Origin of the sequence: Nitrincola salilacus, from assembly GCF_046271865.1 — a bacterium.
Taxonomy (GTDB): domain Bacteria; phylum Pseudomonadota; class Gammaproteobacteria; order Pseudomonadales; family Balneatricaceae; genus Nitrincola; species Nitrincola salilacus.
This window is the reverse complement of the sequence record NZ_CP176580.1, coordinates 3,455,139-3,512,809: the sequence shown is the minus strand read 5'-3', so window position 1 is coordinate 3,512,809 and position 57,671 is coordinate 3,455,139. Positions and strand designations below refer to the sequence as shown.

Sequence of the window (57,671 nt, the reverse complement as noted above, 5' to 3'; positions counted from 1 at the left end):
GTGATCTGCTCTATCTCTGTCTGGCGCCCCTGGCGTAGATCCTGCAGCATGGAGGAAAAGTTGTCTCCTGTCAGCTGTGCTATCTCCGATACCGCGTGAAATAGAGAAGACGCGAACAGTTTGTGGCCTCTGGCATGAGCTATCTGCTCTATCTCTTCGCAGATAGACAGCATCTGCTCTGTCAGCTTCGGATCAGTGAGCAGCTCACCGTTTCTGCAACCGTGAAGTGCAGTTAAAGGGTTGATGGCGCAGTTTATGGCCAGTTTTCGCCACAGGGCGTTTTCAATATTGGGCTCAGCAATCACGGGAGGGGTGAGCATATCCCAGCCGTTTGGCAGCGCGGGCTGTGGCTTACCCATCGGACCAATTGATATGTGGCCTTTTCCCGCCCTGATGATGCTGAAGGGGGCGTCTCGCCAGGCACCATGAGTGGTGATACCTGCCCAGACCTGAAGCGAAAAATAAAGCCTTGTCACCTCCTGCTGCTGTCCACAGCCGTTCTGTAACAGTACAATCTGCGCATCTGGCGCTAAGCGATGTTGTATTGAGCTCAGGGCGGGCAGGGTATCATAGGCCTTGGTTGTCACCAGCAGGTGGTTGATGGTCGCATGATCACCAGGCAGTGATGCGTCAACATTGATGCTGCTCGATGTATCAGCATCATGAAATCTGACCTGTCGACCAGCCTGGTTGAAGCTGTCCAACTGCGTCTGGTTGCGCAGCACGAATGTGACTTCAGCACCGCTGTTGTGTAACAGTTCAGCGCAAAGGCAGCCGATGGCGCCGGCGCCTAGAATATACCAGTGCATCAGAGCTCCTGTGATAGATTGCATCTGCGCATGATAACGGGACTGATGCCATGACAAAACAGAAACTTCAGGAGAGAGATTATGCCTTCATTTGATGTGGTATCCGAACTGGATTCCCATGAGGTGACCAACGCGGTAGATCAGGCCAATAGAGAGTTGCAGACCCGTTTTGACTTCAAGGGTGTCAAGGCTGAGTTTGAGCTGGATAAGGAAACGGTCAATATGACGGCCGAGGTGGATTTTCAGCTGCATCAGATGCTGGATGTGCTGCGCGGCAGGCTGACGGCGCGCAAGATTGATATCCGTTGCATGGAGGTCAAGGATGCGGATCTCAGTGGTGTAAAAGCACGGCAGCAAGTGCTGTTGCGTCAGGGCCTGGATCAGGTGCAGAGTAAGAAAATCATCAAGCTGATCAAAGATGCGAAGCTCAAGGTACAGACTCAGATGATGGGTGAAAAGATTCGTGTGACCGGGAAAAAACGTGACGATCTGCAGGAGGCTATCGCGTTGTTGCGGGAGTCTGATGTTGAGTTGCCGTTACAGTTCAATAACTTTCGAGACTGATCAGGAAGCAGGTGTCGACCGCAAGTGATTGTGGCCGACACCCGGTGCTGTTGCAGCAGTCTGTACTAGATACGCAGCGCACCGTCGACTTCAATACAACGACCGTTGACATAGTCGTTTTCGAGAATGAAGCTGACTGTTCTGGCGATCTCTTCAGGCTTGCCAAGGCGCTTGGCAGGGATGCCTGAGGCAATCTTTTCCAGCGCTTCGGGCTTCATGCTCATGACCATTTCCGTACCAATATAGCCTGGAGCGATGGACGCGGCGCGAATGCCGTAGCGTGCCAGCTCTTTGGCCCAGGTGACGGCCATGGCTTCAACAGCTGCTTTGGTGGCGGTATAGTTGGTCTGGCCCATGTTGCCGGAGCGTGAAACGGAGGAGATGTTGATGATGCAGCCTTCGTTGCCCAGCTCAATCATCTGGCACGCTGCTTCGCGTGTGCACAGGAACGTACCTGTCTGGTTGACATCTACTACCTGATTCCACTGCTCCAGGCTCATCTTGCCAACTACCTTGCCATCTTTGGCTTTGATAAACAGTCCATCGCGGGTAATACCAGCATTGTTGATCAGACCGTGCAGTGCACCAAAGTCGCTGACTACATCCTGGAAAAGCTGCTCGACATCGGCTTCAACCGCGACATTGGCAACATAGCCACGCGCTATAACACCTTGCTCCATGCATAGGCCGATAGTGGTATCAAGATCTTCTCTGTTCATATCTGCCAGCGCCAGCTGAGCGCCCTTGGCGGCCAGTTCCAGTGCCATCGCACGTCCCAGACCACGCCCGCCGCCAGTGATGACGATTACTTTGTTTTTAATATCCATTCAAGCTACCTATCTCATTGACATACGTCTATTGCGTAGTGCCGCTAACGCTTATTGTTGGGTATTCACACAGTTATTGTGCGTTGCAATATGATGCGGCGCAACAAAAAAACTTGAGTGCCGTAAAGTAACTGTCATTTGAATATGTATAAATACGTGGTTATTGCTTGGGTTAAAACATTTGTTTAGTAATAATGGTATGAATCTAATAGGTAATTTTTTTGTCATCTACTTTATTTCTGGTGTTATTTGACGTTATTAGACAATGGTCTTATATGCTTGATCTGTCCTTGTCACAGGCTGGGTGGTGGGTGTTATTTGTTACAGACTGCATTTATCCGTGCCGTGTAACTTGAAACCTGTCGGTTGCGCCCCGAAATAAACTATGATCCCATGGTTGTCTGTCTCCCGGAGTGTGTCTGATGCGTATCCTGTTCCTGCTTTTTGTCATTGTTCCCATCATTGAAATCACGCTGCTGATTCAGGTCGGTCAGTTGATCGGTGTCTGGTACACGGTTGCATTGGTCCTGTTGTCTGCCTTTATCGGTGTCAATATGCTGCGCTATCAGAGTCTGGCGACGCTTATGCGTGCACGCCAGCGAATGGATCAGGGCGAGATACCGGGGCAGGAGATGGGTGAGGGGATCGTGCTGGCAGTGGGTGGTGCTCTGTTGGTGACGCCGGGATTCGTTACGGACGTGATCGGCTTCTGCTGTCTGATTCCTGCAACGCGTAAAGCACTGGTAGGTATGGTTAGCCGGCACTTCACTGTTGTGGCTGGCTCACAGCGTACTACATCAACATTTTCTGCAGATCACTCTCCTTTCGAGACGCCTCCCCGGCAGCCGCACACACCCAGACAGGGCGATATCATAGAGGGTGAAGTCACACGTCGGGATTGATTTCTTTTCTTACACCCGCTTGAAACTCTTGATGTGCCACCCCATATATTCAGGCAACAGGATCTGGAGGCTGAAATAGAATTTTTTTAGCTGCAGATCTTGAAATGGCAGAACCTGCCCCCACTATTCAGACATCCTTGAATAGGATGAACGTCAGGTTCTGACTATTAACTCATAATTATTCAAACATCGCTTTAGATCCTTGATACCAGGAGAGCTACAAGATGACAATTCGTCCACTTCATGATCGTGTCGTAGTACGTCGCAACGAAGAGGAAAAAACAACTGCAGGTGGTATTGTTCTGCCAGGTTCTGCAGCTGAAAAACCTAATCGCGGTGAAGTTATTGCGGTTGGTCCGGGTCGTGTACTCAATAATGGTGAAATCCAGGCCCCATCCGTAAAAGTGGGTGACAAGGTTCTGTTCGGCCAGTACGCCGGCTCAAACGTCGTCAAACTGGATGGTGAAGAGTTGATGATCATGCAGGAAAGTGAAATCTTCGCAGTCCTCGAAGGCTGATCAACCGAAGAACGCATACCTCGATCATTACAAAATTCAACGATTGAATAACAGGATTTAGAAAAATGGCTGCAAAAGAAGTTATTTTCGGTACAGATGCTCGTCATCGTATGCTGGCTGGTGTCAATGTTCTGGCTGACGCAGTGAAGGCGACACTGGGCCCTAAAGGTCGTAACGTGGTTCTGGATAAAGCTTTCGGTTCTCCTACCATCACCAAAGACGGTGTATCGGTTGCTAAAGAGATCGAGCTGAAAGACAAGTTCGAAAACATGGGCGCACAGATGGTCAAGGAAGTTGCTTCCAAGGCTAATGATGTTGCCGGTGACGGTACAACTACTGCGACTGTTCTGGCTCAGGCGATCATCAGAGAAGGTCTGAAATCTGTTGCTGCCGGCATGAACCCAATGGATCTGAAGCGCGGTATCGACAAAGCAGCTGCGGCTGTTGTTGAGCAACTGCGTGAAATGTCTGTTCCCTGCACCGATTACAAAGCGATCGCTCAGGTAGGCACCATCTCCGCTAACTCTGATGCCGAAATCGGCCGCATCATCGCAGAAGCGATGGAAAAAGTCGGTAAAGAAGGCGTTATTACTGTTGATGAAGGTTCCGGGTTCGATAACGAACTGGATGTTGTTGAAGGTATGCAGTTCGACCGCGGCTACCTGTCTCCTTACTTCATCAACAATCAGGACAACATGTCTGCTGAGCTGGAAGATCCGTTCATCCTGCTGGTTGACAAGAAAATCAACAATATCCGTGAAATGCTGCCGGTTCTGGAGCAGGTTGCCAAATCTTCACGTCCTCTGCTGATCATTGCTGAAGATGTTGAAGGCGAAGCGCTGGCGACTCTGGTAGTCAACACCATGCGCGGTATCGTTAAGGTCTGCGCCGTTAAAGCACCTGGATTCGGCGACCGTCGCAAGGCGATGCTGCAGGATATCGCGGTATTGACTGGTGGCCAGGTGATCTCTGAAGAGATTGGTCTGACCCTGGAATCTGCGACTCTGGATCATCTGGGTAACGCTAAGCGCGTCACCATCACCAAAGAAAACACCACGATTGTTGATGGTGCTGGTGCTGCCGCTGATATCGAAGCACGTGTTCAGCAGGTTCGCGTTCAGATCGAAGACACCTCTTCTGATTACGACCGTGAAAAACTGCAGGAACGTGTTGCCAAGCTGGCTGGCGGTGTTGCTGTCATCAAGGTTGGTGCCGGTACTGAAGTTGAGATGAAAGAGAAGAAAGCACGTGTTGAAGATGCGCTGCATGCAACTCGTGCTGCTGTAGAAGAAGGTGTTGTACCTGGCGGTGGTGTTGCGCTGATCCGTGCGCTGGATAAAGTCGGCAAACTGCAGGGTGACAACCATGACCAGACTATCGGTATCGAACTGACTTTCCGTGCTCTGGAAGCACCTCTGCGTCAGATCGTTTCCAATGCCGGTGGTGAAGGATCCGTTGTTGTCTCCAAGATCCGTGAAGGTGAAGGTTCATTCGGCTTCAATGCGGCGACTGACGAGTACGGCGACATGCTGGAAATGGGTATCCTGGATCCAGCTAAAGTGACACGTGCTGCACTGCAGGCGGCTGCGTCCATCGCAGGTATGATGATCACTACCGAAGCGATGATTGCAGATCTGCCGGAAGACAAGCCTGGCATGCCTGATATGGGTGGCATGGGTGGAATGGGTGGCATGGGCGGCATGATGTAATACGCCTTGCCCGGCTCTACCTGTCTATTCAGGTGCTAAGCCCCGTCGTGCGAGTGGAAGAACAACTTCTGCTTCTGCCCGACGGGGCTTTTTCGTTTTGTCTAAACCTGATAGGGTAACCTGAAATTATCTCATACAGAGGCCAATACCGCCGATGAGTGACCGAAAAGAACCGGATCTTAATCTTGCAGCCCTCAAAGTTCCTCCTCCAGAACCTGAGCCACCGGTACTGAAGCCGATGGGTCGAAGTGGCAGTAAACACCGTGGGGGGTGGTTGCGAACCTTCCTTGTAAGCGTGACTTTGCTGTTTTTGCTGGCGGCTACTGCTGGGCTGGCGTATGTCGGAAATGATATGCGCATCGCGCTGGCTGAACAGCAGCGCCATCTGAGCCAGTCACAGGAGCGCATTGCCGAGTTGGAAGAGTTACTGGCGATGGCGGACGACAATACTCAGCAGACTGGTCAGACCCTGACGCAGCGCATCACTGAGCTTGAAAGCAAAGGCCTGGAAAACTATGAGTATTTCCACACCGAAATTATTCGTCTGTGGGAACAGTCCGGCTCAATCGATGAAGAGGCGTTTGCCACGCAGAGTGAACAGCTGTCACAGCAGTCAACAGAGCTTGCGGCATTGAAGGAGCAGGTGGCCGCACTCGAGGAGCTTACAGGTATGACGCAGCGCTTGAGCGAGCTGGAAGAGCGCTTTAGTGCGGTTGAGGCGCTGGAGCAACAGGTCAGCAGTATTCAGGAAAGCAGCGGTAACCTCATGCCCGAGATCGAATCACGTCTTGAAGGTATCAGTACATCTGTGGATGAGGGGGTTCAGGCGCTGCAACAGGAGCTGATTTCTGCGCAGAGTCAGATCGCAAGTCTGGAACAACGTCTGGGTGAAAATGCTTTTCTGCTCAGTACCGAGCAGGAGCAGCGTGAGCGCTTACAGCGTGAGCTGGGTGCCCGTATTGATCAGGTTGCATCCGCACCGAGAGGGGATGCCGGGCTTTCTACAAGGGTAAGAAGTGCCGAACAGGCAATCAATGCGATAGATGGTTTTCGGCGCCAGACGGGTCAGGATATTCAGCAGCTCAGACAGATCCTGAACGAGCTTCAGTTGCGTGTACAGCAACTGCAGAACTGATCAGTCGCTTTATAACGAATGTGAAAGTACAGATGCAAATGTGCAATACCCCTATTTCTGAGGTGGAATTGCACTTTTGCTGTTAAATCGGCACAATTGCGCGCTTCACAAAAGAGCCAGAATAGCATGCGAACTCCAGAACTCTTGTCACCCGCCGGAACTTTGAAAAACATGAAGTATGCCTTCGCCTATGGTGCGGATGCTGTCTATGCCGGACAGCCTCGCTATAGTCTGAGGGTACGCAATAATGACTTCAATCTGGCCCATCTGGCTGAAGGTATTGAGCTGGCGCATGGACTGGGCAAAAAGTTCTTTGTCGCCAGTAATATTCTGCCGCACAACAGCAAGCTCAAAACCTATATGGACGATATTGCACCGGTGATCGAGATGAAGCCGGATGCGCTGATCATGTCGGATCCTGGGTTGATCATGATGGTGCGTGACAAGTATCCGGATGTACCGGTCCATCTCTCTGTTCAGGCGAATACCATGAACTGGGCGTCGGTAAAGTTCTGGCATCGTGCCGGGATCGAGCGTGTCATCCTGTCGCGCGAGCTGTCGCTGGATGAGGTAGCCGAGATCCGTGACCGCTGCCCGGAGATGGAGCTGGAGGTTTTTGTCCACGGTTCCTTGTGCATTGCCTATTCCGGGCGCTGCCTGCTGTCGGGTTATATCAATCATCGCGACCCTAACCAGGGTACCTGCACCAATGCCTGCCGCTGGAAATATCAGGCGCATGAAGCGCAGCAGGATGTGTCCGGTGATATCGTTCCGGTGCAGCAGTTTGAGCCAGTGTCTGCGTCTGCGTCTGCGTCTGAGCCAGAGCCAGAGCCTGTCAATCAGCCATCCGATCAGATCTACCTGCTGCAGGAATCCTCACGTCCGGATGACTACATGCCCGCCTATGAGGATGAGCATGGCACCTATATCATGAACTCTAAGGATCTGCGTGCGATCCAGCATGTGCATCGCTTGGCTACGATGGGCATTGATTCTCTGAAGATCGAGGGGCGAACCAAGTCTCACTATTATGTTGCGCGCACGGCCCAGGCGTATCGTCAGGCGATTGATGATGCTGTCGCTGGCCGCCCCTTTGATATGGGGTTGATGGATATTCTGGAGAATCTTGCTAACCGCGGTTACACCGAAGGCTTTTACCGTCGTCATGTGCATGATGAGTATCAGAACTATGAGACGGGTAACTCGGTTGGGGTGCATCAGCAGTTTGTCGGTGAGGTGGTTGAGCATGATGCGACCTCGGGTATGTTGCAGATCGACGTTAAGAATCGCTTCGAGAAGGGCGATACGCTGGAGCTGATGACGCCGGCTGGTAATCGTCGTTTCCGTCTCAGTGAGCTGCTGGATCGAAAAGGGGCTGCAATAGAAGCCGCCCCCGGGTCTGGTCACAGGGTCAGCATACCGCTCGATTTCAATACCGATATGACCTACGCGCTGCTGATGCGGGACTTGCCGAATGCACCTTCGCGTGATGCCTGAACACTCTGAACGCCATATGACGAGGTAGTCTGGTGAAGGCTGATCTCTCTCGTTACCGCTTTCAGCGCGCTTTACGGCCCTTTTCATTTCCTGTCGCGATGATCGCTTGCCTGACTGGCGTGGCGTTGGCTTGGGCTGATGGTGCTGTGATTGATGGTGCTTTTCCAGAACGAGTCTGGCAGCCACTGCAGATACTGTTGATTCTGCTGGGGGGCGTGCTGGCTCAGGCAGGCGTCAATCTGATCAATGATTATGCTGATATCCACCTGATCCGTCGGCAGCCAGGGCCTGAAGCGGAGCGTATCGTCAAGGCGATCCGGTTCAACTTTGTTTGTGGCATGTTGTGTTTTCTGTTCGCCGCTCTGATCGCCCTCTATCTGATTACCCTCACAGGGCTTGAGCTGCTCTTAATCTGTCTGCTGGGACTTGCCGGTGCGCTGGGGTATACCTTGAGTCCGGTGAATTACAAGAACCGTGGCCTGGGTGTGGTGATGGTGTTCTGGTTGATGGGTGTACTGATGATCAGCGGTAGTCATCTTGCCGCCGGTGGTGAGCTATCCTGGCAGGTATTCTGGCAGACGATTCCTGTCAGTCTGCTGGTGTCCGCCTTGCTTTTGAGTAATGAGCTGCGGGATTTTGAAAGTGATCGTGAACAGGGCTTGCAGACCCTGACCGTTCGAGCGGGGTTTGAGAGGGGCTGCAGGCTCTATCAGTTGTTGTTGCTGCTGGTATGGCTTTGTGTCGGGTTGTTCTGGTTTGTCGGTTTACTGCCTTATGCCTGGGTGTTGCTGCCAGCGTTGATCCTGCTGATCAGGCCCTTAGGGCTGCTACGCACCAGTCGGCTTGAAAGGGGGCGTTTACCCCCGACTACCGCACGCGCATTGATGGGATTTGGAGTGCTCTATTGCCTGGCGCTGATTTTACCTAGTTTCTCAATCTGATACGAAGATCAGATGCGTCACGAACTGGACGAACACGGGCATCGTTATCCTTGTAATTGGCTGAGGCCAGGCCATAGCCGAAGTGTACGGTCCAGATAAACTGATCCACCATTCTGGGTGTGGATGACCAGAAACGCCAGCCATGAGAGTTGGGGAAGGCACGTGTCGAAAGTGTCGGGCCTTCAGTCCCTTGCTTGCAGCTTTCACCCCGTGGTATATCCCAGCGTTGTTCCTCTTCACAGTAGATCAGAGTGCTGAGCTCGTCGATATCTGGCAGACGCCAGTTGTTCCGGCCATTTTTGCCTTGACGATTGAGCTGATTGATCTGAGTTCTGGCTTCGTCCCAGCGTGTGCGTGTGGCGTTACCGGCGCAGGTTTGTCCATCCCACTCCTGGCCCAGCGCGCAACGCATCCACTGCAGCCCGGTTTTCATATCATAAATCGTCTGATCGCTGAGGATCACATAGCGTCCTTCAATCAAATCACTTTTGCGCACAGTGATTGTACCGTCGCGAGTACTGCAGGCACTCAGCAGCAGGAGCAGGACAAGGGCAAGCGGTAGGGACAGGGGTGGCAGCAGGGTGGTTTTCATCAGCATCCTTTCTTTCAGGTGATCATTTATCATGGCATTCTAACCTACAGCATCATTTATCCAAAAGCCTTACGGGAAGCCTGATTTAATTGGTGTATAATATTGGCCTCAATTCAAAGAGCCTGACTGGAGAATCCCGATGAGCGTAATTCGCCAAGAAGATTTTGTCAGCAGTATTGCTGATGCGCTGCAGTTCATCTCCTACTATCACCCGATCGACTTCGTGAAAAGTGTTCACGAGGCCTACCTGCGTGAGGAGAACCCTGCAGCCAAAGATGCCATGGCACAGATTCTCATCAACTCGCGTATGTGTGCAGAGGGCAAGCGTCCTATCTGTCAGGATACCGGTATTGTGACGGTTTTCCTGAAAGTGGGTATGGATGTTCGTTGGGAAGCAACAATGGGCGTTACCGACATGGTCAATGAGGGCGTGCGCCGTGCTTATATGCTGCCGGATAACGTGCTGCGTGCATCCATTCTCGCTGATCCTGCAGGAAAACGTCAGAATACCAAAGATAATACCCCGGCCGTGATCCATTATGAGATCGTCGAAGGGGATAAGGTCGAGGTACAGATCGCGGCCAAGGGCGGCGGCTCAGAAAACAAATCCAAGATGGTGATGCTCAACCCGTCAGACAGCATTGTCGACTGGGTTGTTAAAACTGTACCGACTATGGGTGCCGGCTGGTGTCCACCTGGCATGCTGGGTATCGGTATTGGTGGTACGGCTGAGAAATCTGCGGTACTGGCCAAAGAGTCGCTGATGGATTCGATCGATATTCACGAGCTGCGCGAGCGTGGCCCGCAGAACCGCATCGAAGAGTTGCGTCTGGAGATCATGGATAAGGTCAATGCACTGGGTATCGGTGCTCAGGGACTGGGCGGTCTGACCACGATACTGGATGTGAAGATCAAGGATTACCCGACACATGCTGCATCCTTGCCTGTGAGCATGATTCCGAACTGTGCCGCGACCCGCCATACCCATTTCAAACTGGATGGCAGCGGCCCGGCGATTCTGACACCACCGAGCCTGGACGATTGGCCAGAAGTGACCTTTGAAGTGGGTGCCAGCACGCGCCGTGTCAATCTTGATGAAGTCACTCCGGAAGAGGTTGCCACCTGGAAAGTCGGTGAAACCGTACTGCTTAACGGCAAGATGCTGACCGGACGCGATGCTGCGCACAAGCGCATGGTCGAGATGCTGAATAACGGCGAAGAGCTGCCGGTGGACCTGAAAGGTCGCTTTATCTATTACGTGGGTCCTGTTGATCCGGTGCGTGATGAAGTGGTGGGGCCAGCGGGCCCGACAACGGCAACACGTATGGACAAGTTCACGCGTCAGATTCTTGAAGCAACCGGTCTGCTGGGTATGATCGGTAAATCCGAGCGTGGCCCTGTGGCGATCGAAGCGATCCGCGACAGCAAGGCTGTGTACCTGATGGCAGTCGGCGGTGCGGCTTATCTGGTGTCAAAAGCGATTGTCGGCTCCAAGGTGCTTGCCTTCCCGGAAATGGGCATGGAGGCGATCTACGAGTTTGAGGTCAAGGATATGCCGGTGACGGTCGCTGTGGATGTAAATGGCGAGTCCGTGCATAACACTGGCCCCGCCAAATGGAAGGAGATCATTGCACGCAGTGCATGATCCTGTTCATGACCTAAAAGCAGAGCGGCTGATCGGTCGCTCTGCCTTCTCAGCGACGACCCACCCCATGGTAGATGAATCCCTGCTGGCGCAGATATTCTGGCTCCCACAGATTACGGCCATCAATGATTAATGGTGTTGCCATGCGCTCTTTGATCTGTTGATAGTCCGGTGAGGCGTAGCTGCTCCACTCAGTAATCAGCAGCAAGGCATCACTGTTATCGAGTGCAGTATAAGGATCCTGGCAGTAGGTCAGTTGTGGATGATCGCCATAGATCAATTTGATCTCGGACAGGGCTTCCGGGTCGTGTAGTCTGATCAGGGCTCCCTGCGCGAGCAGGGCATCGATGATGCGCAGCGCCGGGGCGTTATCGATACTGGTGATGCCGGGCTTGAAGGCCACCCCCCAGAGAGTGATGATGCGCTGGCGCAGATCAAAGCGATAGTGCTGCCAGAGCTTTCTGAAGGGTAGCTCTTTCTGTTTTTCATTCTCGCTCAATACTGTTTCCAGCAAGGTGGAGCGGCGCTTGTCGCTCATCAGCGCAGCCAGACTCTCGATATACTGGGTAAAGTGCTGGCCGCCAAAGCCGCAGCCAGGATTGAGGTAGTGTTGCCCGATACGGTCATCTGACCCCATGCCCTGACGAACCAGTTCGATATCCACATCAACCTGATCGGCCAGATTGGCCAGTTCATTAATGAAGCCCAAGCGCAGTGCCAGCATGCCGTTGATCGCGAATTTGGTGAACTCAGCTTCACGCGCGGTCATGTAGAGTATCTGTTTGATCTGTTCGGTAAAGGGCTTCAGCAAGGTGCGCAGGGTCAGAAGCGCCTGTTGATCTTCGCACCCGATAATCAGTGAATTAGGTGAACTGAACTGCGCCAGAGCCGAACCTTGTTGCAGGGTATCGGGTATGTAGGCCAGTGCCTGAGGTCTGGATATATCCAGCTGCTCACTCAGTCGATCACTGGCACCGAGGCCAAAGTTACTCTGATTGATGATCAGGAGCTGTTGAGCGTGCTGCGACAGTTGTGTAATGTGCTTTTCGGCCAGACCCAGACAGCCCGGCGACATCGCCAGCCAGTGTATATTGACGCTCTGTGCCTCGTCAGCAGTTACAGCCAGTAGATGGCCGTTGGCCTGTTGCTGTTGCAGTGTTGGCATCAGCCCCGGTTCGTGGCGGATACTGCTTTCATCCGGTATCAGGCCCGCACCTGCCTTTTCACGCACCATCATCACCTGGTTGCCCTGGCGAGCCAGGCAGGCAGCGGTGACCCAGGCAGCGAGTTCATCACCCCATATGGCTATCTTCACAGGCCATTCTCCCGATTGTGCTGGCGTATCGCGTCCAGCAATCCTTCCGTACCAACATCGAACTGCCCCGGATTGTGCTGCTCAAGTGCATCAAGCAGCTCAGTTGCCATCACCTTGCCCAACTCCACACCCCATTGATCAAAAGGATTGATGTTCCAGATCACGGCCTGGCAATACACCTTGTGCTCGTAAAGAGCGATCAGCGAACCGAAACTTTCCGGTGTCAGTTCATCGAGCAGCAGAGTGCTGCTGGGTTGGTTGCCCGCATAGCGTCTATGGGCTTCGTTTGCCGGTTGAGGCATGACGGCATCACCCAGCGCCAGGGTACGAGATTGTGCAAGGCAGTTAGCCAGTGAGAGACGGTGCTGCTGCTTGAGCGTTGAACGCTGATCATCATAGCGACGCGCCGGGGCAATAAAGTCGCACATCACCGACTCAGTGCCCTGGTGAAGCAACTGATAAAATGCATGCTGAGCATTGGGCCCGACTTCTCCCCAGAGGATCGGGCAGGTTCTGTGTTGCACTGGATCGCCTGTCAGTGTGACGGATTTACCGTTGCTCTCCATCTCCAACTGCTCCAGGTAGGAGGGCAGATGCGAGAGTCGACCATCGTAGGGCAGGATGGCATGGGCGTGGATGCCGAGCAGGTTGATGTTCCAGACTTCAACCAGCGCCAGCAGTGCGGGCAGGTTGCGAATGAAAGGGGTGTGTCTGAAGTGCAGGTCCATCTCATGGGCGCCGTTGAGCATGCGTCGGAACCCTTCCATACCTATCTTCAGTGCCACCGGCAGCCCAATAGCTGACCAGAGTGAGTAACGCCCGCCAACCCATTCGGCAAAATGCAGCTGGTTTTCATGTGGAATACCCCATTCCAGTGCCTTTTCTGCGCAGGCAGTGACGGCAATGAAATGCAGTCGGGTGAACTCTTCGGCAGTGATCTGGCTGGCTTCCTGCAACCACTGTCTGGCTGTGATCGCATTTGCCAGGGTGTCGATAGTGGTAAATGACTTTGAGGCCAGAATGAACAGGGTGGTTGAGGGGTTGCACTGTGTCAGTACTTCGTTCAGCTGGCTGCCATCCATTGACGAAACGAAGAAAAACTTGAGCCGTTGCGCGGTGCTCGGCTGATACTCATCCAGGGCTTTGCAAGCCATCATCGGGCCGAGATCCGACCCGCCAACCCCGACATTGACGATGGTATCGATCGGTTCGCCGGAGAATCCCCGCCATTGACCACTGTGGATCTGTCTGACCAGATGCTCCATTGTGCACAGGGTTTGTTGGATCGAAGGAATAATATCTTCACCATTCACTTCCAACTGCTCCGTCGCGGGCGTTCGCAGAGCTGTATGCAGGGCAGGGCGCTGCTCAGAGGTATTAACCGGCTCACCTTTGAACAGTGCCTCAATGCGCGCCTGGAGATGGCAACTTTCTGCCAGCTGTTGCAGCAGTGGCAGGGTATCGGGTGTGATGCGCTGTTTGCTCAGATCCAGCAGTAGGGATCCGTGGTTCAGACTCAATTGCTGGAAGCGATCGGGTTCGGCCAGCAGCTCTCGCAGATGGAGGGGGTGAATCATTCCGGCATGTTCAGTCAGTTGCTGCCATGCCTGTTCCTTGTTCATGGTCACATTCGAGTCCGTAGTTTACAGCGAGTGCAGGTACGCTTTGAGCGCATCGGCGGTTTCAGGATGCTGCAGGCCAAAAGCAATGTTGGCTTTCAGCAAGCCCAGTTTGTTGCCACAGTCGAAAGAGTGGCCTGTCATCGAGTAGGCTTCGAGTTGGGTTTCCGAGAGCAGTGTATGCATCGCATCGGTCAGTTGTATCTCCCCACCGGAGCCTGCTGCGGTCTCCTGTAGCAGCTTCATGATACGACCCGGCAAAATATAACGCCCGACAATGGCCAGGTTGGAGGGAGCCGCCGCTGGAGCCGGTTTTTCGACCATGCTGTGGATACGGGTGCTCTCGCCGCGATTGATATGGTGTCCCTGACAGTCGATGATGCCGTAGAGGTTCACCTGCTCATGAGGCACCTCTTCCACCATGATCTGTCCGAACCCGGAGCTGCGATAGCGCTCTGCCATACGTGTCATATCATTACCATCCTGCTGATCCTGTATCAGCATGTCTGGCAGCATCACGGCAAAATCGTCCTCACCGATCATCGCTTCAGCACAGAGCACCGCATGCCCCAGACCCAGTGCTTTGGGTTGGCGCACCGAGCTGATGATGACATCAGCAGGTAGAATGGTCTGGATCGAAGCCAGTAAATCAGCCTTACCTTTGTTTCCCAATTCGGCTTCAAGTTCATAGTGATAGTCGAAATGATCTTCGATGGCGCTCTTGCCGGCACGAGTGATGAAGATGATATGGCGAAAGCCCGCCTTCACCGCTTCCTCGACCACGTACTGAATCACGGGCTTGTCCACTACGGTGAGCATCTCTTTTGGAATCGCCTTACTGGCAGGCAACACCCGGGTTCCCAATCCGGCTACGGGAATCACGACTTTGGAGAGCATGCTCGTATCCTTATTTTCGTATATGGTGATTTTAAACAACTGGTTATGCTATTACCACAGACGACGAGGCTGCAGGCCAGGGTGGTGTACGCATAACAACTTGTCACATTAATGGTTTAGAATCCATACAAGTTCGATCTGTATGGGTGACCCAGAGTGAATAGCATATGAATATTACAGTTTTTGGTACGGGATATGTTGGGCTGGTTACAGGGGCCTGTCTCGCGGATGTTGGTCACCAGGTGTTATGCGTGGATATTGACGCAGCCAAGATAGACGGCCTCAGGCAGGGTGTTATCCCGATCTACGAACCGGGTCTGGATGAGCTTGTTCGTCGCAATCACACTGAAGGTCGACTTGATTTCACGACCGATGCCGAGGCAGGGGTCGGTTTTGGTCAGTTACAGTTTATAGCAGTCGGCACTCCACCAGATGAGGATGGCTCTGCCGATCTGCAGTATGTGCTGGCGGTGGCTGAGACAATAGCGCGACATATGGATGGTTATCGTGTGGTGGTGGATAAATCCACTGTACCGGTAGGCACGGCGGACCGTGTGGCACAGCGCATCAGTGAGGTACTGGCTGAGCGCAACATCGATCTGCCTTTTGATGTCTGTTCCAATCCTGAGTTTCTCAAGGAGGGTGCAGCAATCGAGGACTTTACCAAAGCACCGAGAATCATTGTTGGCACCGAGTCAGAGCGGGTCAAAGGGTTGATGAAGGAGTGCTATGCCCCCTACAACTGGAATCACGACAAGCTCATGTTCATGTCAGTACGTGCGGCTGAACTGACCAAGTATGCGGCCAATGCGATGCTGGCGACCAAGATCAGTTTCATGAACGAGGTGGCCAATCTGGCTGAACGGCTGGGTGCGGATATCGAACAGGTGCGTCTTGGAATCGGCTCCGATCCTCGTATCGGCTATCAGTTTATCTATCCCGGTTGTGGCTATGGCGGCTCCTGCTTCCCCAAAGATGTGCAGGCACTGGCTCGAACGGCCGAACAGGCAGGTTATACACCAGAACTGCTGAATGCGGTTGAGGCGGTCAACCGGCGGCAGAAGTCGGTGCTGTTCAATAAGCTGAACCAGGCATTTGATCAGGATTTGAAGGGCCGCGTGATAGCTCTCTGGGGGCTGGCTTTCAAACCCAATACCGATGATATGCGTGAGGCGCCCAGCCGGGTGCTGATGGAGGCACTGTGGCAGGCTGGTGCCATCGTGCAGGCCTATGATCCCGAGTCGATGGATGAAACACGCAGAATCTATGGCGAGCAGCCAGGGCTTCGTCTGGTGCCCAGCCGTGAGGCTGCAGTAGCGGGGGCTGATGCATTGGTGATCTGTACCGAATGGAAGGCGTTTCGCAGTGTGGATTTTGGCTGGCTGAAGCAGACGCTGCGTCAGCCGGTCGTGGTGGATGGCCGTAACCTCTTTGAGCCGGAGCAGGTCAAAGAGGCCGGGTTGCTTTACTTTGCCATCGGGCGAGGTGACTCGATCAGTGGCGCGTTGGCGTGAAGGGTTGCTCCTCTACCGAGTCGCCTGAGCTGTAGTCATTGATATCGGGGGCTACCGGAATCTGGTAGCCTTCGCTGGCCCATTCACCGAGATCGATCAGCTTGCAGCGCTCACTGCAGAAAGGGCGCCATTTGTTGCTGTCATCATAAATGCTGGGCTTGCCACATTGCGGGCATTTGATTGTCTTGCTGGTCATTGTCTTCATTCTGTCGGTGGTTCGGGGTGGCTCAGTTGCTTATGCAGGGCATAGACTGCGCGCTGCAGCGCGGCCAGATCACCACTATTGTCCAGTATCCAGTCGGCACGATCAAGGCGCGACTGGCGTGAGCTCTGTGCCGCCAGTATGCGCCTGACCCCCTCTTCGGTCATATCATCTCTGGATTGGGTGCGCGCTATCTGCAGTGATTCCGGCACATCCACCACTATCACACCATCGGTCAATCTGTGTTGATCTGTCTCCAGCAACAAAGGGCTGGCCAGCAGCAGATAGGGTGCCTGAGGATTGCGGCGAAAGGCTTCAATGCGCTCCTCTATACGCTGGCGGATCAATGGGTGCAGCAGTTGCTCCAGCCACTGCCTCTGCTCTGGTTCGGCAAATACCCAGTCACGCAGCTGGCGCCGATTCAGATGCCCATCCGCCTGTATCGCAAGCGGGCCGAAATGAGCCGCAATGCTCTGCAGAGCAGGCTCTCCCGGCTGCACCACATCGCGCGCCACCTGATCCGCATCAATCACGGGAATGCCCAGCGCGACAAAGAGATCCGTCGCAGCGCTTTTGCCACTGCCGATGCCGCCTGTCAGGCCCAGGACTTTCATAACAGTACTTTCATAACAGCACCTTCATGGTCGTTACCTTAAGATAGAAAGAGCTTAAAGGAGTTTGGAAATAATCGGCTGAGGGTAGCACAGGATGGCAATCTGCTACAGCCTGTGTATCGCCAGGGTTGGACTCTAAGGGTGAAATATGCTATTTTTTTGCAAATAACTAAGTTAGAGAGAGTGTTTTCGCCATGATTGTGCGTTTTGGGTGCTCAAACTATAGGTCAATTAATAAGTATCAGGAGTTGCTTCTAACAGCATCTTCTTTACATGATGAGCAGTCGTTTTTAATCGATAAGCCGAGTAGTTTTAATGAGAAGCTTTTGCCTTGTGCAGGAATCTATGGTGCTAATGCTTCTGGAAAAACAAACATCCTTCTGGCGATCAACTATTTAGTTAGAGCAGTTGTCACATCTCACAGGAGTAACCTTGAAGACCAAGTAGTTGTAAACAGTTTTAAGCTAGGTTCAGATGATGATAGGCCATCTTCATTTGATATTGACTTTATTTGTGCCGACATTCATTATCATTATGGATTCACTATTGGTAATGATAGGTTTGAAGAAGAATGGCTTTTTGAGTATTCTTACATTCAAAGAAAATCAAGAAAAATTCTTTTTCACAGAAAATTCAACCAAGAAGAAGAGTTTTACTTTGGGTCTACTTTAAAGGGTCATAATAAGCAGTTATCCGATTTAACTAAAGAAAATAGTCTTTTTTTAAGTGTTGCTGCAAATAGTAACCATGAGCAACTTGGTAAAATCTATAAGTTTTTTAAAGATAGCTTCCATTTCAGGTTCAGTCAAAACTTAGTCAGTGAAATAATTGCTAATGAAGTTAAGAAGACAGGAACTATTGATAAATTATCTCAGTTTATGTCAAAATTAGAAACTGGTATATCACGATTAGATATAGTTTCTGAAGAAATTCCTGACTTCGAGAAAAATATTCGCAAAAAACTTTTTTCGGCTTTTCCTGCGGAGCTTGTTGGGAATGATGAAGCTTTTAAGAAACAGCAGGAGCAACAAACAAGAGAAGTTTTACGCACGGTTCACATATCAGAATCGGGTGAGGAGGTAGTCTTCCCATTAGAAGATGAAAGCCTTGGAACTAGAGCAGCTATAGCTTTACTTGCGCCACTATTTGATACCTTGAATAACGGCGGTACTTTTATAATTGACGAGATTGAATCAAGCTTACATCCACTTCTGACATTAGAGGCAGTTAAGCTTTTCAATGATCCGTCTGTGAATAAAATGAATGCACAGCTAATATTTTCGACCCATGAAACTAGTGTTCTTTGCGGAGGAATACTAAGGCGTGATCAAATTTGGCTAACAGAAAAGGATTTTAGCCAAGGAACAGTTCTAACGCCTCTTAGTGATTTCCGTACCCGGAAAACAGACAATATAAGAACAGGTTATCTCGACGGCAGGTTTGGCGCTATTCCTTTCTTTGGTGACATCATCACTATTATTGAAGATAAGGAGTCTGCGCAATGAGCAAACGAAAAGTTCCAACGGACCGGAATGCAAAGCGTTCTAAGGCGACGAAAGATCCTAAACCAGAGATAGTAGCTGTCTGCGAGGGGGCAAATACCGAACCCAATTACTTAGCAAGTTTTGCTAGTCACCATGGAAACAATCTGGTCAGAGTAACTTGCATACCCGGTGCAGGAACTCCCATGACTATTGTGGATAAAGCGGTTGCCATTAAGGACAATCTAATACGAAAAGCTAGACGTCAGAAGAATAGCTTTGACTCTTCTTTTCAGGTTTGGGCTGTTTTCGACATAGACGAACATCCAAATATCGAGAGAGCTGTGAATAAGGCTAAAGGCAACGGGATCTCTGTTGCCCGCTCTAACCCGAATATTGCAGCATAAACAAGAAGGGCGACCCGGTTTTTTGCTATAATTCAGGTACTTAAGCTAAATATAACAACCGGATCGCCCATGACACATTGTACTGTTACCCGGGACCTATTTCCACGCTGCAAAGGCCGTAAAATCGAAACCAATTTTGACGGTGGTGACATCACGTCCGATGCTGGAGCAATTCTACTCCGACAGATCGACCGGGAACTGAACCTGACCCGCTCGATTGCCCGTAAAATCACTGATCCGCGTAACCCATTCCTTTGCCGGCATCAGGCTCAGACCATGATTCGACAGCGCGTTTACGGACTGGCGCTGGGGTATGAAGACCTCAACGATCATACAACGCTGCGGCATGATCTGGCCCTTCAGACCGCTGTCGATAGCGATGCCACATTGGCCAGTCAGTCAACTCTGTGCCGGTTCGAGCTCAACGCCAATCGGAGTTGGGCCGTGGCCATGCATGAGGAACTGGTTGAGCAATTCATTCGCTCGTACCGGAAGCCACCCAAACGGCTGATTCTCGACTTTGACGCCACTGACGATGCGGTGCATGGAGAGCAGGTAGGCCGCCACTTCAATGGTTATTACAACAGTTACTGCTTCTTACCCCTGTTCGTGTTCTGCGGGCAGAAACTGTTGGTGAGCTATCTGCGCCCCGCGTCTGTTGACGCAGCCAAGCATGCCTGGGCCATTCTGGCCCTACTGGTCAGGCGGCTTCGCGCCGAGTGGCCGCAGGCGCAGATCATCTTTCGAGGCGACAGCGGTTTCTGTCGCCCTCGGCTGCTGAGCTGGTGTGAACGCCACGGGGTCGATTATGTCGTTGGCATCGGCAAGAACTCCAGACTGGATCAACTGGCATTGGATACCCGTTACCGCGCCGCTATCGCGTGCGAGGCCACACAGGAAAAACAGCGCTGCTTTGCGACGCTCTGGTACTCGGCACACAGTTGGAAGAAGCGCGTGCGAAAAGTGATCGTCAAGGCCGAGTTCACTACACTGGGCGACAACAACCGTTATATTGTCACCAGTCTGTCAGGCTCGGCCAAGTGGCTCTATGACCGGCGTTACTGCCTGCGGGGTGATATGGAGAATCGGATCAAGGAGCAGCAATGGCTGTTCTCTGACAGAACCAGTTGCCATGACTGGTGGCCTAATCAGTACCGTTTACTGCTATCCGGCCTGGCCTACGTGCTACTGGAAAGGTTGCGCAGTGGTTATCTGCGTGGCACTCGCTATGCCAGAGCTCAGGTGACTACGCTGCGTACCCGACTACTGAAAATCGGTGCCGTCATCACCCGCAACACCCGCCGGATCCGTATCATGATGAATAGCACTTATCCGGATCAGGAACTGTTCCAGAAAATCACCGCCAAAATGGCATCAGGATAACGTCAGTTGTGCTGCTCCCGGCACGGAATAAACAATGGGGTAAGGGGAAGTTGTGCTCTGATCATGCTGATTGATCAATAAACAAACAGTGCGCCGGGGGGGCGCTCAGCAAATCGGACAGAATTGGGCTGCCTGGCCCTCCACTTAAGAGCCGGATGAAATATCCGGGCTAACCCATGTTTTGAAATATGGCCACTGTTACATATCAGAAGCTATACGGCCTACATTCACCGGCATGATCTGCAAAGGCTTTTGGGGGAGGAGATGCCTAACTACAAGCCTGGCACCGCAAAGGATATTGACTATCGATATATCAAAGATAACTATCTAGAAGCTCGCATTAGAGCTGAACAGTTATTAAACATGCATATCGAAGTAGATACCCCGTTTGGAAACCCTTCCACTGAAATTCATAACCTTTTAAAGGAAATAGAAGAACACGGGAGTAAAAGAAGCAAAGAATGCTAGTTACTATACTAAGCTCTTAATGATCACAGTAGAGTGATTTGATTGGTAAACACCTTTAAACCAGCACGCTTGTCCTCAGTCGATCTATGCCACCTTTTTTGAAACGTGTTCCAGTTCAGTATTCTAATGCAACATCTGCTCCATCTCCTACAGAGTATCAATCTGAGCAATCGGCTCCAGCACATACTGGGTATTATACTCAGCGCTGGGCGACAGAAGTGCGTTGAGTATCATTAGGAGGCATGGGTTAATGAACTGGTTAATCAGAGGAGGGGTATTACGCCCAGTACCGCGCTGTGTTTGGCTCGATTCTTTGGTGTCTTGGCTGATTTTTGGCTCAACCTGCAAGCCAGGTGGGATCTTCATAAGACTCAATAGGCAGAGCAGGACGACTTGTCCGAGATTCAAGATGTCACCCATTGGCGGAAGAAGGCTTAACAATACCCGGTTCGTGTCGAGAGATCCCAGCATCCTGTCTATCGATCCATTTTATGCAGCGCCGCTTACTGGTAAACTATGCGCTTTTTCAGGCTGGCTAGATGCGAAAGAAGGCTGATTTACTGAACGACCCACTGCGTCCTGTACTGGTGCGGATGACGGTGCCGATGATGTTCGGGATCATCAGCCTGATGCTGTTCAACCTCGCTGATATTTGGTTTGTCGCTCAGCTCGGCACTCAGCCGATGGCTGCTCTGGCTTTTACTTTCCCTGTTTCCTTTGCCGTGGTCAGCCTTGCGATCGGGCTGGGTATCGGCACGTCGGCCACGCTGGCGCGACGTATCGGTAGTGGTGACACGCAATTTGCTGCACGCATGGCGAGCGATAATCTGCTGATGACCGCCGCTCTGATGCTGCTGGTGGGCTATCTGGGCCACTGGATCATAGATCCCGTGTTCCGCTTGATGGGAGCCGATGAAGCGCTGCTGCCGTTGATTTCGGATTATATGCAGATCTGGTTTGCCGGCTCAGTGTTCATGGTTTTGAATATGGTCTGCAACAGCATCTTCAGGGCGGCAGGTGATACCCGAATGTCTGCGGTAGTGATGTTGGTGGCCTCCGGCCTCAATCTGATACTCGATCCGATTCTGATCTTCGGATTCGGACCGATTCCGGCGATGGGGATCAAGGGGGCTGCTCTGGCCAGTGTGATCGCCTGGGGTATCACGACCCTTACAGCGTTGTATCTGTTGTACTTCAGGCAGCGCATGATTCTGCTGACCTTCTCATCCGTTCGGCAGGTCTGGAGTAACTGGTGTGAGGTGATGACGATCAGTCTGCCGGCTGCTCTGTCCAATATGATGACACCACTGGCCAACGGTGTGCTGACGGCGATGGTGGCGGTGCATGGTACTGAAGCAGTGGCGGCATTCGGTGTAGGAAATCGTATCGAGGCGCTGGCACTGCTGGCCTGTCTGGCGCTGTCGATGACGTTGCCGCCGTTCATCAGTCAGAACTTTGGTGCCGGACATCTGGATCGTGTCAAAAAGGCCTATGCCACTGTCATTCGTTTTGCACTGGCCTGGCAGATTGCGGTCTATCTTCTGTTGGCGCTTCTGTCCGGACCTGTCTCGCAGTTGTTTACGGATGATCCGGAAGTCGCCTACTGGATACGGATCTGGATACTCATTGTGCCGATCGGGTTTGGGTTTCAGGCCACTACCTTTCTCAGTGCTTCTGCATTCAATGCGTTGCATCAACCGATGCGCGCACTGCGGATCAGTCTGATAAGGCTGTTCCTGCTCTATTTGCCACTGGCTTGGCTGGGGAACTATCTGTTCGGTCTGGAGGGGATGTTCTTTGCGCTGGTGCTGGCCAATACGCTGACGGCGATACTGGCCTGGAGCTGGATGCGCAGGCTGCTGTTGCAGCTGCGCGGTGAGGGTCAACTGATCAGAGACGGCGCACTTTGAATTGACGCCCTTTGATCTTGCCTTCGCGCAGTTGCTCAAGGGCTTGCATCGAGATGCTTCGTTCAACCGCGACAAAGGATTTGAAATTGGTGATGTTGATCTTGCCGATCGATGAGCCGTCCAGACCACCGGCAACCGTCAATGCCCCCAGAATATCCCCCGGACGCAGCTTTTCTTTGCGCCCGCCCGCAATGCAAAGTGTCGCCATGGTAGCCTGTTCCAACTCTTTCTGCGGATTGACCGCTGGCAGGGTTGGCATGCGTTTGACCGGTTGTCTTTGCTGTTCGTCGATGCGCTGCAGCCGGAAACTGTCTTTCTCGGAGTAAAGGCTCAGGGCGATTCCCTGACGCCCTGCGCGCCCTGTGCGACCAATGCGATGGGTGTAGATTGCGGGATCCTGAGGCAGGTCAGCATTGATCACCATATCCACCGTATCAATATCCAGACCGCGTGCCGCGACATCTGTGGCAATCAGGTAGCGGAAACTGCCGTTGCTGAACTGGATCAGCACCTGATCACGATCCAGCTGATCCATATCGCCATGCAGCACCAGAGCTCTGAGCCCCACGGATTTCATTTCGGTTGCCAGATCGTTGCAGGCCTGACGTGTATTGCAGAAGATGACGGCAGCATCCGGCTGGTATTTCTGCAGCAGCGCGTGAACGGCTTCGGCCTTGTTGCCGGGCTCACAGGGCCAGGCAAACTGTTGGATGCTGCTGTCATCATGCTGAGTTTCTACACTGACCCGCACGGGTTCGCGCTGATAGCGTGCGCTGATCGCTTCGATCATCTCGGGGTAGGTGGCGGAAAAGAGTAGTGTCTGACGCGAGTCAGGCGTGCTGGATATGATGGCGCTGATATCTTCTTCAAAACCCATGTCGAGCATGCGGTCTGCTTCATCCAGTACCAGCGTGTTCAACCTGTCCAGCACCAGTGTGCCTTTGCGCAGGTGGTCGCAGAGTCGGCCGGGCGTGCCAACAACAATATGAGCACCATGCTCAAGCGAGCCAATCTGTGGCCCCATAGGCTGCCCGCCACTGATCGAGACGATCTTGATATTGTCCAGATAGCGTGCCAGACGGCGCAACTCGTTGGCGACCTGGGTTGCCAGTTCGCGGGTGGGGCAGAGCACCAACCCTTGAACGGAGAATGAACGTGGGTTAAGTTTTTCCAGCATTCCGATGCCGAAGGCTGCTGTTTTGCCACTGCCTGTCTGTGCCTGGGCGATCAGATCGCGGCCTTCCAGTGCCGGCGGCAGGCTTTGTGCCTGAATAGGGGTCATTGTTTCATAACCCAGCTGGGTCAGGTTGGCGATGGCAGTTTCAGGCAGGTTCAAAATCGCAAAGGAGGTGGTATTCACAGCAGATCCGGGTCATAAGAAATTGTGGCACAGTATAACATGCCTCAGGTCAACTGGCTGGCGATTTCCGTCAAGTAATACTAGTGAAACAGATTCTGAACTACTATGATCAGGTAGAGGTCATCTGGAGAAATGATCTGTACTGAGTTAACTCAGGATGTAACAGCAAGTGAACATATAAAATTAGAAAGTCGTTAATCACTGAAAAAGGGATGTGGATATGACAAAAAAAGTTGCTTTCGTAACCGGTGGTACGGGTGGTATTGGTACCGCTATCTGCAGAAGTCTGGCAGATGCAGGTTTTCGCGTGGTGGCTGGCTATAACAGCGGTGGTAACCATGACAAAGCGAAGGCCTGGCAGGAGGAGCAGCGCAGGGATGGCTATGAAATCGATGTGGCTTATGGTGATGTCACCAATACAGAGTCTTGTGCTCAGTGTATCAAGACGGTAGAAGAGTTAACCGGTGGCAGTATTGAAGTGCTGGTTAACAATGCCGGTATCACTCGTGACGGCATGTTCAAGAAAATGAGCTGGGAACAGTGGAATGAAGTGCTGACAGCGAACCTGGATAGCATGTTCCATATGACTCGATTGGTGATCAATCCCATGCTTGAAAAAGGCTGGGGTCGCATTATCAATATCTCTTCCGTGAATGCGCAGAAAGGTCAGTTTGGCCAGTGTAACTACTCTGCCGCAAAGGCCGGTATACATGGCTTTACCAAAGCCCTGGCCCAGGAAGTTGCTGCCAAGGGTGTGACGGTCAATACGGTTTCACCGGGTTATATCATGACCCCAATGGTTGCCAAGATTGCCGAAGAGATTCAGAACAAAATCACTTCAACGATTCCTCTCGGGCGTTTTGGTACGCCGGAAGAGATAGGTCGTTGCATCGCTTTCCTGGCTGACGATCACTCCGGCTACATCACAGGCTCTGATCTGTCGATCAACGGTGGTCTGCACATGTCCTGATAAAGGACAGCAGCACCAGAGCATCGGGGTCAGACACTGGCCCCGAATATTTCTGACACAGAATATCCCTTATCAATTACAGTCCCCGATTATTCAGCTTGTAGCAGATCGTTGAAACGCTCGTTCAGATCATCCATCTGCCAGGCAAAAGGCACGGTTAACCATTCCAGTTCGAGGTTGCGAATATCCTTGAGTCTGGTGGAGTCGGACTGTTGAGCGATAGCCTGTTGCAGTCGCTGCATCTGATACTCCATACGGATTGCCTGATCCTCTTCGGGGGAAGGGTGGCCGAGCAATATTTCCAGTCTGACACACAGCAGTCTCGCGCTTTCGTAAGCGCTGTCGAGTTGCTCCTCAATATCTGAGTTCTGATTCAGCACTGATTGAATCGTGCTGATGCGCTTTTGGATCAAGAGAGAGTAAGGCGCTTTCAGTTGAGGTGTTTCCTCGGTGGCCAGCAATAATTGCTGCAGATGGTCCTGCTCCGGTTCATCCGACTCCGCCAGTGACTGTTCAGCTTTTTCGCACAGGAGGCTGAGGCGTTGAAGTGTGGCGAGTTGATCTTTGTTGAGTAACTCGGTGGCCAGGGCGATCTCTTTCTCAATCGCGAGCTTCAATCGCTCATGACGTTGCTGAATCTCTTCCAACTGGCGTGCTGGTAGCTCCAGAGCGTCGATCTCAGCCTGTATATTCTTCAGACAGATCAGACTATGAGCAACGCTGCGGGGATCGTGCAGGCAGCTGTGCAGCTGCTCCAGCAACATGTCGGCTTGACGCTGGCCGCGCTTGCCCTGCTGATTGCTGCTCTGCTCCTGTTTCAGGCGAGCAAAGATATAGTCACTGTGTTCACGCAGCTGTTGCCACAGGATTCTTTCCTGGCTGCGGAAGGTGACACCAGTTTCTTTCCAGCGCTGCTGAATCTGGCGGATCTGCTCGGTGGCGTGGCGAATATCGGCTTCATCTCTCAGGCTTTCAGCTTCATCCAGCAGGGCCTGCTTCATCACCTTGCAGGCTTCCTTATGGGACTTGAGCTGGGCGTCAGCTTGATTAATCAGTTGGTTGAACTGCTTCTGGGCAACTTTGCCTGGGCCACGGTCTACCGGCACGAATCGACGCCACTCACCCTTGGCACGATTGATAATCTGCTCCAGAGCCCGCCAGTCTGCTTGCTCCCAGTCTATCTGTGACAAGTAGGTTTCAAGGTGCTCGCAGATCTGCTCACGCTGTGCCAGATTCCAGGCTCTGAGGTCGCTCTGCGCCTTGAAGTAAGCATCGCAGGGTTCATAGGCGGCAACTGAGGCTTCGCGAAAACGTTGCCAGAGTGAGCGCGAATGAATGGGGTCAGTGGCATCCAGCTCTTTCCAGGCTTTCTGCAGGTCACGTATCTGCTCAGCCAGCTGTGCGGGATCGAGATCGCTGTTGGCCAGTGCTTCCATCTGTACACACAGCTGCTCTTTTTTTGAGTTGGCTGCAAAACCTTGCCAGTCCTTCAGTTCCAACACCTGAGACTTGATGTGTTTGAGGCGTGAGTCTACAGCTTCCGGTAGTCGTTGACTGGACTGTGCAACGAGCTTATCCACATCTTGCTCCAGCTTCTGCGCCTGACGCGCTTCACCCCGGCCCAGGGCGGTTTCAAGCTGTGATAACAGTTCATTGATTTGACTGACATGTCCTCCCTGCTGCTGCTTTAGTGAGCGCTGCTCTGCCCGCAGGGACTGTATCTGCTGCTTGATCTGTTGCAGGGCATCAGGCTCGGGAAGTGCCTGCGGCCAGTTTATTCTGGTCACATGAGCGTTCAACGCATGCAGTTGCTGCTCAATGTCGTTTGACTCACTGGCCAGTGGTTGAGAGTCTGTGGATTGAGTATTCATGTCACTGTCAGAAGCGATCACTGCCCAGGCATCCAAAGCTGCCTGAGCTGTCTGATGTATCTCTTGAACAGCTGTTTTCAGTGCTTCATCTTCTGGTATCTCCGAGATACTTTGAGTCAGATGAGTCAGTTCCCGAAGCAGTTCAGTCAGTTGTTCAGCGCAGTGGCAATCTTGAACCAGTCGTTCTCTGAGTACTTTCAGTTGCGAGCTTAACTGCTGGCGAAGCTGCTGCAGAGCCAGTTTAGCCTGAGCTTCCAGCTTCAGTTTTTCCTGCTGTGCATTTAATTCATCGGAGATTGATTGGCCTGCCTGCAGCGTCTGTGTGAAACGTACAGTCAGTTCTGTATCCGGGTGCAGGGGGAGTTTATCCCACTCCTGACTGATCGCCTGAAGGCGAATGGCGAAGTGCAGCCTATCGTCGCTCTCTACCAGACTGTTCAGGTTGTGCAGCAGTTGAGTCTGCTGCTTGATGGCGGCTTCTGTGCGCTGTTTGCTGTCCTGAAGCAGCTGAAGCTTGTCCCGCGCAATACGGTGGACTGCTTTATCGCGCCCTCGGGAGTTGCGGTACAGCTCTTCGAGCACCTGTTCAGCCTCTATCTGCTCGGCGGCAAGCTGGCGAATACTTGTCAATGGTGCATTCAGTGCGATCTCTGCCAATATCTGCTGGTCAGAGATCTTACGCAGTGCCACTTCATTGAGTTCTGAGATCTGACTTTTCAGGATAATCAGCTTCAAAGTCTGTTCTGAGCTGATGCGTTTAATCCATTCAAGGCCGAGTGCGGTCGGATTTCCAGCCCCGAGGAGCAGCTCACAAAAACGCTCGCCCGATCTCTCTTTCAGGGCGGTATCCGGTTCCTGATCGAGAATTTGCATCAGAATTTCAGGGTCTGTGATTTTGGCAATAGCAACACGACGAACGTCCGGGCTGGTGTCCAGCAGTGCCAGATCTTTCAGTGTCAGATGTTGTCTCGGTTGGCTAGGGTCCAGCTTGACCGCTGCACGTGCACGCACTTCAGGATCGGGGTGAGACCATTTGGGTTTAAACAGATTTGCTAACATCAAGCACCACAACCAGCACTTTGCAATGCCGGTAGCCCTAAAAAGAGATGAGCGAAGGGACGATATTGTAACGATGACTGAGCGTTTAATAAAGGAGCGGATGCGCCATATCCAGTGTGTAAAGGATGGTTGTCATCAGGCTGATTATCAGTCGCTCAGTGTTACGGCGAAGGGATTATATCAGACTGTGAGGTCCACATGCTGGATTGTTCCTGCATGGCCATCTTCATTCAGAAATACACCGGTCGCCTGAACCTTGCCCAATAACTCATTGCTGCCGTGGGCATTCAGGTCAAAAGGGGTGGTTGCCTTACCGAGATAGATAGCACCGACACCTGCATCGGCCAGAGCAACAAGTTGCTGTTTCTCGCTGCTTCCCGGTCGCATCCATAGCAACAGTTGGCTGAAGATCGGATCATTTTCATCAATCCAGCCATTGTTATCGCTGTCATAATCCGCCAACTCTGCAAAGCCGTTCCCGGTACGGGCACCAAAGAGCTCGCTGCCATCATTTATTCTGCCATCGTTATTTTTGTCCAGCGCCAGAAATGCGCTATTGCTGGCCAGTGTCGGTATCAGGTCGTTTGTGCCATCCAGAGTCAGATCGAACTCAAAGCGTCTGTCACTGAGCTCTATGGCATCACCATCAAAATTCAGTATCAGCGGATCTGACAGTGCCGCTCCCATACGCAGGGATAGAGTGTTGTGCTCATAAAACTCTCTGCTCATGTGCAGGTCAATGTTGATCTCCAGCGTTTTACCATCGGCTGTCGTCACCTGGCCTTTTGCAGAGAATTCTGTACTTTCCTGCTGATAAAAAATTTCCTGATAATCATACTCGATGCCGAGTTCTCCTGCGGTGGCAGCTGTTGCTGCCTGCTTGGCATCTGAAGTAGTGGGCGGGCTGACCTGTGAGGAGGCAGCCAGTTCTTCATCCAGCAGCGCGAAGTGCATCTCCTTGCCGGTCAGGGATTCGAACAGACTTTTGATCAACTGAGCACGAAATCTGTCCTCGGATGAGAGCTCCAGACGAAAGGGTTCAGCTTTTTCGATCTCCTCAACAGATGCTTGTTGTGGCAATTGTGCCTGGATCTGGTTGTCGTCGGGAGGTATTTCCAGATTGTTCAGTGTTTGAGGTGACAGTGCTTGAGATGGCAGCGTTTGAGACGCATCGCCCGCGCGTTGGCGCAGTTCATTGTAGGTGAGTAAAGAGGCGCTTTCGTGGGTCTCCTGGCGGGCGTATTCTGCAGTGGTGGTTACCCGGCGGTTACCTGATTCAGGATCGGTATGCACCATGCCTGCTCTGAGTCGCTCCGAAATTTCCAGCCGACTGTAAGCTGCATGGGAAGCATTCAGCTGGAAGGTGCTGGAGTCGATACGCATGATAGACCTCAATCGATAAGTCGTTTATCGCATCATCTATGCATCGGCAGGTCTGATTAAAAATTGAGCATTTTTTTCTGAGGTAATCAGTTCAGTCGCTGAGGAGCTCCACTTCACCATCAACATAGTACCAGCGCCCGTTGTCCTTGCGAAAACGTGATTGTTCGTGCAAAACGCCACCTCCCTCTGGTGCTTCAAAACGGGCCTCAAACTCTATCATCCCTTGTGAGTCTTCTTCAGAACCGCCCTCTGTCGCAAGGATGCTCAATCCGGTCCAGTTGGTGATCTGTGTCTGCTCCGCTATCAGGGCATGATCTTCGGGATGGCGCTTTTCGGCGGCAGTGGTATCGATCAGATAGTCCACAGCGCCAATGCAGAAAGCAGTATAGCGAGATCTCATCAAGGCTTCAGCAGTGGCTGCCGGCACCGATCCCTGAAGCAAGGGTGAACAGCACTGGGTGAAGCTTTTCCCTGACTGGCAGGGGCAGGTTTGATCCGGTGTCACACTATCTGGCTGCATGCGGGTGATCCCTTGAGCGTTAACTGTTAATCTTGACTCGTGATATGGCCTACATGATATGACATATATGCCGCATCAACTATAAGCCTTTGCGGTAATGGCTTGGGGCTTCAGCGAATCAGGACAATGAGAGAGAGTTATGGCGCAGCCGGTTAAAGAAACCTTCTTCTGGCACGATTACGAAACATTCGGTACGGATCCCAAGCGGGACCGCCCGGTCCAGTTCGCTGGTGTACGAACTGACAGCGATTTGAATATCATCGAAGAGCCGGTGGTGCTCTATGCACGCCCCTCCGATGATCTGCTACCGCATCCGATGGCCTGTCTGATTACTGGTATCACACCTCAGAAGGCTTTGCAGGAAGGTGTGTGTGAAGCGCAGTTTATCTCCAGAATACATGAAGAGCTGTCTCGTCCGGGGACCTGTGGCGTGGGTTATAACAGTATCCGTTTTGATGATGAAGTGACGCGCTATACGCTGTATCGCAACTTTCATGATCCCTATGCGCGAGAGTGGCAAAATGGTTGTTCGCGCTGGGACATCATCGATATGTTGCGTCTGACACGGGCGCTGAGGCCTGATGGTATTGTCTGGCCGGAGTATGAGGATGGCAGGCCCAGTCTGCGGTTGGAAGATCTCAGTCGCGCCAATGGTTTGCAGCATGATCAGGCTCATGATGCGCTGTCGGATGTTTATGCCACCATTGCTCTGGCCCGTCTGGTCAGAGAGCGGCAGCCGAAGCTGTATGAGTATGTGTTGAATAATCGTTCCAAACAGGCGATTCAGTCGTTGATTGATGTTGCGGCGATGAAACCGGTGTTGCATATTTCCTCACGCTATCCGGTGGAGTGTGGAAATGCGGCGATCGTGGCGCCGCTGGCACAACACCCAACGAACCGTAACAGCACGCTGGTCTGGGATCTACGTGTTGATCCTGAACCGCTGCTCCGGCATTCGGTCGAGGCGCTGCGCCACCTGATCTATACCTCACGTGATGAGCTGCCTCCTGATGCGCCGGTGCTGGCGCTGAAGCAGGTACATGCCAATCGTTGCCCGATCATTGCGCCCGCCGGGATGTTGAACACCGAGGAGGCAGCAAGGCTGCAGATAGATGGTGACGTCTGTCGCCGTCATCTTTCCCTGCTGCGCAATGAACCGGGCCTGGCGAAGAAAGTGGCCGATATCTATACTGAAAACGAGTTTCTGGCCGATGGTGATCCTGATCATATGCTTTACAGTGGTGGCTTTTTCAGTGATACGGACCGCAAATTGATGGAACAGGTTCGGCGTGCGGAGCTGGAGCAGCTTGTGGGACTGGATCTGCCGTTTCAGGATCCGCGACTGGAAGAGATGTTGTTGCGCTATAAGGCGCGCAACTTCCCACAGACGCTCTCTGATGATGAGCAGGAGCGTTGGGAGGAGTATCGCAGCCAGAAACTGCTGCATGGCGATAAGGGCGGCTACATGACACTGCCGCAGTTTTATGAAACCCTGAACCAGCTGGGAGCTGAACACGCATCAGATGAGCGGACGATGCAGATCCTTGAGGAGCTGGCGTTGTATGCCGAATCGATCTACCCCCTTGAACTCTAAATTATCAGTGAAGGCTTTTTTATCGGTCTGCACGGTGATGGTTGTGTGTTCTGTACAGGCACAGCCGGTTGAAGAGATACCCTATCGCGTTGTGACCGATGAGCACTTTTCCGGCATGGTCAGGGGCAGCTCTGCTTACGATGATATGGAGTGGGGCAGCTTTGATCGTGAACAGATGCCAGAGATTCACCCCTCCGGCATTCAGGCACCCCCCGAGCCTGTCGTGATCCATTATTCCGAGCCGGAAGAGCCTTTTGTGGTGGAGATCACCCTTGAAGAGGTGGCGTTGCAGGACCCGCAGCAACGGGCTTCAGCCGCCCGGGGCGAGGATCTGGTGTTTCGACAGATTTATGATGATCTGTATATGCAGCGTTGCTTCCTGATGCAGGATGAGGATTGCGATCCGATGACGGGCCTGCGTGGTATTACGCTGGGGCCTGAAGAGGCTGAGGCGATGGCAGCCGAGCTGGCGGCAGCAGCGGAAGCTGAGCCAGAGGAGGAAGCTCCGCCGGAGGAAGACACCAGTTGGTTACCACAATTGAATGAGCTCTTTTTCTCAGGTATGCGTGTTGAGCTGGAGGAGTAAACGCCTCCAGCTTCTCTACTCAATGGCAATCTTTCAAAGCGCTATTGTTTCAAAGTACTGTTGTTTCAAAGCGCTATTGTTTCAAAGTGCTATTCAGTGACAAAAAACTCGGCTTCTCTGAGCTGCTCGATCCTGTTCTGACTCGTCTGTAGCAAATCTTCCTCGCTGATCTCGCCTTGCTTCTCTGCTCCGAAATGACGCAGGACCAGTTGGCGCTTCTGCAGAGCATGCAGCGTGTCGAGCAGGGTCTCTTTATCCAGTCCGGAAACGGCATCAGCAATCTGATAGTGTGTTGTGAAGGAACCATCCCGATCCAGTTCACGCCAGTATCTTGATGAGCGATCTGCCAGTGTGTTGTCAGGTTGCAGCAGGCGTGATCTCAGGCTCTGTCTGAACTGTTCCAGGCTCTCGTCCGAGGCATCGTTGATCAGCTCTCGCATCCGTTCCAGAAAATCAGTGAAGTGAGGCATCAGCTCCAGTGGGTCTGCGACTGAGGACTGCACGACCAGTGATATGCCCGGTACATCGCGCAGTGGCAGATAGTTTGAAAAGACAATATAGCCAAACTGCTTTTCCGTTCTCAGCTCTGAATAGAAGGGCGTCGAGATGATCTCATTCAACAGGGCAACAGCGGCGCGCTCTTCAATACTGCTGTTACGCCCCTGCAGATAGAGATTCAGTACCGCGTCATGGTGTGCCAGATCCAGAGTTTCGATGAGTGGCTCATCCGAGGGTAGTTGAATCACGGGGATAACAAACCCTTCATCAGCCTCTGCAATCAGTTGCGCCGCGACCTTGTCAGCCATTCCACGTGCGGTATCGCTTGTCAGGTTGCCGTGTGCCAGCATTCTCAGCTCAGCCTTTTCATATATGAGCGGGGTGAACGCCATCAGATCCTGTAGCTTGATCTCTTCCAGTGCGGTCAGCTTATCTTCAGTGCTCCAGCGGGTCATCAGCATCGTGTACAGCTTCTGGAAACTGAGTTGAGTCGGCGCTTCCTGCGCCTGATTGATCAGGCTCTCCTGCATCTGTTTTTTGACGCGATCAAAGCGCGCCAGATCGGCCGTTGGCGCTTTCAATACCTGCAGCAGCTCATCCAACAGTAAAGGCTGCTTCGGGCTGTAGCCCGACAGGCGAAGTGAAAATCCCCGCAGATGAGGGTAGAGCGACGCAGAGAGTCCAGCCAGCATGGCATCATAAAGAGGCTCATTCAGCTCGTCATTGACCATGCGGATATAGAGATCGATCATCACGGCGTTTTCGACACTTTGTGCCACTGGGCGCGACATCAATGCAAAGAAGAAGTCACTCTTGGGTAGTTCAAACTGCTGATCCTGTTGGAACCAGAGGCTTGCACCTGGCTCCTGCAACAGGAGCTCTGGAGTATCGACAGCCTGCTCCCGTTCTACCAGGGCGAGGTCGGTCGGGATAAAGCGGTTGCTGCTTCTGACCACCAGCGCTGGGTTGGCTTCAGGTTCCTGCCAGCGTGACAGTTGTTCGGAGGCAAGCGGGGTCAGCTTGTAACCGACGTTGTAGCGCACCTCTGTCTGATCGGTTTCAAGATCCTGAGCCTGACGTGTCAGCAGCATCTGTTCAGGGGTGATGTCGTTCAGGTAGCGTTGGATCATGTCGGCGTCGAATTCACCGAAATGGTATCCAGCATTGAGCAGGTGTTGTGTCGGGTAGCGCTGTTGCATCTGGGCCAGTGTGGCGACCTCATGGATCGGCTGACGATTTTCACGAAACTGGAACTGCAGGTCAGCCAGCGCTTTCTCCTCTTCGTAGATCCAGGGCTGCACGCCCTGCAGGCGCAACTCATCGATAAAGGCAAAGAACAACTCGACTACTCGCTCGTACTCGACAAAGCCTTTTTCTGTCAGGTCGATGGTCACATCGAAGGTGGCACTCTTCTCAAGATCCAGGCCGCTGTATGCGCCCAGGCCGTTGGCGAGTCCTTCGGCCTTCAGCAGCGACAACAGACTGCCTTCGCCCTCATAGCCAACGAGGCTGGCAATATAATAAATCGGACGTTTTTCCCAGTGCGCTTTGGTAGGTTCTACCGGAAAGCTCAGGCTGATGCTTCGCGTCTGGCGCAGGGTCTGAATGTCCAGCAGGGCAGGCAGGGTGTCTTCGCTATAAAGTGGAGCCTCGTCAACAAAGGGCTCAGCATCAAAGTTGCCTATCTTACCAAAGCGTTCTGTTACCAGTTCCCGCAGCTCATCCAATGACTGTGGGCCGAGGACCACCAGACTCATCAGGTTGGCGGAGTAGTAGCGATTGTAGAACTCAATCAGTTCGTCGCGGATAGACTGGCCTGGCTGGTCCGACAGTGAAACCAGATCACCCACCGCAAAACGGCTGTAATGATGGTCAGGATTCATGACCGCTTTGCTGACTTCATGAGCGCGGCGATGATCATCGCGGCGTCTGGCCTGAAATTCCGACTCAACGGCATGACGTTCGCGCTCAACATACTCCGGGCTGAACAATGGATAGATGAAAAAGGCCGCAAATCTGTCCAGTGCTCCTTCCAGAGCCTGAGGTTGTATATCAAAGAAATAGTTGGTGTTTTCGTAGGCGGTGAAGGCGTTATGGTTACCGCCATTGGCGCTGATGTACTGCTGATAGCCATCGGCCTCGGGATAGGCTTCGGTGCCTAGAAACAGCATATGCTCCAGAAAATGTGCCAGCCCCGGGCGATGCTCCGGATTGGCTCCCGAACCTACTGCGACATCCAGTGAGGCAGCAGCTTTTTCGGCGCTGGGGTCCGAGATCAGCAGCACCTTGAGCTGATTATCCAACACCAGTGTTTCATATTCCCGCGTGTCATAGGGGCTGGTGATGATTTGAGCCTGGCTGGTGCTGACACTGAACAGCAGGAGTGCAAGCAGGGTGACAATCAATCGGTTCAATCCTGGTCGTGTATGCATGTATAACCTGTTATGGCGTGATATTGCTGAAGAAGTGATTGTATCTGTGACTGTAACTATCGACATAGGTTCTATAAAGGGTTCTATGAACTGTTTCGATGATGGATGCAGTCTGCGGCTTCAGCCGCTAGAATGATGGCCTTTATATCATGATTAGGAAATATATCAGTGGCTTATATACTGCTTATCCTGACAGTACTGTTCTGGGCCGGCAACTTTATTCTGGCGCGTGCGATCCATATGGACATGCAGCCCTTTACGCTGGCCTTCATGCGCTGGGGTTTGGCTCTGCTGCTGATACTGCCCTGGCTGCTGCCTAAACTGATCAAAAACCTGCCGGTCATACGTCAGTACCTGCCAAGACTTCTGCTGCTCTCCTTTTTGGGCGTAGTCTGCTTCAATACACTGGTTTATCAGGGTGTGCAATATACCACGGCCAGTAACGCGACGCTGATGCAGTCTGCCATCCCGATCGTGATACTGGTGGTCACCTCTCTTTTTCTGGGTGAAAAGGCCGGTTTCAGGCAGTGGGTAGGGGTTTTCATCTCTTTCTGCGGTGTTGTCGTGTTGGTCAGTCGGGGCGATCATCAGGTAATCACGTCACTGGATTTCAATCGCGGTGATCTATGGATATTTGGTGCCGTGATGAGTTGGGCGCTGTATTCAATAGCATTGCGCTGGAAACCCACTGAGTTGGATGGTTTCACCTTCTTTGGCTTCTCTGTGCTGGCGGGCGTTTTGGTTTTGCTGCCCCTGGCGATCTTCGAGCAAGGCGGGGTACCGTTGCTTGAGATGCGTTCCGATATCATGATGACGGTCCTGTACATGGCGGTTTTTCCATCGATCCTGTCGTTTATCTTCTGGAACAAAGGGGTGGCAGAGCTGGGCGCGCCGACAGCCGGGTTATTCATACATCTGATGCCGCTGTTCGGTATGGCGCTGTCTGTTCTGTTTCTGGGGGAATCGGTTTATCTCTATCAATTGTTTGGGATACTGCTAATATTCACCGGAATTTATCTGGCGGTTGTTGCCCAGACATTGAAACGATTACAAAAACAATCTGCAAACTGATTTGCAAACACTGCTTACAGGAGCGCCCATGAGACGTTTGACTTTACCCCTGATCACGCTGGTGATCAGTCTTTTTTTACTGCCGATGGAAGCTGAAGCCAAGCGTTTTGGCGGTGGTAGCTCTTTTGGGAAATCCTACTCCACGCCACAGCGCAGTGCACCAACCAGACAACAGGAGGCTACACCTTCGCGAAATAATCAGGCGGCTGTTCAGCGCAGCGGCATGGGCGGCATGATGGGAGGGTTGCTGGCCGGTGGATTGTTGGCAGCGCTGTTCATGGGTGGTGCTTTTGAAGGTGTACAGTTGATGGACTTTCTGTTGCTGGGACTGCTGGGTTTTCTGATCTTCAAGGTGGTGTCAGCGATGCGAGCCGGACAACGGCAGCAACAGCAGCCTGCTTATGCAGCGCCACGGGCTCAGCATGATGCGACTGATCTGTTCAGGAAACAGCCAGCGTCAGATACTTTTTCAGACTCTGGTTCAGACATGAGTCATATGCTCGCAGAACCTGAGCTGACACTACCGGAGTGGTTTGATAAGGACTCTTTTCTGGAGGGAGCGCAACAGCATTTCACGCATCTGCAACACTCCTGGGATAATCAGGCCTGGGATGAGATCGCGGAATATACCTCCATCGAACTGCTGCATCAGTTGCAGGCGGAGCGTGCTCGTCATGCTGCTGACCAACACACCGAAGTGGTATCTGTGATGGCTGAGCTGGTCAACTTCATTGACGAAGGCGATCATGTAGTCGCCAGTATCCATTTCTATGGCTGGATGCGTGAAGAGCAGAACGGCGAAACAGCCGAATTCAGCGAAACCTGGCACCTGAACCGAGATATGAGCGGTCAGGGTGGAAACTGGGTGATCGTCGGTATCGAGCAAACGGCCTGATGCTCTATTTCTCCCCTTTACCGAACAATCGGTAAAGGGGATTCATAATGAGAAGGTTATTCGGCGTGATCGCGCAGGAAAACCCACTCATTTTCTTTCGAGTCCTTTTCTGAAAAGTAATATCCCTCCAGATCAAACCCTTTCAGTTCTTCCGCTTTATGAATACGGTTGGTGATCATGTATCGACTCATCAAACCGCGCGCTTTTTTGGCATAAAAACTGATGATCTTGTACTGTCCGTTTTTCTGATCCTTGAATACCGGAGTGATGACTCTTGCCTCCAGCTCCTTGGTCTTGACGGATTTGAAGTACTCATTTGAGGCCAGGTTGATCACCACAGGGTCGGTCTGCTGTTTGAGTTCCTGGTTCAACTGCTCGGTGATCAGTGATCCCCAGAACTGATAGAGATTGTCTCCACCCGGATTGCTGACGCGTGTGCCCATCTCCAGACGATAAGGTTGCAGTAGGTCGAGGGGGCGTAGCAGGCCATAGAGACCTGAGAGGATTCTCAGATGTGTCTGTGCAAAATCGAAATCATCTTCCGAAAACTGCTCAGCCTGCAATCCGGTGTACACATCACCTTTGAAAGCCAGTACGGCAGGGCGTGCATTGTCGGGCGTGTGGATGGGCGACCAACTGGAGTAGCGTGCCACATTAAGGCTGGCCAGCTTGTCACTCAGCTTCATCATTTCGGCGATATCCTGAACGGATTTCTGCTTCATGGTTTTGATAAGGGTAGCAGCCTGATCGGTTAACTGCGGCTGCGTGTGGCGCTGGGTAGCCAGCGGTGATTCGTAGTCCAGTGTTTTAGCAGGTGAGATAAGCGTCAGCATGTTTGTCGGCTTCTGTCAGTTCATGGATATTATGAAATGATGGGGCCATATGGCCCCGAATCAACCCCATAATGCACAGGGTCAGTCGCGTAGGCGAGCGTTCAACTCATCAACAATCTCTGCCCAGTCGGAGTCGTTGCTGATGGCATCACGCAGGAAATCAGCCTGTGATGAGGTCCAGAAGGTGGCGGACTCGAGCCGTACTTCACTGCTGAAAAGCTTGTGGGTTTTGATGAACTGATCAATCTGCCCATCTTCGGCAGGCAGTCCGAGCTGTTCAAACAGCGTTTTGAGGTTATGTGTGGATGTGTCCATTTCGCTCTCCTCTGATTGTGACCATTAGAACGACAGGAGGAGCGAGCGATTATTCTGGCAGCCTGTCGGTGATATTAAGTGTGAGTCAGGCCGCCTGGTTTGTCAAAAGCCAACTGTTTAAGTCGGGTATGCGTCAGGGTTACGGTGTGGTAGCTGTCAGGTATTAATCATCAAACAGATTGAGTAGTAGGGTGCCGACAGGTGAAAGGCAATCAAATCCCACTGTCTCTTCACAGTTATCGTCGTGATTATTGTGTGGGTATCTCTGAGTCTAATTTTTCGATATGAGTTTGTATTATTTCTAAGATGATTTTGGCCTGTCCTGTAGCTTCTGGATGGTTAGGATTTTTCTCTAGTCTATCACCTTCTCTTTGAGCAAAAATTCTTGCAATAATTAATGGTGATCTAATCGAACCAGATAAGCTTTTAAGCTCATGATTTGGATCTGCGCCACGCTCTAAAAGCAGTTTTACAACATCACTTTGCTCTAAAAAAATTGCATCCACTAACGGGGAGATATGATCCATATGGGTATTTAAATTACATTTTTGTATTGTTTTATCAAGTAATTTTAGTGTGTATGATTTTTGTCGTCTATTGTCTTTCTGATCAAGTGATGCGTACTGCTGAATTAACAAAATAATTGAGCCATCTTTAAATGGGGTGTACTCATATTGCGTTAAATTTATAGGTAGAGTTATTATCGGAGAGTTGCAACTAATGCCACGTATCGAAATTGAGAGTTTAGATAGATATCTATTAATAAAAAATTTTTCAAATAAATTCTCTTCACTACGATTTACAGTCGTGGCATAAATTATTAGGTTTCCATAAGGTTGCACGATGTTAATAATAAAGTATAGTGTCATTATGGCTAGTGCCGATTGGATCAATATTTTTTTAATACGGCTATTCATTTTTTAACCTATTGTTGTAATTTTCGATAGCAATTAGTTTCGTATGAAGTGGGCACTCTAGGTTAATCTTCCAATTTAGTGTGCTGTCAATAGAGAGCGAGTAAAGATGATTGATTTCGTCTGAAAAATATAAATTGTTATCATAAATAACCATTGGGCTTGTTGAGAAGCTTAAGGTTGGAAATTGCCATATTTCATATGCCAGTCGTTGCTTGTTGCTATAGAAATAAAAAATAATCCTAAGCCAAGTAACACTGATATCCAGATAGCAAAGTACTTTATTATTGTGGCCTTAGCTTTTGGCATTTATTCCCTATATATTTTGTCAAATTTAGCACCTAGAGTTAAGGCAGGGGCGGCAGGGGCGGCAGGGGCGGCAGGGGCGGCAGGGAACATCTTTCTAGCTTTCGTCCTTTTTTCGAGCTATTTCTTGTAGCTGAGTGTTATTAAACTATGCGCTCACCCCAAGAGCAGGATCTATTTTAGATGCTTTCTAAATATCGAAAATATATAAAATTGCACCCAATATAACCACTAAAACTACAACCAAAACATTTCTCTTAGATTTCTTGATAGTCCGGATTCTTTCCTGATTTCCATATTCTGATAAGTCAAATACATATAGCTCAACAATATACGCAAAGATTAATATAGTTAAATAAACTATGAATGAATTGACTACCGAACTTTCTCCTTTCCACATAAAAATAAAAAGGAATAAAAATAGTCCAACTGTGCCTCCAATATAAAAAATAAACCTTGAATAATCGTGTCGCCTGAATTGTGATTTTCCACATTTTTCACATGTGACTGGAAAGCTCTTACTTGCATATAAAGCCTTAATAAAACTCATTTTTGATCGACAAAATGAACATTTTTGTTTCATCATTGTAAATCTACTCCCAAAGCTCCTTGCATTAATTCAGAAGCATTAACATACTCCCCTCCAGCCTCAGAAGACCTGAGCATTCCACCTGTTATGGCAATGGTATTTAACCCCATACCAGGTATGCCTGTTGCTCCTATTATAGTTGCTACTGTGGCCCTACCTGCAATTTGTGCTTGAATTACGGGGTCATTCATTACGGCTTGCATTCCCAGCTTATTCGCCTTGTCGACGTTAGCAGCTACTTCATGATCATGATTGTATTCATATATTGCTCGACCAATACGCCGCGAGTTTTCAACATTTTTAGCGCATACAGTAAAAATGCTTTCACAAGCAGTGCTGCCAGCTGTGATTATCGATCTGAAAACATCTGAAGGGTAGCTAAGCGCACCTTTGGCATATGCTTTTGTTTGTGCCCATGATCCTGTATCACGTCCCTTTAGTGCATCCAATCCCAACGGATCCACCCACCCCGTAGGATTGCCCACATAGGCATAACTGTTCATCCCCCCCGCTAAGCCGATGGGGTCTTGAGTGATATATCGCCCTTGCCTCGGATCATAGAAACGATACCGGTTGTAATAGAGCCCGGTCTCTTCATCCAGCCATTGCCCCTGAAAGCGGATCGGTTGTTTCAGGTCCGGGACGGCTTTTTCATCGCGGATTGCTGCCCAGTCATCCGGCTTCGCGGTCCACAGCAGGTGTCCGTCGGAGCCGATCAGTTTCATCGGAGTGCCGAGATGGTCGGTCACAAAGGCGCTGTAGTGGGTGTCGTATGCGGGTTCGTCTGACGGATCCTGTGGCTCCCTGAGCATCCAGTGATCATCCAGTTGTTCGGTGCGCTTGGTTTCATCGACTCTGAACAGCGGGATAAAACTGCCGGGTTCGTAAAACACGGTGGTGCGTTGATCGCCAGCATCTTCATGCACCAGTTGATCGCCATCCCAGCCGTAGCGGATGCTGTGGCTTTGGCTGCGCTCGGGGATGATCTGTTTGCAGATACGGCGCGACAGGGCATCGTAGATGTAATAGGTTTTCGTGGTGGGATAGCCAGGCCGCTGGCGTTCAACGCAGGAGAGGCGGTGCAGGCCATCATACTGCAGGGTTTGCAGATCCTGGGGCGCGCGGCGTTGAATCAGATTGCCGGCATCGTCGTAGCGGAACTGTGTATGAGCCCTGAGACATGGACACACAATCGGCGATATTGGTGAGCTAACCGAGTGCCGTCCTGATGTGGTGTTCAGTGAATTGTTAAAGAGCAAAATGTACTGATTGAACCCTATTTATTTGGCAGTTTCACCGCATGTATCGAACCGCCATTGGTCGCAAAATAGATAATGCCATCCTGAATTGCAGGTGTCCCAGGAATCGGATCATCAGTAGGGTAGCGATAGACACGCTCACCTGTTTCTTCATCAAGGCCAATAATGCTACCCGCTTGTGTTCCAGCGTAGACCACACCTTGATAAGGTACCATCGCCCCTCGAACTGGCCCGATGGTGGGCACATCCCAAACAGGATAAAGGTCACGTTTGGTTAAAGCATGAACTCGTGAATCTCTTGATGGAATATAAATATATTTATCAGAAGCTGATAGGCGCCCAGGGCTTGCACCAGCTTCAATGCGGTAACGTCCCAAGATGACACCACTTTCAGCATCAAAAGCATAGACATCGGCAGCAGTAGAGTGTTGAATTTTATGGGCAGTGTAAATTACTCCTTCATCATGGATGAGCGAGTGTGAAGTCTCATGTGGATTGACCGTATCTTTTTCTTCAAAATTCCAGTCCGATATGAAGCGCCATCTAAATTCATGGGTGTTGAGGTCTAATGCGTAGACATCATGATAAAGGCTTTTCATATATAGTGTGGAGTTTTCAATATAAAAATCCGAACTAAATCCGCCTACTCGCATATCTGTGCGAGACATATCCAATACGTTTTGTACATTCGAGTAATTCACATTACTTTTATGCAAAATTGACGCAGTTGAATAATAAATATAATTCTCTTCAATGTTATATGAGTAAACTTTCCTGCTTGACTTGATGTCAATAATCTTTCCAGATAATCGATCTACAATATGTAGCCGCTCTTCGTTACGGCAGTTAGTTACTGCTTCTGGATAAAAAGTTTGATAAGCAGCGATCGTCTCAATAGCTATGAAATTTTCGATAGCAATTAGTTTCGTATGAAGTGGGCACTCTAGGTTAATCTTCCAATTTAGTGTGCCTTCAATAGAGAGCGAGTAAAGATGATTGGTTTCGTCTGAAAAATATAAGTTGTTATCATAAATAACCATTGGACTTGTTGAAAAGCTTAAGGTCGGAAATTGCCATATTTCATATGCTAATCGCTGCTTATTGCTATAGAAATAAAAAAATGAACACAATCCAAGTGCGATCAATATCCATATGAAAAAGTGCTTTATGAATGTAAATTTGGCTTCTGGCATTTCTTTCCTGTAAAATATTTCGTTGAATTCAGTGTTTATAACTCAGGCATGGGTGGGAGGCATAATTCTCTGGTTTTTTCTCTCTGCTTTCGAGCGATATCCTGTACTCGAGTGTGATTTAATTCCGTAGTAATTGTAAGATCTCTTTCTGCATCCATTTCACACATATTATAATTTGCGTCAATATCATTTTCACTGAAGAGGTCTGGAAAAGCTCCTTGGTTATTTTTGATGTTCTGGCAACTCTCTATGGCATTGTCATATTAACCCGGCGACAATTTACATCAATTATGCTGCATAACGAATATGCTCCGCATTAAAATATTTCTTCACCCGCTCAGGGCGCCGTTGAAGTGTCAGCATGCAAGAGCGTGTACGCTTCTTCAACTCGTCCACCGTCCGGGGAGCTGGACCACTGTGCACCATGCCTTTCAAATCGCAGTTCAGATACTCATCCGGGTTCAGTTCTGGCGAATACGCCGGCAGAAAGAAGACTTCCAGATAGCGCTTAACCGCCTTACGTTCGAGCCAGCGTTTCACCACTTTGGCATGATGTACCCGCAGGTTGTCCAGGATCAGGAAGACCTTACCGGGTGTCGACTCAATCAAGGCCCGCAGGAATTTCTTCAACACCTTGGCTGTCATCGTCGACTCATACAGCATGAAGCGCACAGTGCCCTGATTGGTGATCGCCGAAATCATATTCAGCGACACCCGCTTGGCAGGCAGTGGCTGGACCGGAGTTTGACCCACCGGTGCATAGCTCCGACCGTGCTGGGTGTTGTTCTTGATACCAGTCTCATCACCCCAGAAAATCTGGGCATTCTCCGCTTCTGCACGCGCTTTGATCTGGGGATACTCCTCCTTCAGCCAGGCATCGACACGGGAGGGGTTCTGCTCCCATGCTTTCTTCAGCGGCTTCTGTGGTGTGAAGCCCCAGCGTTTGAGGTAATCCCCCATTGTACGGACAGGTATGTCGATGCCCCAGAGCTGCTTGATCAACTGAGCAATAGCGCGACGAGTCCACAGGGCGAAACCAAGCTTGTACTGGTCTGGCATCTGATCGCGAACAGCTTCTATGACCTGCTGCTCCTGTTGTTCACTCAATCGACGTGGCTTGTTTTTGGGGCCTCGTTTTTGAACCGCAATAGCGGCGGCACCGCCTGTCTCGTAGCGCTTGTACCAGCGCCCGACAGTATCGGGATGAATGTCGAGAAGTTGGCCGATTTCACGGAAGGTTTTGCCTCTCTTACGGAGGCGAATCGCTTTCTTCCTGAGAAGTTCCTGTTGCTCTGGGCTGAGCTTGCGTGCGTCTATATTCATGTACGCATTATATCAGATATAAATTGCCACCGGGTTAATAATTAAGCTTAGCGATATCGCTGTAGTGTTCACCAATCGCAGGCAGTTGCTTAGGCAAGAAGATATCGTGATAAAGGCATTTAGGGATGCTGAGGCCTTTATCGGTCGCTTCAACAACATCACTGGCATTTCTTACATTTGATAATAATGCAGCACTCTGTCTTCTTGCAGCAGCTTCACTACCCATTCTCGCTGCTCCTCCCAATAAGCCTCCCCAAAACAACCCCAACGGATCAACCCATCCCGTAGGATTGCTCACATACGCATAACTGTTCATCCCCCCAGCTAAACCGATGGGATCCTGAGTAATGTATCTGCCTTGTCTCGGATCATAATACCGATACCGGTTGTAATAGAGACCGGTTTCTTCATCCATCCATTGCCCCTGGAAGCGGATCGGCTGCTTCAGGTCCGGGACGGCTTTTTCGTCACGGATTGCTGCCCAGTCATCCGGCTTCGCGGTCCAGAGCAGGTGTCCGTCGGAGCCGATCAGTTTCAGCGGGGTGCCGAGATGGTCGGTCACAAAGGCGCTGTAGTGGGTGTCGTATGCGGGTTCGTCTGACGGATCCTGTGGCTCTCTGAGTAGCCACTGATCATCCAGTTGTTCGGTGCGCTTGGTTTCATCGACTCTGAACAGCGGCACAAAACTGCCGGGTTCGTAGAACACGGTGGTGCGTTGATCGCCAGCATCTTCATGCACCAGTTGATCGCCATCCCAGCCGTAGCGGATGCTGTGGCTTTGGCTGCGCTCGGGGATGATCTGTTTGCAGATACGGCGCGACAGGGCATCGTAAATGTAATAGGTTTTCGTGGTGGGATAGCCGGGCCGTTGGCGTTCAACGCAGGAGAGGCGGTGCAGGCCATCATACTGCAGGGTTTGCAGATCCTGGGGCGCACGGCGTTCAATCAGGTTGCCGGCATCGTCGTAGCGGAACTGTGTATGACCCAGCTGCTCAAGGCGGTTGCTGTGACAGGCACTGGGGTCGGCATGGGCCCCGGACCCGACGCGGTTGCCTTCTTTATCCAATGTGTAGTGCTGTTCGGTGTTGCGGGTCGGATGTTGTGGACTGTAACATGAGCTGCCGATCAAGCGCCCACTGGGGTCGTATTGAAACGCCTGGGTCTGCTGTGTGATCAGCGGCTGACCGGACTCCAGTGGTGGCACGGACTGAGTGATGCCACTCAGGCGGTAGCGGGCATCGTACTGGTACTGATTGATCTGGATCAGATCGGAGTGATCACTGAGTGGTTGAGTGCCACCGAGGTAGATATCACGTTGTGCTGCCAGTAAGCCAACCGGGCTGTAACGCCGCTCACGCTGCATTAAGGGTTGTGCCTGAGAACGTGCCTTGATCTGGCGCTGTTGCTCACGGTGCAATGCATCCGGCTCCAGTGTCATCTCCAGATTACCCAGACGCAGGGCCAGCAGATGTCCGCTGCCGTAGAGGAGGGCCCCCATGGCGTGCTCACCCTGTTGCGAGATCCGGGGGATGCCCTGAGCGTTGTATTCCGTTTCGTTACGCCACTCCCAGACCACCAGATCCGTGGTCAAGGGGGGCAGAAGCTGGTCATTGTGCTCGGGCGGATTAGCTTCGGCATATTGCAGGGCGAGATGCGCGTTCTTATGCCATTGCTGCTCAATCAGGCGTGCGCCGGTGGGGTCGTAGGCCCACTCCACCCGGGCATAGATATTATCCGCTTGGATCATCCGGCCGGCGGCATCATAACGATACTGCTCCAGCAGCGACGGTGACAACTCGGTGGCGGGCAGTTCACGGGCCAGCAAGCGCCCCACGCCGTCATAGTACATCTGGGTCGTGTGCGTGGTCGTGTGCGTGTTAGCGTTGACCACTTCCTCCTGCTGGATCAGGTCGCCACAGCGGTTATAGGTGTAGCGGCGTTCCCGGCCATCAAAGCCGACCTCGCGCACCACCCGATCCATCACATCATATTCAAAGTGGTAGGACGCGCCCTGGGCATTGATGATCTCCGTCAAGCGACCGGCGATATCGTAACGATACTGACGGGTATGGCCATTGGCATCGGTCTCGGCGATGACCTGGCCTTGGTCATCATAGCGCAGGGTCTGGTACACCCCCTTGGCATCGCTGGCCTGGGTCAGCAAGCCGTGCTCATTATAGGTGTACGTCAGTTGGGTGCGATCCGGCAGGGTAACACTGATGCGCTGGCCAACAGCGTTGTAGGTAAACTCAGTGATCTGTTTCAGTGGATCGGTGGTACGCAATACGTGACCGAAGGAATCATATTCATACGCGGTGGTCTGGCCGGAACAGTCGGTGATACTGGCGAGCTGACCGAGGGATGTCCAGGTATAGGTATGGGTTGCGCCCTCGGGATCGATCCGACGCGTGGGGCGATCGGGTAACGCCCGGAGTCCGTACTCGAAGCGGGTACGGTGCTCATTGGCATCGATGATCGACGTGAGGTTGCCGCGCTCATCATAGGTATACTGGTGCACGGCATTATCGGGTGTGGTCATCTTGGTCAGACGGCCCAGCGGGTCGCGTCGGTAGGTATAGATCTGTCGGGTGGGCAGACGTAAGCTGCTCAGATGACCCAGGCTGTCGCGCTGGAAGACAGTAACTCCGCCCAGCGGATCGATCTCAGAGATGCGCTGACCATCGCCATTGTAGTTGAAATGCAGCTCACTGCCATCGGCCCGGTGGTGGGCATGCCAGCGCAGATCGGGGCCACTGCCAACGAACGCATAGCGCTCTTCTCGTCCGAGGTTATCGGTCACGCTGGTATGGGTGGGTTGATAGTCATAGGTGCGGGTCAGACCGTTCACCTCTATCTGGCGCAGCACCTTGCCTTCGGGGGTGTGCTCGCTCCATTCATAGCGCATCGTCAGGCGCCCCGGGACGGTATAACCGATCAGAATGTGGTTCTGCCACTGATACTGCATCACGATCCGGTTAGCCCGGTTATGCACCGCGATCAGATCACCGCTGGCGTTGTAGCTGAAGGTGACCAGTGAGCCGACCGCCTCATCGTCGCTGTTATCTACAACACCATCTACAACACCATCTACAACACCATCTACCACATCACCTGCAACACCACCTGCAATATCACCGGCCACCTGCAGATGATCAGAGAGCAGGCTGACCGAGGTCAGGCGGACACCTGGATCGCCGTCTTGCAGTGCCGGTACCGACTGGTAGTGAAAATGATACCGACGGCCGGCGCTGTCGATCACCTGTTGGATATTACCCGCAGCATCACGCTGATACTGGGTGCAGTAGCCCTGATGTGTGTACTCGGCGGCCAGTTGCCAGCTGTCAGGGACAGGGCCAGGCTTTAACAGGTACACTCGATGACCGGTGGACACGAAGTAGTAAGTGTCATTCAGCGTATCGATCTCATTCAGGCCCTGGAACGCAGGGTGCTGCAGCGGGTGATCCTCGGGTGACCAGAGACCACCGCGGGCGAGCCAGAACTGCTCGGTGTCGGAAAAGGCCATGCAACCGGATTCAAGCGCGGTAAAGCGGATACGCCGCCCATGGGCATCATGCAGGATCAGATGGGGTTGCGGCTGTGCGGCGGAGTCGTCATCGGATGCTTCAGCAGTCAGATCAGCGATACCCGCTGATTCAGATGCCGCATTAGACGCATCAGGCGCGTCTGATTCCTCCTCTTCAGGCTGCTCCAGCGTCAGCTTGAGATTGTTCCCCGTCACCGACCAGCCCTGTCCCAGTATCCCTACCTGTGCATTGCTGGACAGATAACCGCGGCTGAAGACAAAAGGAGCCGGTGCTGGCAGGGCGAAATCGGTCGTAGCAGGTAGGAGCTTGGCGCCGAGAATGGGATTGACCGGGTTGCCGCAGTTCGGGGAGCAGGGTGCAACTTTATCAGCTTCGCCTTCACGCGGTGCACCGACTGAGCCGCCACCGATCAGCACCGTGCCCAGACCCTCGATAATCACACCGCCGCAGGACGTGCCATCCAACATGCGTGCCGCTGGTCGGCCATTGATGAATACGCTGGAGGAGCCGGTGGTGATCACCGCAGGAGGCGTACCACATGCCACCGTATCGCCCACACGAGCCGCCGGCTGATTACCGATGAAGACATCGGGAGAGCCGCTGGTGATCGGTGTGCCTTGGCTGGTGGTGGACGAACAGACGTGTTTGTCGCCTAAGCGGGCGGCGGGCTTGCTCATGAAACGCTCCTTGTTGATAGCACTCATGCCGTATCCTGCATGAGCCTGCCAATGACCTGGATGGCAGCGACCGAACTATAACGTGAGTTGGATTGTTTGCCAACTATGGTTTTAATCAAGGTGCTACTGACAGGCAGCAACGCCTTATTTTGTGTATTATAGAGCGCTATTTGTATCGAGCATTGGGCGTAAGAGCAGCAGATGAGTCAAAAAACCGTACTGACCGGAATCACTACAACCGGTACTCCGCATATCGGCAACTACCTGGGTGCGATCAAGCCGGCTATTGAAGCTAGCCGGAACCCTGCCTTTAAAAGTTATTTTTTCCTGGCTGATTTTCATGCCCTGATCAAGTGTCATGAGCCGGATCGTGTTGCGGCCTCGACGCGTGAAATAGCCGCAACCTGGCTGGCTATGGGGCTTGATCCCGAGCAGGCGGTATTCTATCGCCAGACTGATATTCCTGAAATTACCGAACTGACCTGGATTCTGACCTGCCTGACTTCCAAGGGTCTGATGAACCGTGCGCATGCCTATAAAGCGTCCGTCGATCAGAACCGTGAAGCGGGTAAGGAGGATCTGGATGATGGCGTGCTGATGGGGCTGTTCAATTACCCCATTCTGATGGCCGCCGATATTCTGATGTTCAATGCTGATATCATTCCGGTCGGTAAGGATCAGATTCAGCATATCGAGATGGCACGTGATATTGCCGGTCGTTTCAACTACCAGTATGAACCACTGTTTACGCTGCCCGAGGCGCAGGTGGATGAAGAGACAAAACTGATTCCGGGGCTGGATGGGCGTAAGATGTCCAAAAGCTATAACAACACCATCCCGCTGTTTGCTGATCGTGACACGCTGCGTTCGTTGATTTTCCAGATACGCACAGATCTGCGCCAGCCGGGCGAGCCGAAAGATCCGGATGACAGTACGCTGTTCCAGCTCTATCGCTGCTTTGCCAACGAGCAGGAGACAGCGGCAATGCGCCAGCGTTTTCTGGAAGGGATTGCCTGGGGTGATGCGAAACAGGAGTTGTTTGAGTTTCTGGATGCCAGGCTCACTGAACCACGCACCCGCTATAATGAGTTGATGAACGATCTCGGGCATGTCGAAACTGTTCTGAAGAGTGGTGCCGAGAAGGCGAGAGCCTATGCTTCTCCCTTGCTGGAAAAGGCCCGTATTGCGGTCGGCATTCGCCCTCTGACCTATATTGCCACTGCACCGGTAGAAGAGCAGAAGAAAAAAGAGAAGAGTGCTGAAGAGCTGGAGCGCATCGAACAGGGTCGTTTGCGCGCGGTAATGATTCAGATTCAGCCTTTACTGGACCAGGTCAAACAGGCCAGTGATCCTGCTGTCGAAGCGCGCCAGGTTCTGGCCGATAAGCAGGCAGAAGTGGATGGCGCAAAGAAAAAAGCCAGAGATAAACTGCAGAATGAACTGGATCTTCTGCAGCAATCATTACAAGCCTATCTTTAATACCCCACCGCGGAGGTGAGAGATGTTCACTACCCTGATGAGCGTTGAACAACTGGCGGAGTGTTCTGATCCGCTGATTATCGACTGTCGCTTCAATCTGGGCGATGTGCAGTATGGTGAGCGCAGTTATCTCGAAGGGCATATACCGGGTGCCTATTACCTGCACCTGGATCATCATCTCTCATCGCCTGTTGCGCCACATACCGGTAGACACCCGTTGCCTGATCTGACAAAACTTGGCTGGCATCTGCAGCAACTGGGCTTATCTGAGAAGCGACAAGTCGTTGTGTATGATGATGCCGGTGGTACGGTTGCGGCGCGTGCCTGGTGGTTGATCCGAATGCTTGGGCATCAGCCGGTGGCACTGCTGGATGGAGGCTTTCCTGCCTGGCAGGCACGCTTTCCTGATCAATTGGAGGAGCGCATTCCGGCAACTGCAGCCTCCGCCGAGGATATATCGCTTGAACCCGTCAGTCTGATGGATGCAGTCGTCACCAGCGAGCAACTGGAGCAACTACTGCAGCAGCGCACCTATCTATTGGTGGATGCCAGAGCAGCGGAGCGCTTCAGGGGAGAGGTCGAGCCGATTGACCCTGTGCCTGGACATGTTCCGGGTGCGATTAATCGCCCGTTCAACAATAACCTGCAGGATGGGCTTTTCAAGAGCGCCGATATTCTGGCTGAAGAGTGGCAGGCAATGTTGGGCAAATACAGGCCTGACCAGGTCATTCACATGTGTGGGTCAGGGGTGACCGCGTGCCATAATCTGTTGGCAATGGAGCATGCAGGGTTAACCGGCGCAAAACTCTACGCCGGTTCATGGAGTGAGTGGATTCGCTCTCCATCCAGACCTGTCGTGACTAATTGATCACGATTTATGATCCTTCAGTGCCACCCGTAGTGTGAGCGTTTTACTCTCTTTTGCCGGCACATCCAGAATCCAGTAAGCACTGCCAGCACCGTCGTCCTGATGCGGCTGGCTGGATTCCTGTATCTCCCACTGCTGCTGGAAGCCTGCACTGAGACGCAGTGAGCGCGCATTATCAGAGCTGTTGCTCACAGTGATCTGCTGCTCCACCAGGTGGCCATCGAAGGTTTTGCTGTAGTGGGTCTGCTGACGGCTGATACTCAGATCAAATGCGCGACCCAGCGTCATCTCCACCTCTTCACCCGAAGCGATATTACCGATACGTGAAGCCCCTATGAATTGCAGCTCGCCCTGAGCGTCCGGCCTGAAAACGCGTGCCTGACCGGATGGCAGAGGAGCTGAGGCATCATCGCCTGCCGGTGCCTTGAAGCTCAACAGAATATCGGGTTGAAGAGTATAGCGTTGCTGATCCAGATACGGGTAGACCATGAGCTGATGCTGGTAACTGATACCGGCTGCCAGGGCAGGGATCTGAATCAACGGCACCTGCTTGTGTTCCTGATCCTGCAGATTCAACAGTTCTGGCAGACGATACAGATGATAATCCTGAACGCTCTCAGGTCCCTGACTGAAGCCGTCGCTCTCCATCACCGCCATGGTGCGCATCATCTGATCTCGCGGCGCTTTGGGTTTCTCGATATCACCCGCCATCAGGCGGATCTGGGCATTGTCATAATGTGTGCCGCTTTGATTATAAAGTGATGCAAGCCCTTCGATGTTGACTGATGAGGCATCCTGATTCAGCGTCAGAACGTAGTCCATCTGCCAGCCCATACCCTGAGTGATATAGCTGAGCCGCGCCTCGCCCTGATCCGCTGTGCCTGCTGTTCTGAAGCTCAGGCGAGTATCAGGCTGGAGCTCCTCTGGAATCTCCGGGAACAGGAAACGCCACTGTTCAGAGTGCAAGGGCACAGTTTCCAGCCTGTCCTGTATACGAAAAATCGCCTGAGTGCCGTCAAGAGAGAGCAGTTCACCATCCAGAGTGCTTTCCTGCCCGGTGGCTGTGTTCAGGCGAGCCAGTTGCATCGGCTTGCCCAGATAGGCGTGCAGCAGGTTGTCGAAGTTCAGAGTGCCCAGTTGCAGGCTCTGTTCGAGAATGGTGCCGGCACCGCGAATACGTAAAGTTTCGGGCAGCATGAGTGGACTGATATCCTTGATATTCAGACGTTGTCCATCGCTCAGAATCGGCAGTCGGCGGACATCTTCAATCAGGGCCATATCCTGGTTATAGAGTGTCAGTGTCAAACTTTCCTGTTGCTGACGATCTATCTCAAGCAAGGAAGCTGGAAGAGGGAGTGCAAATGTTGTTGCCAGTAGAGCGATGCTCAGTTGATTAAGGTTAAACTTTCCAAGACGCATGATGATATTCCTAAATGATGTGTCCGACAGGTTGTCAGTCGGGCAGATCGAGGGCAACTCGAAATCCCCAGGTGTTTCGGCTGGCATTGGCCGGGTGGCGGTAGCGACTTGATGCTCGAATCAGGCGCGGAATATCAAACCAGGATCCGCCACGCATCACCTGATGTGTGCAGCCAGCATTTATCCTGGCTGATCCATCGTCAGGAGCACCGATGTAGGAGTCCTCATAACAGTCCTGAACCCATTCATCCACATTGCCGTGCATATCGAAAAGCCCCCAGGCATTGGCTGGAAACTGCCCGACGGGTGCAGTGCGCTCGCCATCCCATTCACTGCCGCATTCATCACAGACTGCGTATCCGTCAAGGAGTTCATTTCCCCACCAGTAACTGGTCTCGGTACCGGCTCTTGCTGCGTACTCCCATTCGGCTTCGGTTGGCAGGCGATAAGAGTGCCCCGTTTGTCGACTGAGCCAGTGCGTATAGGCCACTGCATCATGCCAGCTGACATTGATCACCGGGCGTGAGCCTCTGCCCCAGCCTTCATCATCCGGCAGATTACGTCTTGTGGACTGGGCAAACTGATCATACTCGGCAAAGGTGACCTCGTGTCTCGACAGAGCAAAGGGATGCTTGATGGTGACCTCACGCACGGGCCGTTCGTTATCATCCCCTCGGTTATCCAGATCACCCATCATGAAACTGCCGGCAGGCACAACAGCCATGGGTGGGGCATGCTGGCCCTCTCCAAAATGATCCTGAAACACACGTGTGCTGGTGTCGATCACTTCGGGTGCTTCGGTTTCCTGTGCTATTTGCTCCTGTTCTATCAGTTCTTGTGCTATCTGCTCCTGTACTACCCGCTCACTGTCGGGTAGGGGGGGTGGCAACTCTGCACTCTCACCTGTAGTACTCTCACCTGTAGTACCCGCGATCGGGGTATCAGAGTTACTGTTTTCCAGTCTGGAGAGTGTGGTCTGTGCTGCTGCGTCTCGCGCCTGTTCCCGTTCAAGTAGATCGCTGCCAGTGGGAGCAATCAGATAACCCAGTGCCAGTCCGATCAGTACACCTGCCAGCACTCCCGTCAGAGCCCCTGCAGCAAACAGGCGAAAGCCTCGGGTATTGGCACGGCTAAGCAGTGCGCTGAGGCGGGAGGTGGCTGCACGGGCATGCTCGCCAAGGTGTTTCAATGCAAGCGGCAAAGATCTTTTTTTACGCTGCGCAGTGATTGCGTTTTTGTCTTTCTTATTAGACTTGCCCTTTTTGTCACTGGCGCCAGGCAGTTCGCTGATATTCTCAGGGCTGCTGTCATCGGCCGAGTCCTGATACAGCTCTTTGAGCAAGACCAGCACAGAGCTTTGTCTGTCGTCGATATCTGTCGAGAGAGCCTTTTTCAACACCTGCCACTGAGCGGGTTTCAGTCCCGATGGTGGGCGAAGTTCTCGCTGAAAGCGGGTGGATTCATCATCGCTGGATTTGAAGGGGGGCTTGTTCTGATATATCTGATAAATCAGTGCTGCCAGCGCGTAGATGTCAGCCGCTATGCCAAGCGGTTGAGCGTGGAACGCCTCGGGTGCCTGGTATGCTCTGCAGGACAGAGGGTTGCTCATCGAGTCCAGGTAGGGGTTTAATGCTGTGCGCCAATGGTACCCGATAACCTTCACTCCCTTGCCGGGAGGCAGGAAAATCATTTCAGGGCAGAGTCCGCCATGTGGCTTGTGGATAATACGTGAGACGGCATCCAGTGCCTTGGCAGTCTGTATCACCAGCCCTTGCTTCTGCTGCAATGTCAGCGACTTGAGTTGGTTGTGCTGAATCAAGGAGGCGAGCGTCCGAGTGCCCAGAGATTCAAAGGAAAGAAAACGGTGCCCGCTGCGATCGGAAAACAGACCGTAGCAACTGGCCAGGTGTGGGTGCGATATGGAGCGGGACAGCAGCATGGCGCGTCGGAGTTGGTCCAGAAACGCATCCTGCCTGGCCAGCTTGGTATCCAGTATCAGGAGTGTGACTTCTGGAGACCCAGAAGTCGAAATGTCCTGCGCACTCCATAACTCACCCAACGGATGGGTGCCGCCCGTGGCGTTGAGCCTGAAACTGTGATGGCTCGGCCCCAATTTCTGATCAGGTAGCAGTGCGGGTAACCGGGTGTCCTTACTGTCCATCTTTACTCCTTTTCTCAGTCTCCGGCTTGCCTGTCAGGGGCGATACTTGTTTTTGTCAGGCAGAGGTATCCAGCGGTGGCATGGATTTCACCAGTTCATCTATCGCTTTCATCTGCGCCAGATAGGGTTCAAGCTTGGCCAGTGGCAGCGCACAGGGGCCATCACACTTGGCTTTGTCTGGATCCGGATGAGATTCCAGGAACAGCCCGGCAATACCCTGTGACAAACCTGCACGCGAGAGTTGCGCGACCAGAGCACGGCGTCCGTCGGCGGAGTCAGAACGTCCACCTGGCATCTGCAACGCGTGCGTCGCATCGAAAATGACCGGATAGCCAAACTCTTTCATAATGCTGAAGCCCAGCATATCCACAACAAGGTTGTTGTAGCCGAAGCTGGTTCCACGCTCGCACAGAATCAGTTGATCATTACCCGCCTCTTCGCACTTGTGCAGGATATGCTTCATCTCATGGGGTGCCAGAAACTGCGCCTTCTTGATATTGATGACGGCGTTAGTGGAAGCCATTGCCTGCACCAGATCAGTCTGGCGTGACAAAAAGGCTGGCAACTGGATGATATCGCACACCTCTGCGGCCGGTGCAGCCTGATCTGGCTCATGGATATCTGTCAGTAGCGGAACGCCAAATGTCTGCTTGATCTCCTGCAGGATTTTCAGGCCTTCATCCAGTCCCGGGCCGCGAAAGGAGTGCAGTGACGAGCGATTGGCCTTGTCGAATGAGGCTTTGAAAACATAGGGGATCTGCAGTTTCTGGCAGACTTCAACATAATGCTCGGCAATGGACAGCGCAAGGTCACGCGATTCCAGCACATTCATGCCACCGAAGAGAACCATGGGATTGTCGTTGCCAACGGCAATATCGGCGACCTGGATTATTTTCTGTTGCATTTCAATGAGTACCTGTGGCTATGGCTGAATCACTAGTATAGATGATAAGTGCTGCTTGGATTAAGTGTCACAAGGATTAAGTGTCGCAAGGGATAGCGGCAGCAGTGTTATTCAACCACCCTCTATTACAGCGACCAGAATCGTTTTCAACAGAAAGGCTGCCAACCCCAGCCCCAATACGAAGAACAGGATAAAGGTGCCGAATTTCCCGGCGTTGGATTTCTTGGCCAGATCATAGATGATGAAAAAGATGAAACCGGCAAAGATGACCATCCCGATGTTCAGCATCAGGGCTTCAATTTCTGCAAGGCGCATGATGGTTTCCGAGTAGTTAATAAATAGTTAAACAAATAGTTAAACAAATAGTTAAGTAAGTAGTCAGGCGATAGTGGTGCTTAGAAGTTATGAACTGTGACTATCGAGTAAAGAATCTGGCGCTGATTCTACAGTAGGCAGTGGGTGATAAATACCCGGTATTTTCAGGTGTATATAAGACTATTGAAGTATGGTTATCCCGTTGTATATTGTCCTTGTGAGGTTTATGGTTATAGATAAATAACTGATTCATATCTTCCGGTTCTATCTTGAAGGACGCTTTACGACATGCCCACATCAAGGCGCTCCCGGCTTCATTCGCTGAGCTTTGCCAGCGCACTTCGCGAGAATTTCAAAGAGGGTTACAGTCATCGGGATCTCATGGGGGATCTGATGGCGGGTGTGACGGTGGGGATCATCGCCATTCCTCTGGCCATGGCACTGGCGATTGCCAGTGGCGTGCGGCCCGAATATGGGCTTTATACTGCCATTATTGCCGGGTTTCTGATTGCACTCAGTGGCGGCTCACGCTACAGCATTTCGGGCCCGACGGCGGCTTTCGTGGTGATTCTCTATCCGGTGACACAGCAGTTCGGCCTGGCTGGCCTGTTGGTGGCAACTCTGATGGCAGGTGTTATCCTGGTGGCGCTGGCGATTGCGCGCCTCGGTAGACTGATCGAATATATTCCCGAATCGGTCACGCTGGGTTTCACCTCGGGTATTGCCATAGTCATTGTCGTGTTGCAGATGAGGGACTTCTTCGGACTGCCGATGAGTGTTGATCCGGAATCCTTCATGCATCGGATAGCCCTGTTATTCGGTGCGCTGCCCGAGCTGGATATTGCCAACACTCTGGTGGCGCTGAGTACACTGCTGGTGCTTATTTTCTGGCCTCGACTGAAACTCCCGGTTCCGGGGCACTTGCCGGCACTGCTGATCGGCACAGGGCTGGCCTGGCTATTTGTCGTCAATGGGCTGGACGTCGCAACCATCGGTACCCGTTTCAGCTACACCCTCGCGGATGGTACAACCGGTCAGGGGATTCCACCAATCTTGCCATCTTTTCAATGGCCCTGGTTGCAACCAGGACCTGATGGTATGCCGTTGCAGTGGTCCTGGAGTACGATTCAGGCGCTGCTGCCCGCTGCCTTTTCTATCGCCATGCTCGGCGCTATCGAGTCATTGCTCTGTGCGGTGGTACTGGATGGCATGAGTGGGCGTCGACACCATGCCAATGGTGAGCTGCTGGGGCAGGGGTTTGGTAACCTGGTTGCACCTTTCTTCGGTGGTATCACGGCGACGGCGGCGATAGCCCGTTCTGCTACTAACTACAAGGCAGGTGCCCGTTCGCCGATATCCGGTATGATCCATGCGCTGGTGGTACTGGCGGGTCTGTTGATACTGGCGCCGATTCTGTCCTGGCTGCCAATGGCCAGTATGGCAGCTTTGTTGGTGATGGTTGCCTGGAACATGAGCGAGGCACACAAGGTTGTGCATCTGTTGAAAAAGGCGCCAGCGGGGGATGTGCTGGTTTTACTGACCTGCCTTTTTCTGACTGTACTGTTTGATATGGTGCTGGCGATATCCGCAGGTATCGTGATGGCATCGCTACTGTTTATGCGTGACCTGGCCGGAATGACCCGTTTCACGGATATATCCTCGCAGCGCAAGCATGTTCCGGTGGAGCTGCCAGAAGGCTGGGTCGTGTTGAAAGTCAGTGGCCCGTTGTTTTTTGCTGCTGCGGAGCGAGTGTTTGACGAGATGGCCGAAACGGTGAGGGATAAGAGGGGTGTTGTACTCTATATGGATGGTGTGCCTTTGCTGGATGCAGGAGGTCTGAACGGATTTGATCGCTTTTCACGATACTGCGAGAAGCAGGAGATTCGACTGATGATTGCTGATCTGCAGTTTCAGCCCTTGCGAGCGATGGCACGGGCGGGTGTGAAGCCGACGCCGAACTGTCAGTTCACAGCGACACTGGAAGAGGCCGTTGGCATCATCTGCACATCTTTTTCGGGTGAAAGTGTGCAAGTCAGAGCTATTTGATCTGACGCAGATGTTCAGACGTGCGGCGGATCCGTTCAGGTTTGTAGGTGAGTAGCCACTCTTTCAACGCATTGGCCGGTAGCGGGCGGGCAAAAAGATAACCCTGCTGGAACTGGCATCCGAGCTCATCCAGCAATTGTCGCTGCTCTTCAGTTTCTACGCCTTCGGCGATCAGTCTCAACTTCAGGCTCTTGGCCATGGAGATGATCGCCTCGACCAGCAGGGCATCTTCGCTGTCCTGAGTCAGGTCGCGGACAAATTCGCGATCAATTTTCAGAGTATCTATCGGGAAGCGCTTCAGATAACTCAGTGATGAGTAGCCGGTACCGAAGTCATC

At 52.1% G+C, this 57,671-nt stretch carries 49 protein-coding genes (2 of these 49 cut by a window edge); 24 read left to right on the top strand and 25 right to left on the bottom strand.

From position 1 onward, the window contains the following. Positions 1-809, bottom strand: partial view of a ketopantoate reductase family protein gene (locus tag ACK3CJ_RS16225; protein WP_409523253.1) — the 5' portion only. It extends 121 nt beyond the left edge of the window; only the first 809 of its 930 coding nucleotides appear in the window; the start codon lies at positions 807-809; the stop codon falls past the left edge of the window. A gap of 81 nt (positions 810-890) precedes the next feature. On the opposite strand from ACK3CJ_RS16225, the gene ACK3CJ_RS16220 reads away from it, so the two are divergent. Continuing rightward, on the top strand, positions 891-1,373 hold the full coding sequence (locus ACK3CJ_RS16220) for a YajQ family cyclic di-GMP-binding protein (protein WP_409523252.1): 483 nt from the start codon (positions 891-893) through the stop codon (positions 1,371-1,373). Positions 1,374-1,438: 65 nt separating this feature from the next. Here the strand turns inward: ACK3CJ_RS16220 and ACK3CJ_RS16215 are convergent, their stop codons facing one another. After that, positions 1,439-2,200, bottom strand: a complete 762-nt coding sequence (locus tag ACK3CJ_RS16215; protein ID WP_409523251.1) for an SDR family oxidoreductase — start codon at positions 2,198-2,200, stop codon at positions 1,439-1,441. Between the two features lie 422 nt (positions 2,201-2,622). Here ACK3CJ_RS16215 and ACK3CJ_RS16210 point away from each other — a divergent pair, with 422 nt between their 5' ends. From ACK3CJ_RS16210 to ACK3CJ_RS16185, 6 genes are all read left to right on the top strand, one after another. After that, positions 2,623-3,102: an FxsA family protein gene (locus ACK3CJ_RS16210; RefSeq protein WP_409523250.1), complete on the top strand. Its 480-nt coding sequence runs from the start codon at positions 2,623-2,625 to the stop codon at positions 3,100-3,102. 224 nt (positions 3,103-3,326) lie between these two features. Continuing rightward, the gene (locus ACK3CJ_RS16205) at positions 3,327-3,620 is read left to right on the top strand and encodes a co-chaperone GroES (protein ID WP_409523249.1); all 294 of its coding nucleotides are present in this window, start codon (positions 3,327-3,329) and stop codon (positions 3,618-3,620) included. Positions 3,621-3,685: 65 nt separating this feature from the next. After that, positions 3,686-5,329, top strand: a complete 1,644-nt coding sequence (gene groL, locus ACK3CJ_RS16200) for a chaperonin GroEL (protein WP_409523248.1) — start codon at positions 3,686-3,688, stop codon at positions 5,327-5,329. 154 nt (positions 5,330-5,483) lie between these two features. Beyond that, positions 5,484-6,464 carry a hypothetical protein gene (locus ACK3CJ_RS16195; RefSeq protein WP_409523247.1) on the top strand — a complete coding sequence of 327 codons (981 nt, stop codon included), beginning with the start codon at positions 5,484-5,486 and terminating at the stop codon, positions 6,462-6,464. A 126-nt stretch (positions 6,465-6,590) separates the two neighbouring features. After that, positions 6,591-7,961, top strand: coding sequence for a tRNA 5-hydroxyuridine modification protein YegQ (gene yegQ / locus ACK3CJ_RS16190; protein ID WP_409523246.1), 1,371 nt, complete (start codon positions 6,591-6,593; stop codon positions 7,959-7,961). 32 nt (positions 7,962-7,993) lie between these two features. Then, entirely contained in the window at positions 7,994-8,902 is a 909-nt protein-coding gene (locus tag ACK3CJ_RS16185; RefSeq protein WP_409523245.1) for a prenyltransferase, read from the top strand. Here ACK3CJ_RS16185 and ACK3CJ_RS16180 read toward each other — a convergent pair. Next, positions 8,886-9,494 carry a DUF1566 domain-containing protein gene (locus tag ACK3CJ_RS16180; RefSeq protein WP_409523244.1) on the bottom strand — a complete coding sequence of 203 codons (609 nt, stop codon included), beginning with the start codon at positions 9,492-9,494 and terminating at the stop codon, positions 8,886-8,888. The two genes, ACK3CJ_RS16185 and ACK3CJ_RS16180, sit on opposite strands and share 17 nt — an antisense overlap. 139 nt (positions 9,495-9,633) lie before the next feature. Between ACK3CJ_RS16180 and ACK3CJ_RS16175 the strand changes: the two genes are divergently transcribed. Beyond that, positions 9,634-11,139, top strand: coding sequence for a fumarate hydratase (locus tag ACK3CJ_RS16175; RefSeq protein ID WP_409523243.1), 1,506 nt, complete (start codon positions 9,634-9,636; stop codon positions 11,137-11,139). A 49-nt stretch (positions 11,140-11,188) separates the two neighbouring features. Here ACK3CJ_RS16175 and ACK3CJ_RS16170 read toward each other — a convergent pair whose 3' ends face one another. Genes ACK3CJ_RS16170 through galU form a run of 3 tightly spaced genes read right to left on the bottom strand, consistent with a single transcriptional unit; the run spans position 11,189 to position 14,970 of the window. After that, positions 11,189-12,454 (bottom strand): nucleotide sugar dehydrogenase, encoded by a 1,266-nt coding sequence (locus tag ACK3CJ_RS16170; protein WP_409523242.1) that lies wholly within the window; start codon positions 12,452-12,454, stop codon positions 11,189-11,191. Beyond that, a complete protein-coding gene (gene pgi / locus ACK3CJ_RS16165; protein WP_409526605.1) occupies positions 12,451-14,076 on the bottom strand; it encodes a glucose-6-phosphate isomerase in 1,626 nt (541 codons plus the stop codon). The genes ACK3CJ_RS16170 and pgi overlap by 4 nt, the downstream gene beginning before the upstream one ends. 21 nt (positions 14,077-14,097) lie before the next feature. Further along, the gene (galU, locus tag ACK3CJ_RS16160) at positions 14,098-14,970 is read right to left on the bottom strand and encodes a UTP--glucose-1-phosphate uridylyltransferase GalU (RefSeq protein WP_409523241.1); all 873 of its coding nucleotides are present in this window, start codon (positions 14,968-14,970) and stop codon (positions 14,098-14,100) included. A 167-nt stretch (positions 14,971-15,137) separates the two neighbouring features. Between galU and ACK3CJ_RS16155 the strand changes: the two genes are divergently transcribed. After that, positions 15,138-16,484, top strand: coding sequence for a UDP-glucose dehydrogenase family protein (locus ACK3CJ_RS16155; protein WP_409523240.1), 1,347 nt, complete (start codon positions 15,138-15,140; stop codon positions 16,482-16,484). On the opposite strand, the gene ACK3CJ_RS16150 is transcribed toward ACK3CJ_RS16155, so the two are convergent. Continuing rightward, positions 16,465-16,680: a DNA gyrase inhibitor YacG gene (locus ACK3CJ_RS16150; RefSeq protein WP_151702997.1), complete on the bottom strand. Its 216-nt coding sequence runs from the start codon at positions 16,678-16,680 to the stop codon at positions 16,465-16,467. The two genes, ACK3CJ_RS16155 and ACK3CJ_RS16150, sit on opposite strands and share 20 nt — an antisense overlap. Positions 16,681-16,685: 5 nt before the next feature. Then, entirely contained in the window at positions 16,686-17,300 is a 615-nt protein-coding gene (gene coaE / locus ACK3CJ_RS16145; protein ID WP_409523239.1) for a dephospho-CoA kinase, read from the bottom strand. A gap of 194 nt (positions 17,301-17,494) precedes the next feature. Here coaE and ACK3CJ_RS16140 point away from each other — a divergent pair, with 194 nt between their 5' ends. The 6 genes from ACK3CJ_RS16140 to ACK3CJ_RS16115 all read left to right on the top strand — a co-directional run bounded on the left by ACK3CJ_RS16140 (position 17,495) and on the right by ACK3CJ_RS16115 (position 22,949). Then, positions 17,495-18,805 (top strand): AAA family ATPase, encoded by a 1,311-nt coding sequence (locus ACK3CJ_RS16140; protein WP_409523238.1) that lies wholly within the window; start codon positions 17,495-17,497, stop codon positions 18,803-18,805. Further along, entirely contained in the window at positions 18,802-19,188 is a 387-nt protein-coding gene (locus tag ACK3CJ_RS16135) for an RloB family protein (protein WP_409523237.1), read from the top strand. Before ACK3CJ_RS16140 ends, ACK3CJ_RS16135 begins: the two co-directional genes overlap by 4 nt. 69 nt (positions 19,189-19,257) lie before the next feature. Then, positions 19,258-20,571: an IS1380 family transposase gene (locus ACK3CJ_RS16130; protein ID WP_409523236.1), complete on the top strand. Its 1,314-nt coding sequence runs from the start codon at positions 19,258-19,260 to the stop codon at positions 20,569-20,571. A 162-nt stretch (positions 20,572-20,733) separates the two neighbouring features. After that, positions 20,734-21,039, top strand: coding sequence for an RloB domain-containing protein (locus ACK3CJ_RS16125; RefSeq protein ID WP_409526604.1), 306 nt, complete (start codon positions 20,734-20,736; stop codon positions 21,037-21,039). A gap of 300 nt (positions 21,040-21,339) precedes the next feature. Next, the gene (locus ACK3CJ_RS16120; protein WP_409526603.1) at positions 21,340-21,417 is read left to right on the top strand and encodes a hypothetical protein; all 78 of its coding nucleotides are present in this window, start codon (positions 21,340-21,342) and stop codon (positions 21,415-21,417) included. Between the two features lie 161 nt (positions 21,418-21,578). After that, positions 21,579-22,949 carry an MATE family efflux transporter gene (locus ACK3CJ_RS16115; RefSeq protein WP_409523235.1) on the top strand — a complete coding sequence of 457 codons (1,371 nt, stop codon included), beginning with the start codon at positions 21,579-21,581 and terminating at the stop codon, positions 22,947-22,949. Here ACK3CJ_RS16115 and dbpA read toward each other — a convergent pair. Beyond that, the gene (gene dbpA, locus ACK3CJ_RS16110; protein ID WP_409523234.1) at positions 22,930-24,309 is read right to left on the bottom strand and encodes an ATP-dependent RNA helicase DbpA; all 1,380 of its coding nucleotides are present in this window, start codon (positions 24,307-24,309) and stop codon (positions 22,930-22,932) included. The two genes, ACK3CJ_RS16115 and dbpA, sit on opposite strands and share 20 nt — an antisense overlap. A 220-nt stretch (positions 24,310-24,529) precedes the next feature. On the opposite strand from dbpA, the gene phbB reads away from it, so the two are divergent. Further along, on the top strand, positions 24,530-25,279 hold the full coding sequence (phbB, locus tag ACK3CJ_RS16105) for an acetoacetyl-CoA reductase (RefSeq protein ID WP_409523233.1): 750 nt from the start codon (positions 24,530-24,532) through the stop codon (positions 25,277-25,279). Positions 25,280-25,368: 89 nt separating this feature from the next. Here the strand turns inward: phbB and ACK3CJ_RS16100 are convergent, their stop codons facing one another. From ACK3CJ_RS16100 to ACK3CJ_RS16090, 3 genes are all read right to left on the bottom strand, one after another. Further along, positions 25,369-28,209: a DUF349 domain-containing protein gene (locus ACK3CJ_RS16100; RefSeq protein ID WP_409523232.1), complete on the bottom strand. Its 2,841-nt coding sequence runs from the start codon at positions 28,207-28,209 to the stop codon at positions 25,369-25,371. A gap of 180 nt (positions 28,210-28,389) precedes the next feature. Beyond that, on the bottom strand, positions 28,390-29,592 hold the full coding sequence (locus ACK3CJ_RS16095) for a hypothetical protein (RefSeq protein ID WP_409523231.1): 1,203 nt from the start codon (positions 29,590-29,592) through the stop codon (positions 28,390-28,392). 91 nt (positions 29,593-29,683) lie between these two features. Next, the gene (locus tag ACK3CJ_RS16090) at positions 29,684-30,112 is read right to left on the bottom strand and encodes a YchJ family protein (protein ID WP_409523230.1); all 429 of its coding nucleotides are present in this window, start codon (positions 30,110-30,112) and stop codon (positions 29,684-29,686) included. Between the two features lie 139 nt (positions 30,113-30,251). On the opposite strand from ACK3CJ_RS16090, the gene sbcB reads away from it, so the two are divergent. Further along, positions 30,252-31,706 (top strand): exodeoxyribonuclease I, encoded by a 1,455-nt coding sequence (sbcB, locus tag ACK3CJ_RS16085; protein ID WP_409523229.1) that lies wholly within the window; start codon positions 30,252-30,254, stop codon positions 31,704-31,706. 43 nt (positions 31,707-31,749) lie between these two features. Beyond that, positions 31,750-32,292: a hypothetical protein gene (locus ACK3CJ_RS16080; protein ID WP_409523228.1), complete on the top strand. Its 543-nt coding sequence runs from the start codon at positions 31,750-31,752 to the stop codon at positions 32,290-32,292. Positions 32,293-32,381: 89 nt separating this feature from the next. On the opposite strand, the gene ACK3CJ_RS16075 is transcribed toward ACK3CJ_RS16080, so the two are convergent. Next, on the bottom strand, positions 32,382-35,222 hold the full coding sequence (locus tag ACK3CJ_RS16075) for an insulinase family protein (RefSeq protein ID WP_409523227.1): 2,841 nt from the start codon (positions 35,220-35,222) through the stop codon (positions 32,382-32,384). 168 nt (positions 35,223-35,390) lie between these two features. Here ACK3CJ_RS16075 and ACK3CJ_RS16070 point away from each other — a divergent pair, with 168 nt between their 5' ends. Both ACK3CJ_RS16070 and ACK3CJ_RS16065 read left to right on the top strand, forming a co-directional pair. Further along, positions 35,391-36,293, top strand: a complete 903-nt coding sequence (locus tag ACK3CJ_RS16070; RefSeq protein WP_409523226.1) for a DMT family transporter — start codon at positions 35,391-35,393, stop codon at positions 36,291-36,293. A 28-nt stretch (positions 36,294-36,321) separates the two neighbouring features. After that, positions 36,322-37,188 (top strand): Tim44 domain-containing protein, encoded by an 867-nt coding sequence (locus ACK3CJ_RS16065; RefSeq protein ID WP_409523225.1) that lies wholly within the window; start codon positions 36,322-36,324, stop codon positions 37,186-37,188. Between the two features lie 56 nt (positions 37,189-37,244). Here ACK3CJ_RS16065 and yaaA read toward each other — a convergent pair whose 3' ends face one another. From yaaA to ACK3CJ_RS16045, 4 genes are all read right to left on the bottom strand, one after another. After that, positions 37,245-38,021: a peroxide stress protein YaaA gene (gene yaaA / locus ACK3CJ_RS16060; RefSeq protein ID WP_409523224.1), complete on the bottom strand. Its 777-nt coding sequence runs from the start codon at positions 38,019-38,021 to the stop codon at positions 37,245-37,247. Positions 38,022-38,102: 81 nt separating this feature from the next. Then, positions 38,103-38,336: a DUF2789 domain-containing protein gene (locus ACK3CJ_RS16055; protein ID WP_409523223.1), complete on the bottom strand. Its 234-nt coding sequence runs from the start codon at positions 38,334-38,336 to the stop codon at positions 38,103-38,105. Positions 38,337-38,584: 248 nt separating this feature from the next. After that, positions 38,585-39,253: a hypothetical protein gene (locus ACK3CJ_RS16050; RefSeq protein WP_409523222.1), complete on the bottom strand. Its 669-nt coding sequence runs from the start codon at positions 39,251-39,253 to the stop codon at positions 38,585-38,587. Positions 39,254-40,138: 885 nt separating this feature from the next. Continuing rightward, positions 40,139-41,071, bottom strand: a complete 933-nt coding sequence (locus tag ACK3CJ_RS16045) for an RHS repeat-associated core domain-containing protein (protein ID WP_409523221.1) — start codon at positions 41,069-41,071, stop codon at positions 40,139-40,141. On the opposite strand from ACK3CJ_RS16045, the gene ACK3CJ_RS16040 reads away from it, so the two are divergent. Continuing rightward, positions 41,048-41,353: a hypothetical protein gene (locus ACK3CJ_RS16040; protein ID WP_409523220.1), complete on the top strand. Its 306-nt coding sequence runs from the start codon at positions 41,048-41,050 to the stop codon at positions 41,351-41,353. The genes ACK3CJ_RS16045 and ACK3CJ_RS16040 overlap by 24 nt on opposite strands. A 68-nt stretch (positions 41,354-41,421) precedes the next feature. Here ACK3CJ_RS16040 and ACK3CJ_RS16035 read toward each other — a convergent pair whose 3' ends face one another. The 3 genes from ACK3CJ_RS16035 to ACK3CJ_RS16025 form a co-directional block, all read right to left on the bottom strand. Beyond that, positions 41,422-42,597 (bottom strand): PQQ-binding-like beta-propeller repeat protein, encoded by a 1,176-nt coding sequence (locus ACK3CJ_RS16035; RefSeq protein ID WP_409523219.1) that lies wholly within the window; start codon positions 42,595-42,597, stop codon positions 41,422-41,424. Positions 42,598-42,885: 288 nt separating this feature from the next. Further along, on the bottom strand, positions 42,886-43,920 hold the full coding sequence (locus ACK3CJ_RS16030) for an IS630 family transposase (protein ID WP_409523218.1): 1,035 nt from the start codon (positions 43,918-43,920) through the stop codon (positions 42,886-42,888). A gap of 34 nt (positions 43,921-43,954) precedes the next feature. Next, positions 43,955-48,169 carry a PAAR domain-containing protein gene (locus ACK3CJ_RS16025; protein ID WP_409523217.1) on the bottom strand — a complete coding sequence of 1,405 codons (4,215 nt, stop codon included), beginning with the start codon at positions 48,167-48,169 and terminating at the stop codon, positions 43,955-43,957. Between the two features lie 174 nt (positions 48,170-48,343). Between ACK3CJ_RS16025 and ACK3CJ_RS16020 the strand changes: the two genes are divergently transcribed. Beyond that, entirely contained in the window at positions 48,344-49,621 is a 1,278-nt protein-coding gene (locus ACK3CJ_RS16020; RefSeq protein ID WP_409523216.1) for a tryptophan--tRNA ligase, read from the top strand. A gap of 22 nt (positions 49,622-49,643) precedes the next feature. Next, positions 49,644-50,489: a sulfurtransferase gene (locus ACK3CJ_RS16015; protein ID WP_409523215.1), complete on the top strand. Its 846-nt coding sequence runs from the start codon at positions 49,644-49,646 to the stop codon at positions 50,487-50,489. On the opposite strand, the gene ACK3CJ_RS16010 is transcribed toward ACK3CJ_RS16015, so the two are convergent. From ACK3CJ_RS16010 to ACK3CJ_RS15995, 4 genes are all read right to left on the bottom strand, one after another. Further along, positions 50,490-51,908 (bottom strand): DUF4139 domain-containing protein, encoded by a 1,419-nt coding sequence (locus tag ACK3CJ_RS16010; protein WP_409523214.1) that lies wholly within the window; start codon positions 51,906-51,908, stop codon positions 50,490-50,492. It lies immediately after the preceding gene. A 34-nt stretch (positions 51,909-51,942) separates the two neighbouring features. Next, positions 51,943-54,069, bottom strand: a complete 2,127-nt coding sequence (locus tag ACK3CJ_RS16005) for an SUMF1/EgtB/PvdO family nonheme iron enzyme (RefSeq protein ID WP_409523213.1) — start codon at positions 54,067-54,069, stop codon at positions 51,943-51,945. Positions 54,070-54,124: 55 nt separating this feature from the next. Then, positions 54,125-54,973, bottom strand: a complete 849-nt coding sequence (kdsA, locus tag ACK3CJ_RS16000) for a 3-deoxy-8-phosphooctulonate synthase (RefSeq protein WP_409523212.1) — start codon at positions 54,971-54,973, stop codon at positions 54,125-54,127. A gap of 111 nt (positions 54,974-55,084) precedes the next feature. Next, entirely contained in the window at positions 55,085-55,288 is a 204-nt protein-coding gene (locus ACK3CJ_RS15995; RefSeq protein ID WP_151703016.1) for a DUF2788 domain-containing protein, read from the bottom strand. 288 nt (positions 55,289-55,576) lie between these two features. On the opposite strand from ACK3CJ_RS15995, the gene dauA reads away from it, so the two are divergent. Then, complete coding sequence (dauA, locus tag ACK3CJ_RS15990; RefSeq protein WP_409523211.1) at positions 55,577-57,334, top strand: C4-dicarboxylic acid transporter DauA; 1,758 nt, start codon at positions 55,577-55,579, stop codon at positions 57,332-57,334. On the opposite strand, the gene ACK3CJ_RS15985 is transcribed toward dauA, so the two are convergent. Beyond that, positions 57,327-57,671, bottom strand: the 3' portion of a protein-coding gene (locus tag ACK3CJ_RS15985) for an EAL domain-containing protein (RefSeq protein WP_409523210.1). Its footprint extends 2,277 nt past the window's final position; 345 of the gene's 2,622 nt are visible here — the last part of the coding sequence; the start codon falls outside the window, past its right edge; the stop codon is at positions 57,327-57,329. The two genes, dauA and ACK3CJ_RS15985, sit on opposite strands and share 8 nt — an antisense overlap.

Excerpts from the sequence above, each read along its gene's own strand:
- ACK3CJ_RS16035 (WP_409523219.1), bottom strand. The coding sequence starts at position 42,597 with ATGCCAGAAGCCAAATTTACATTCATAAAGCACTTTTTCATATGGATA.
- yegQ (WP_409523246.1), top strand. The coding sequence starts at position 6,591 with ATGCGAACTCCAGAACTCTTGTCACCCGCCGGAACTTTGAAAAACATG.
- ACK3CJ_RS16150 (WP_151702997.1), bottom strand. The coding sequence starts at position 16,680 with ATGACCAGCAAGACAATCAAATGCCCGCAATGTGGCAAGCCCAGCATT.
- ACK3CJ_RS16075 (WP_409523227.1), bottom strand. The coding sequence starts at position 35,222 with ATGCATACACGACCAGGATTGAACCGATTGATTGTCACCCTGCTTGCA.
- phbB (WP_409523233.1), top strand. The coding sequence starts at position 24,530 with ATGACAAAAAAAGTTGCTTTCGTAACCGGTGGTACGGGTGGTATTGGT.
- ACK3CJ_RS16130 (WP_409523236.1), top strand. The coding sequence starts at position 19,258 with ATGACACATTGTACTGTTACCCGGGACCTATTTCCACGCTGCAAAGGC.
- ACK3CJ_RS16195 (WP_409523247.1), top strand. The coding sequence starts at position 5,484 with ATGAGTGACCGAAAAGAACCGGATCTTAATCTTGCAGCCCTCAAAGTT.
- ACK3CJ_RS16055 (WP_409523223.1), bottom strand. The coding sequence starts at position 38,336 with ATGGACACATCCACACATAACCTCAAAACGCTGTTTGAACAGCTCGGA.
- ACK3CJ_RS16090 (WP_409523230.1), bottom strand. The coding sequence starts at position 30,112 with ATGCAGCCAGATAGTGTGACACCGGATCAAACCTGCCCCTGCCAGTCA.
- ACK3CJ_RS16135 (WP_409523237.1), top strand. The coding sequence starts at position 18,802 with ATGAGCAAACGAAAAGTTCCAACGGACCGGAATGCAAAGCGTTCTAAG.
- ACK3CJ_RS16155 (WP_409523240.1), top strand. The coding sequence starts at position 15,138 with ATGAATATTACAGTTTTTGGTACGGGATATGTTGGGCTGGTTACAGGG.
- ACK3CJ_RS16015 (WP_409523215.1), top strand. The coding sequence starts at position 49,644 with ATGTTCACTACCCTGATGAGCGTTGAACAACTGGCGGAGTGTTCTGAT.
- kdsA (WP_409523212.1), bottom strand. The coding sequence starts at position 54,973 with ATGCAACAGAAAATAATCCAGGTCGCCGATATTGCCGTTGGCAACGAC.
- dauA (WP_409523211.1), top strand. The coding sequence starts at position 55,577 with ATGCCCACATCAAGGCGCTCCCGGCTTCATTCGCTGAGCTTTGCCAGC.
- ACK3CJ_RS16115 (WP_409523235.1), top strand. The coding sequence starts at position 21,579 with ATGCGAAAGAAGGCTGATTTACTGAACGACCCACTGCGTCCTGTACTG.
- ACK3CJ_RS16215 (WP_409523251.1), bottom strand. The coding sequence starts at position 2,200 with ATGGATATTAAAAACAAAGTAATCGTCATCACTGGCGGCGGGCGTGGT.
- ACK3CJ_RS16210 (WP_409523250.1), top strand. The coding sequence starts at position 2,623 with ATGCGTATCCTGTTCCTGCTTTTTGTCATTGTTCCCATCATTGAAATC.
- ACK3CJ_RS16100 (WP_409523232.1), bottom strand. The coding sequence starts at position 28,209 with ATGTTAGCAAATCTGTTTAAACCCAAATGGTCTCACCCCGATCCTGAA.
- ACK3CJ_RS16205 (WP_409523249.1), top strand. The coding sequence starts at position 3,327 with ATGACAATTCGTCCACTTCATGATCGTGTCGTAGTACGTCGCAACGAA.
- pgi (WP_409526605.1), bottom strand. The coding sequence starts at position 14,076 with ATGAACAAGGAACAGGCATGGCAGCAACTGACTGAACATGCCGGAATG.
- ACK3CJ_RS16025 (WP_409523217.1), bottom strand. The coding sequence starts at position 48,169 with ATGAGTGCTATCAACAAGGAGCGTTTCATGAGCAAGCCCGCCGCCCGC.
- ACK3CJ_RS16050 (WP_409523222.1), bottom strand. The coding sequence starts at position 39,253 with ATGAATAGCCGTATTAAAAAAATATTGATCCAATCGGCACTAGCCATA.
- ACK3CJ_RS16175 (WP_409523243.1), top strand. The coding sequence starts at position 9,634 with ATGAGCGTAATTCGCCAAGAAGATTTTGTCAGCAGTATTGCTGATGCG.
- ACK3CJ_RS16220 (WP_409523252.1), top strand. The coding sequence starts at position 891 with ATGCCTTCATTTGATGTGGTATCCGAACTGGATTCCCATGAGGTGACC.
- ACK3CJ_RS16020 (WP_409523216.1), top strand. The coding sequence starts at position 48,344 with ATGAGTCAAAAAACCGTACTGACCGGAATCACTACAACCGGTACTCCG.
- ACK3CJ_RS16030 (WP_409523218.1), bottom strand. The coding sequence starts at position 43,920 with ATGAATATAGACGCACGCAAGCTCAGCCCAGAGCAACAGGAACTTCTC.
- ACK3CJ_RS16180 (WP_409523244.1), bottom strand. The coding sequence starts at position 9,494 with ATGAAAACCACCCTGCTGCCACCCCTGTCCCTACCGCTTGCCCTTGTC.
- coaE (WP_409523239.1), bottom strand. The coding sequence starts at position 17,300 with ATGAAAGTCCTGGGCCTGACAGGCGGCATCGGCAGTGGCAAAAGCGCT.
- yaaA (WP_409523224.1), bottom strand. The coding sequence starts at position 38,021 with ATGCTGACGCTTATCTCACCTGCTAAAACACTGGACTACGAATCACCG.
- ACK3CJ_RS16140 (WP_409523238.1), top strand. The coding sequence starts at position 17,495 with ATGATTGTGCGTTTTGGGTGCTCAAACTATAGGTCAATTAATAAGTAT.
- groL (WP_409523248.1), top strand. The coding sequence starts at position 3,686 with ATGGCTGCAAAAGAAGTTATTTTCGGTACAGATGCTCGTCATCGTATG.
- ACK3CJ_RS16095 (WP_409523231.1), bottom strand. The coding sequence starts at position 29,592 with ATGCGTATCGACTCCAGCACCTTCCAGCTGAATGCTTCCCATGCAGCT.
- ACK3CJ_RS16005 (WP_409523213.1), bottom strand. The coding sequence starts at position 54,069 with ATGGACAGTAAGGACACCCGGTTACCCGCACTGCTACCTGATCAGAAA.
- ACK3CJ_RS15995 (WP_151703016.1), bottom strand. The coding sequence starts at position 55,288 with ATGCGCCTTGCAGAAATTGAAGCCCTGATGCTGAACATCGGGATGGTC.
- galU (WP_409523241.1), bottom strand. The coding sequence starts at position 14,970 with ATGCTCTCCAAAGTCGTGATTCCCGTAGCCGGATTGGGAACCCGGGTG.
- sbcB (WP_409523229.1), top strand. The coding sequence starts at position 30,252 with ATGGCGCAGCCGGTTAAAGAAACCTTCTTCTGGCACGATTACGAAACA.
- ACK3CJ_RS16065 (WP_409523225.1), top strand. The coding sequence starts at position 36,322 with ATGAGACGTTTGACTTTACCCCTGATCACGCTGGTGATCAGTCTTTTT.
- ACK3CJ_RS16010 (WP_409523214.1), bottom strand. The coding sequence starts at position 51,908 with ATGCGTCTTGGAAAGTTTAACCTTAATCAACTGAGCATCGCTCTACTG.